This is a genomic window from Virgibacillus sp. W0181 (assembly GCF_051846915.1).
Classification (GTDB): Bacteria; Bacillota; Bacilli; order Bacillales; family Amphibacillaceae; genus JBPYCR01.
Map to the genome: position 1 here is coordinate 1 of NZ_JBPYCR010000029.1, position 43,228 is coordinate 43,228.

Genomic DNA, 43,228 nt, shown 5'->3' on the forward strand with positions numbered 1-43,228 from the left:
TAATATCAAGAACGATAACCGATGGTGATGTCATATCGCTTATCCGAAAGTACTTAGTGAGTGGTGTGCAAATCAATGACGAATATAAAGAAACGGTGATTGGAACTCCGCAAGGAGGAAATCTTTCTCCACTACTTAGTAATATCATGTTGAATGAACTTGATAAAGAATTGGAGAGTCGTGGATTGCGATTTGTAAGATATGCAGATGACTGCATTATCATGGTTAAAAGTGAAATGGCAGCTAGACGTGTAATGAGATCAGTGACGAATTACATTGAAGAAAAACTTGGTCTAATAGTGAACACGACCAAATCAAAAGTAACTAAACCTAACAACCCGAACATGAAATTCTTAGGGTTTGGATTCTTTAGGGACTATCAGAACCGTCTATACAAAGCAAAGCCACACCGTAAATCAGTCGCTAACTTTAAGTATAAATTAAAACAACTCACACGAAAGAATTGGAGTGTTGATACGAAGTATCAAGTGGAAAGAATTAACCAACTAATTCGCGGCTGGGTAAACTACTTTAAAGTCGGTCACATGAAGAGCTTACTAATGAAAATTGATTCACACACAAGGGTACGAGTAAGAATGTGCATTTGGCAGAAATGGAAAACAGCCAAAAATCGTCGGAAGAATTTAATCAAATTAGGTATGGATAAATATAATGCATACAAAAATAGCCACACGAGCAAAGGGGCAATAAGAATCGCATATTCCTGGATTCTTACAACCACCATTACAAACGCGAGGCTATCAAGATTTGGATTAATATCTTGTATTGAACATTATAACAAAGTACATGTATAGAATAAAATTAAACCGCCGTATACGGATCCGTACGTACGGTGGTGTGAGAGGACGGGGGCTAACTACTCCCTCCTACTCGATAAAAGATAAGAATGTATATAATTTTGTGCATAGCTGTCTAGCTTCGACGTACAAATTTTTTCGATGGGACGAAAGCGTAGCTACAGTCCCAGGATGTTCTAGTGCAAATCTTTTCGGTGGGACGAGCATTCACGCGCAGTCCCAGGACGTGGCGTTCTAAGCCTGCCAGCCCAGAAACTAGGTGACTTCCTGCAGCGCCTTACGATAATGCCCACAGGGATGTGGGTAGTTCGGTGTTGCGATAGGACATCGCGGTTTTAACCGAACCTCCTCAGACGCTTAGACACAAAAGTTTGGGTGAAAGTCATCATCGATTCGGTAAGACAAAGGAAGGCCAACTAAAAACGGGCTTTGCGCCCAACGTCGGCATATCCCTTTTGCGGGGGCATGATTCCTTTATCTTAGGATATATGGGAATGTTCGATTAAAACCGCCACTTTGCGTGGCGACATCGAACCACCAGCTCCCGTCTAGCGCAGTCGCTACGTTTCTAGGCAGGGCGCTTGCGCTTTTCTTTAAAATGTACAAACTCTGTTGTCACATATTATTCATCTTCATCCTCATTTATCATATGATATGTTGAAACATAAGGTCTGTCGGCGAAGTAAGCTGGCGGTTTAACAGCTTGTTCTTCGTGGGATTTTTTAAATGAGTCCGAGTTCTTCCAGTTCATATAATCCTGTTCCGAAGTCCATTGTGTAAATACGACATACGTGTTCCCTTTAACCGGCTTAAGCAGCCGAAATGCCTGAAATCCGGCTATATGAACCATATCATGTTGACGTTTTTCGAAGCCATCTTCAAAAACAGGCTTGCCTTCATCGGTGACAGTAATGTGGTTCATCACTACATAGCCTTTTTCCTCAATTTTTCCTTTAGACAACAAAACATCATATGTTCTTCCTGCTGTAAAAATGCTCTTTCCTTCTCCTTCATAATAAGCCAATGCTCCGCTCGGGCTATTCATAAGATGAAATTCAATTGCTTGATATTTCATTTCCATTTTTATTAGGAAATCGAGTGTTCCTGTTGTCATATATGCCTTCATATTTCTTACCTCCTGTAAAAATCCTTTTCTAGTATACTTTACCCTATTTTTCGGTTCTTTTATCTTATTATTGTTATTTGGCACAGATTGTCGAAATTTAATGGTCAGGTCTCGATTTTGGATGATAAGGAGCGTATAATATTTGTGATACCAACCACATTGAGGTGTGCAAATGGACGAATTTCATGAAGAAGAACCAAAAACGAGGTCGGAACGTCATCAAAAAACATTCATTCAAAAATTTAAAAAATGGATTACATTTATAGGTATTATATGTATTTTATTACTAACCATGTTAACAGTTATTATTTATGGCGGAAAATTAATCGTCAAGGAAGAAAACATGGTACTCCCTGCCACCTCTGCAATTGAAACAGAAGACGGGGAGGTTTTATGGGAACTGTATGAACAATATCGCAAACCGGTTCCATTATCAAGCGTTCCCGAACATGTGCGGGAAGCATTTATTGCGATTGAGGATCGACGATTTTATTCGCACAGCGGAGTTGATTTTAAATCGGTTATTCGCGCGATTTATCGGGATATCGTGGCACGCAGTAAAGTAGAAGGGGGCAGCACCATCACACAGCAGCTTGCTAAAAACCTATTTTTATCCAATGATAAAACATGGCTGCGTAAAACAAAAGAAGTAATGGCTGCGATTTATTTGGAACGGGAATATACGAAAGAAAAAATTTTGGAATTATATATGAATACAATTTACTTTGGCCAAGGGGTTTATGGAGTAGAAGCGGCAGCGGAACGTTATTTTTCTAAATCGGCGCAGGAATTATCCGTTGCAGAGGGCGCATTATTGGCTGGCTTGGCAAAGGCGCCAAACAGCTACTCCCCAGTAGAATATCCCGATAAAGCTCAACAAAGAAGAGATGTTGTATTGAGCACAATGACAGAAGTAGGAGCAATAACTGAGACAGAAAAAACGCAAGCACAGGAATCCGATGTGCATCTAAATATTCCTGAGCGAAAACGGCATCCTTCGATTGATAGCTATATCGATTTAGTATTAAATGAAGCAGCTGAAAAATATGAATTAACGATTGAGGAAGTAAAGCGCGGTGGCTATCGTTTTGTTGTGGCAATGGATCCGCTGGTACAGCGAATCGCTTATGAACAAATGCAAAAGGACGATTATTTCTCAGGGAATAGCGAAGGTGTGGAAGGAGCTTTCGTTTTAATGAATCAGAAAAACGGAAGCATAGTTTCGGCAATTGGCGGAAGAAATTATCAATTCGGTGATTTAAATCGACTCAATGTAAAACGACAGCCAGGATCAACAATGAAGCCAATTGCAGTATATGGTCCAGCTATGATGGAAGGATCATATGCGCCGTATTCATTAATACCGGATCAGCTTGTAGACCGGGATGGCTATTTGGCAAAGAATAACGACAATCAGTACGCAGGAGCAGTTTCCATCTATGAGGCTATAACATTATCCAAAAATGCTCCGGCGGTATGGCTTCTTGAAAATATCGGCATTGATTATGCAAAAAATTACCTCAAAAAAATGAACATTAATATTGAGGATAATGGATTAGCCATTGCATTAGGCGGATTAAAAGACGGACTTACTCCGGTTCAGATAACGGAAGCTTATCGTACGTTTGCCAGTGCGGGTGAATATACAGATGGATATACAATTGTTGAAATATATGATCGGAATGGTGAAATCATAGCACAGGCGAACCAGGAAACAAAAGTTGTTTTTAACGAACAAACAGCCTGGAATATGACGGAGATGTTGAAGAATGTTGTTGAAAACGGAACAGCAAAAAAAGGGACCTATCATAAAGAATTAGCTGGCAAGACAGGTTCAACGGAGCATCCCCATGTGGAAGGAAACTATAAAGATGCTTGGTTTGCCGGATACACGCCAGAATATGTATTTGCGCTATGGATGGGTTATGACTCGTCGGATCAAGATCACTATTTAACGAAGGGCAGTGAATCACCTACAATTTTAATGAAAAAAATATTAACAGAGATGGATCAAAAGCGTTCTTTGAAGGCAAGCTTCACAAAACCGGATAATGTTCAAGCCGTCGACCGCCCAATTGAATTGCCTGAAATCAATAGTATAAAAGCAACATATACTTTTGGCGGGCGCTCGATTTTACGTGGTAAATTGACATGGGATTCATCTACTGATGACCGGGTTGTCTATCGAATTTATAAAGAGAAAGATGGAGTAGATGAACGGATTGGGGAAGTAACAGGTGAAAACGAATTTATTATCGAAAATATAGCTTTATTTAAGAAAGAACGTTATTATATTGTGCCCTATGACCCATTAACTAAAATGGAAGGTACGCACTCGGATGTTGTAGAACTGAAAATGTAGCTATTTGTGTTGCTTTTTCAAGACTGAATTCCTACAAGTTTATGACAAAGCGTACCGTTTGCTATACATGCAAAATGGAAATAGTTATAGTAATGATAGGCTTATTAGTATGTAAAGGATGATAAAAATGGCGGCTAAATTTAATGATACAATTTTAAGAGCGTATAATGGAGAGAAAACGAGGTACACTCCAGCATGGTACATGCGACAAGCAGGGAGATCACAAAAAGAATACTTAAAAATTAAAGAAAAGTATTCTTTATTTGAAATTACCCACCAGCCGGAACTGTGTGCATATGTCACAAGACTACCGGTTGAACAGTACAATGTGGATGCGGCTATTTTGTATAAGGATATTATGAGCCCGCTTCCGGCAATGGGAGTGGATGTTGAAATCAAGTCAGGAATTGGGCCGGTAATCGATAACCCGATTCGTACTTTACAGGATGTCGAACAATTAGGTACACTCAACCCTGAAGCAGATGTGGATTATGTGCTAGAAACCATTCGGCTTTTAACAGAAGAACAGTTGAATGTACCATTAATCGGTTTCAGCGGTGCACCTTTCACATTGGCAAGTTATATGATTGAAGGCGGTCCATCCAAAAACTACAGTAAGACAAAAGCGTTAATGTACAGTGAACCTCAAACATGGTTTACATTGATGGACAAATTAGGCGAGATGATTGTCACATATGTAAAAGCGCAAGTAAAAGCAGGTGTTAAAGCGGTACAAATTTTTGATTCATGGGTAGGCTCATTAAACGAATACGACTATCGTATATTTATTAAGCCAGTCATGAACCGGATTTTTTCCGAATTAAGAACGGAAAATGTGCCACTTATTTTGTTCGGGATCGGTGCAAAGCATTTACTACTGGAGTTTAATGACTTGCCTGTTGATGTTATTGGCCTTGACTGGCGAACAACAATTCCGGAAGCGCGAGAAATGGGTGTAACGAAAGTGTTGCAAGGAAACTTGGACCCGACTATATTACTGTCGGACTGGGAAACAATTACAGCACGAACAAAAGCTATTCTCGACGATAGTATAACCGATGGCAGACATGTGTTTAATCTTGGACATGGTGTTACTCCTGATATTACACAGGATACACTGAAAAAATTGACGGAGCTCATTCATACTTATTCCAAGAGATAGGACTGGAAATAGCCGAATTATAGTAAAGAGGTGTTAAAATGGATAAGCAAAAAATAGGTTTACTTGTTATGGCCTATGGAACCCCTTATAAGGAAGAAGATATTGAACGATACTATACACATATTCGCAGAGGCAGAAAGCCATCCGAAGAAGCGCTTCAAGACTTAACGGAGAGATATCAAGCAATTGGCGGAATATCTCCGCTGGCAAAAATAACAGAGGAGCAAGCAAAAGCTATCACAGAAAAATTAAACGCTATTCAGGATACGTATGAATTTCAGCTTTATATTGGCTTAAAGCATATCGAGCCATTTATTGAGGATGCTGTAAAAAGTATGGCACAGGACGGCATTAAAGAGGCTGCATCAATTGTACTCGCACCGCATTATTCGACCTTTAGTGTTAAATCATATAATGGTAGAGCACAAGAGGAAGCAGCTGAATATGGTATTGAACTTAAATCAGTAGAAAGTTGGTATGATGAACCGGGATTTATTACGTATTGGGCCGATCAAATTACTAAAACGTATAATCAAATGACTTCAGCGGCGCGTGAAAAAGCAGTATTAATCGTTTCAGCCCATAGCTTACCTGAAAAAATTCTACAAGACGGAGATCCGTATATAGAACAATTAGAAAAAACAGCTCATCTTATTTCCGAGCAAACGGGAATTACAAATTATGAAATTGGCTGGCAAAGTGAAGGAAATACTCCTGAACCATGGCTCGGCCCGGATGTACAAGATTTGACGAGGGATCTTTTTGAACAAAAGGGCTATGAATCATTTGTATACGCCCCGGTCGGATTTGTTTCCGATCATTTAGAAGTTTTATATGATAACGATTATGAATGCAAGGTTGTTTGTGATGAAATTGGCGCTGCTTATTATCGCCCGGAAATGCCGAACACAGATCCGCTCTTTATTGAAACATTGGCAAATGTCGTATGGAATAAAATGAAGCGTGATGCGTAATGACAAATAAAAATATATTGATCGTTGGCGGTGGAATAACCGGTTTGACTGCCGCCTACTATTTACAGCAAGAAATAAAGAAAAACAATTTACCATATCGAGTAAAGCTTGTGGAAGCTACCGATCGTCTTGGTGGTAAAATCAAAACGATCCAAAAAGATGGATTTACGATTGAACGCGGTCCGGACTCTTTTTTATCAAGAAAAAAACCTGCAGTTAAATTGGCGGAACAGCTCGGGTTAATGGATCAGATCGTTCGCAATGGCGCTGGGCAATCGTATATTTTAGTCGGTAATAAATTGCATAAAATGCCTAGCGGTGCTTTTATGGGAATTCCAACGCAAGCAAAGCCGTTTTTGTTTTCGGGTTTGTTTTCACCAAAAGGAAAAATACGGGCGAGCTTTGATTACGTGCGTCCTAAAGGAAAAATAACAGATGATCAGGCATTGGGCAGTTTTTTTCGGCGCCGTTTTGGCGATGAACTCGTAGAGAATTTAATTGAACCGCTGCTTTCCGGAATTTATGCCGGAGATATTGACGAAATGAGTCTGATGTCGACTTTTCCAAACTTTTATGAATTAGAGCAAAAATATGGCAGTTTAATTAAAGGATTACAGGAAACAATGCCAAAGCCTGCAAAGAAAAAGAAGAAGAAGCCGGGTTTGTTTTATTCTTTTACAAATGGCTTTGAAACAATTGTACAAGCTTTGGAAGAGCAGTTGGGTTCTGAATCGTTTATGCTGCAAACGGCCGTCGACCATATTGAGAAAAAGGAACATGGGTATCATGTATTATTAAATAGCGGAGAAGTATATAAGGCGGATGCTGTATTAATGACAACCCCGCATTACACAATGCCGAAAATTTTTAGTCAATACGATATGTTTAATGATTTTAAAAATGTTCCTTCCACATCCGTAGCAAATGTGGCAATGGCATTTGATCAATCTGCCATTAAAAAAGATATTAATGGAACAGGGTTTGTTGTTTCTAGGAACAGTAATTTCCGCATTACTGCTTGTACATGGACACATCGTAAGTGGCCGACATCTACTCCAAAAGGAAAGGCTCTATTACGTTGTTATGTCGGGGGCCCGGGAGATCAGCAAGTCGTTGATTTATCAGACGACGAAATTATCGACATTGTATTAAAAGATTTAAATAAAACAATGAAGATTCGCAAAAAGCCGGAATTCTCTGTAGTGACTCGCTGGAAAAATGCGATGCCGCAATATACGGTTGGACATAAAGAGAGATTGTCAGCTGTACGAGAACAAATGAGCACAGAACTCCCTGGAATTTGGGTTGCCGGCAGTTCTTATGAAGGAGTTGGCGTCCCAGATTGTATCGATCAAGGAGAAAAGGCAGTACAAAAGGTGCTTTCATTCTTGGCGAACTAAAACTAGGTAATTTGGTTAATAATAAGAGTTAGATGGTGATAAAGCCAGTTATCTCATAAAAATAAAAACGAGGAGAGTGCCTCGTTTTTATTTTTGTATGAGCGGGTAAGAATCACTCGTCAGCTGGTCATCATAAAAACATCAACCTTTTAAACCACTACGTATAACAGAAGTACTGGTACAGATTAAAAACAGGTTTCAAGATATGCATATTTCAAGAAAATGGTGTCTTTATTATAAAAAAAGAAGCAGCCACAATAACAGCTGCTTTAAAAAAGGAAGTATAGTATTATAAGGTAGAGCGTGGTACATTTACAACTCAATAATTATCTTGCAGGATGATCGCAATCATCACATAAATTGCCATAGCAGTCGGCTTTTTCATTCATTTCATAACCACACTTTTGACACTTTTTCTTAGGGATATTTTTAAAAAACTCGATAACGTTTACCATTGGCGCAACCTCCTACTCAAGATTGGTAGTGACTTAAAAAGAAGAGTAACAGCTTCTTTCTTAATCTAAATACAGTGTACTACAACAGATTTATTAATGTCAATACAAATCGTAATAAAATATAATATTTTTTAAAAATAACTAAGCTGTGTTACAACAAAATTGAAGGCAGGTGATCAAATTGAATGTAACAGTCATTGGATACTGGGGGGGCTATCCCGCTCCGAATGAAGCCACCTCTTGTTATATTGTGGAAGTCAATGGTTTCGTTTTGCTTGTTGATATGGGCAGTGGCGCGTTATCCAAGCTACAAAAATATAAACGAATATTGGATATTGATGCGGTCATCATCTCACATTATCATCATGACCATATTGCCGATATAGGTGTGTTGCAGTATGCACGTCTTGTGCATTACTATGTAACAGGCAACAAAATGGTGCTTCCAATATATGGTCATACAGAAGGTGGTACAGGCTTCGATCAGTTAACAAGCGATTTTACTACAGGAATAGAATACAATCCTGATCATGCACTGAACATTGGTCCACTGAGTCTTACATTTCTAAAAACAAATCACCCCGTTCCATGTTATGGTATGAGGATAACAGACGGAAGCAATACAATTGTTTATACGGCTGACACAGCATATCAAGAATCATGGGTTTCATTTGCACAAGAAGCAGATTTACTTATCGCCGATTGTAACTTTTATGAAGAACAAGATGGTACAAAAGCAGGGCATATGACGAGTAAAGAGGCAGCTGTAATTGCTCAAAAGGCAGAAATTGGTGATCTATTGCTAAGCCATCTTCCTCAATACGGTGACCAGCAGCGATTGGTACAGGAAGCGGAACGGTATTTTACTGGAAACGTGCACCTTGCAAGAGAAGGGTTTTTATGGAGCAAAAAAGCATAAAATTTTTATTTAAAGGTCAGAAAGCATAAATTTTTGTGCATAGCTGTCTAGCTTAAGCGCCCAGCCCCTCGAGGTCTTAAGCAATAACTCTTCGTGGCTAAAACCGCCACTACGATTTCTTGCTTAAGCTTGTCGGGTCTGACCAGGGCGCTTGCGCTTTTCTTATTTGCCTGATAAGCGAAGTTCTATTAAACTAAAAGAGGTATTCTATTTTTGGAGGTTTGCAGAATGAAGTTTATTGATAATGAAGGGATAACAGATCCGCGAATAAACTTGGCACTGGAAGAGTATGTTCTTCAAAATTTTGGTGAAGAAGATACGTATTTATTGTTTTACATAAATGAACCATCGATCATAGTCGGTAGAAACCAAAATTCGGTTGAAGAAGTGAATACGGCATATGTTGACGTACATGACATTAAAGTTGTACGCCGCTTATCCGGTGGTGGGGCTGTATATCATGATAAAGGGAATTTAAATTTCAGTTTTATTACAAAAGATGACGGTGACAGTTTCCATAACTTTGCCAAATTTACCCAACCAGTCGTTGAGGCACTAAATAAAATTGGTGTCCCTGCGGAGCTTGTCGGACGTAATGATTTATTGGTAGATGGCAGAAAAATTTCGGGTAATGCACAGTTTTCAACAAAGGGACGAATGTTTAGCCATGGTACACTCATGTTGGATTCGGAAGTGGAACATGTCGTATCTGCATTGAATGTAAATAAAGCGAAAATTGAATCAAAGGGTATTAAATCCATTCGCAGTCGGGTTGCGAACATTTCTGAATTTCTAGATGAAAAGATATCAATGGAAGAATTTAAGGACTTGATCCTGCGCTATATTTTTGATGTAGAAGATATTTCAGATGTTCCGCGTTATACGCTGACTGAAAAAGATTGGGAGAACATCTATGAAATTTCAAATAACAGGTATCAAAAATGGGAGTGGAATTATGGGAAATCTCCTGCTTTTAATAAACAAGCGTCCCACAAATTTGATTCCGGATTACTGGATGTTCGGTTAGATGTAAAGAAAGGAATTATTGAAAACTGTAAAATATATGGTGATTTTTTTGGTATGGGTAACGTAAATGATGTGGAAGAAAAACTGGTTGGTACAAAACACGAACGACAAGCACTTGAAGATGCTCTATCAGACATCGACATACCATATTATCTCGGTCGGATTACTAAGGAAGATTTCATCAATCTTATTTATTAAGTTCACGATATTATATCCATCTGTACGCATACCTCCCCGTATTTTTCGTTAAAATACGGGGAGGTTATGTAATGAGTTAAATATGTTTGCCTTGTCAATAAAAATAGGACTTTTATCCTTTGCATCTTCTTTTTAAAACCTTGGTATAATAACATTTTGTGGATTTATTGTTCATTAATAAAGGGTGTGGTATTACAAATTACATTAAAACTTCAATTTCCCTCTATCTTTTTACCTAAGTATTTGTTAAAATCAGACAGTAAGCCTCTTCTTTTCATTTATAATGGAAAGGATGAATAACTAATGACGCAGTATACATATACGACTGCACACGAAATTAACCCTCTAACAATGGCCGCTATTGCACAACACGATGAGTATGGACATACACATACGTATGTAATGGAGGAACAAGGCACATTTACTATTAAACAATCCCCAAGCAAGATGATTGATTATGCATGTAAGTTTTTTGGATCAAGTCTTAAAGGAAGACAAGAAGGCACGAAAGACATTTGCGGCATAACACATAAAGCCCCAGTATCCATTGACCCAATTAGCGGAATGTACTTCTTTCCTACCGCTTCCCCAACCAACTCAAACTGCTCCTGGATTGCCCATTCACATATCGATAAAGTTAATCAGGCAGCTGACCAAAAAACAGAAATTATTTTTAAAAATGGGGAGCGCATTATCCTTGATATTTCTTTTGGTTCTATGCTGAATCAAGTGCAGCGTACCGCCCAATATCGTTATTTGCTCGATAATCGTATTCGTTTTCTAAGAAGATTCAGTGGATCAAATGAACAAATGGATCACGTACCATGAATTTTTGACGAAAAAGAGATCATCGGCCCCCTCTCATGAATACTTCCCAATAAAAATAAATAATTAAAGATGAAAAGAACGAGGCTTGTTTTTTAATCTTTGTTATTAGCAGGCGTATAAAAGTATGCTAAGTTGAGGCAGTTTGAATAAATGACTTTGCTGTTTCAGCATTTTTTGGACACGCAATTTGACAACAATGGGTGAGCGTTATTTTTTATGAGATCCGGAACAGATATTCTTTTGTAAAATCCCGTGTTTAGATTAAAATAGAAGTATCTACAATAAATAATTTAATCGACGGCGTTCATTTAAGATGAGGAGATTCCACTACATGGATATAAATAGCAGGATATCTGATTGGAAATCATTTCTAGAAACACAAGAATTTGATGAATACATAATTGAATTATTGAATGACTATGAAAGTCTCGGCCCCATTCCCGGAATCGTTCTGCCATTTATCGAAGCATTCCTGCCTTTTTTACCTTTGGTTGTTTTCGTTATTGCCAATGGTGCAGCTTACGGTTTGTTAAAAGGTTTTTTATATTCTTGGATTGGATCGAGCTTAGGTTCTATTTTGGTCTTTCTCGTTATTCGTAAATTGGGTGATAAACGTATTTTTCAAGTGATTCGAAAAAATAAACAAGTGAAAAAAGTGACGAGTTGGCTCGAGCGCCATGGATTCGGTCCGCTTTTTTTATTGCTATGTTTTCCTTTTTCACCTTCTTCGGTAATTAATGTCGTTGCAGGGCTTTCCAAAATAAGCATTCAACAATTTATATTGGCAGTGCTGCTTGGAAAAACAGTTATGATTTTTTCGATAGCATACATCGGATCCAGTATTTTTGAATTTGCAAAGAACCCAGTACGAACGATTATAGTCGGAATCGGTATCGTCTTATTTTGGGTTGTTGGAAAGTATATTGAAAAAAGGTTGCAAAGAAAAGATAAACTAAAACAACTTGAAGAGCAAAAATGATTTTTAAATTGGGGGATATGTCATGAGTCTTCGTTTTATTCTTGGCAGAGCAGGAAGTTCGATCAGCAGTTATACACTGAATGAAATGAAAAATGAATTAATCGCTCATCCGCAAGGGACGCCAATTTTTTATATTGTCCCCGACCAAATGACATTCCAACAGGAGTATGCGTTGTTTCAGGAGTCGGAAATTCGCGGTAGTATTCGCGCGCAAGTGATGAGCTTTTCACGGCTTGCATGGCGTGTTATGCAAGAAACAGGCGGGGGCGTTAAACAATTTATTAGTTCCGTCGGTATTCAAATGATGTTAAAGAAAATAATGGAAGAAAAAGAGACGAGCTTTCAAGTTTTTCAGAAATCGAAGGAAAAGCATGGTTTTTTGATGGATTTGGAAAAGCTAATTACCGAATTTAAGCGGTACCGGATTACACCGGAACTACTGCAAATGCAGTTAGATGAACTGGAACGGTTTGTTCACAAAGAAACCGGTGAACAGGCATTGTCAAATAAATTGGGTGATTTACTTTATATCTATGAAAAACTCGTCATTGCATTACAAGATAAATATATTGACAGTGAAGACCAATTACAATTACTTGCGGACAAAATAGGTGAAACACCTTTTTTAAAAGATGCACATATATATTTGGACGGTTTTCATCGATTCACTCCACAAGAGTTGTATGTCATCGAACAATTAATGAAAACATGTAAACAGGTTACGGTTGCATTGACACTGGACCCTTCTTTAGAAAATCAGCACGTGTCGGAATTGAATTTGTTTTATCAATCAGCTGAAACGTATCAGAACATCCGTTTAATTGCTAAAGAAAATCATGTACAAATCGATGAATCGGTTCAGTTGTCTGAAAAGGACGGAAAGTTTTCCGAGCGTCCGTATTTTGCTCATTTGGAACAGTATTTCGATCAGCGCCCCGCTCCAGAGTACCAAGGGAAAGCTCCGATCCAGATTGCGGAAGCAGTTCATGTTCGAGCAGAAGTTGAAGGAGCAGCGCAAGAAATCATCCGGCTTATACGGGAAGAAAACTATCGCTATAAAGATATGGCGATTTTTATACGTCAATCAGATGTATATGATGATTTAATCGCCACCATTTTTGAAGATTTCGGTATCCCAGTATTCATGGATAAGAAACAATCCATGCTCAACCACCCATTAATTGAATTGATTCGCTCTTTGTTAGATATGGTCGAAAATGATTGGTCATATGAAGCGTTGTTTCGGGTCTTGAAAACTGGATTCATTCCTGCAAATGATGCTGCATTCCCGTTAACGAATGATGCCATTGATGAATTGGAAAATTACGTGCTAGAGTATGGCATTCGCACGAGGTCACGTTGGATAAGTGATGAACCATGGGTGTTTCAACGCTTTCGCGGATTTGAACGAACGGCACAAACCGATGCCGAAATAGAAACACAGAAAAAGATTAATGCCTATCGTCAGCAAGTGGTCGATGCGTTAAAAGTATTTGATGACCAAATTAGAAATGCACAAACCGTAAAGGAACAATGTGAGATTACTTACATTTTACTGGAACAACTTGATGTACCGAATCGATTGGAGCAACTGCGCAGCACTTTTGATGAACGAGGTTTGATTGAGAAAGGCCGTGAGCAAGCTCAAGTTTGGGATGCGGTCATTCAACTTTTTGATGAAATGGTTGAAATGGCAGGAGAAGAAGCATTGTCTTTAGAAGAATACAGAACTATTCTCGATGCGGGATTGGAATCGCTGCAATTTTCCCATGTACCGCCAACGGTTGATCAAGTCATTGTCGGAACGATCGATCATTCCCGAATGAGCGGAGTAAAGTGTGCTTTTTTACTTGGCTTGAATGAGGGAGTATGGCCAATGAAACCGCCGATCGATGGAATGATTAATGAACAAGAGAGAGAGTTGTTGTCTAACCATGGATTGCAGCTCGCTGAGAGTAACAAAAGAAAATTGCTTGATGACTGGTTTTATATGTATCTGGCATTTACCGCCCCACAAGATCGATTATGGTTGAGTTATCCATTAAGTGACGAAGATGGGAACGGGAAAATGCCATCTCAGTTGGTCAAACGGATGCAAGAGTTATTCCCTTCATGCAGTGACTTTGTATTACTGCAGGATCCGGATGATTTGCTAGAGGCTGAACGGTTCATTACGACACCATATAAAACAACAGCCGCCTTAACTTCTCAGTTGGCCAGATTTAAGCGTGGGTATCCAATGAAAGAAGTATGGTGGCACGTACTCGATTGGTACATTGAACAGGAACCGAAATATAGCAGAGCCTATACGATTTTACAAAGCTTGTATTATGAAAATAGACCAGTCGCATTAAGACAAGAAACCGTAGAAAAATTGTACCCAAAAGAAATTAAAGCAAGTGTATCCAGGTTAGAAATGTTTTATCGTTGTTCCTACCAGCATTTTGCTCAATATAGCCTTGGATTGGAAGAACGAAAAACATATAAGCTCGATGCACCGGATATCGGACAGCTTTTTCACGAAGCGTTGAAAACAATTACCGAATGGATTCAAGGGGAAGGGCGACACTTTTCTGATTTAACACGGAAGGATTCAGCACATTATGCGCAAAAAGCAGTCGTTCATTTAGCGCCGGTTCTTCAACATCAAATTTTGTACAGTTCCAATCGCTATCAATATATCCAGCAAAAGCTGCAAGAAATTATTGGGCGGGCAACGTTTGTTTTAAGTGAACAGGCAAGGCAAAGTGGCTTTTCTCCTGTTGGAATTGAACTGGGGTTCGGCAACGGGGAAAAATTGCAGCCAGCGAGAGTTCCATTACCGAACGGCTTTGAGCTGATGTTGCGCGGAAGAATTGACCGAGTCGATCAAGCGGAAAATGAAGATGGCTTGTATTTGCGGATCATTGATTATAAGTCAAGCTCTACCAAATTAAGCCTTGCTGAAGTTTATTACGGATTGGCCTTGCAGATGTTAACGTATTTGGATGTCGTTCTATCGCAGTCGGAAACATGGCTTGGAAAACAAGCATTGCCAGCGGGAATTCTTTATTTCCATGTGCATAATGCGATGATCTCAGAAAATCAGAAATTAATGGACGATCAAATTGCGGATGAAATTTTCAAGAAATATAAAATGCAAGGTTTGCTTCTCTCAGATGAAGAAGTTGTGAAAATGATGGATCAATCGTTGGAGTCAGGGACAAGTAAAATTATTCCTGCCGGTATTAAGAAAAAAGGCGGATTTTATCATCATTCGAAAATAGCAGATCCCACTTCTTTTTCGAATTTACAAAACCATATCCATCAGTTGATGGTTCAAGCGGGAGTTGACATTACGAGTGGAGGCGTCCATTTAAATCCATACGAGTTTAACAATAAAAAAGCTTGTACGTTTTGTTCGTTTAAATCAGTATGTCAATTTGATCCAATCCTGGAGGAAAACAGTTATCGTAAGTTAACAGACCTAAAAGAAGACGATGTAATGGCCAAATTGGAAGAAAAAGAAGCAGACGGGAGGGAGATACGTTGGTAAAATGGACGAAAGAGCAAGAGGAAGCTATTTATACGGAAGGATCTGACATACTTGTAGCGGCAGCGGCCGGATCCGGAAAAACGGCTGTATTAGTTGAGCGGATTATTCGGAAGCTAGTATCTAAACAAAATCCGATTGATATTGATGAGCTGCTCGTTGTTACGTTCACCAACGCTGCAGCCCAGGAAATGCGTAACCGCGTCGGTTCAGCACTGGAAGAAGCTCTGGCAGCTGATCCTGCTTCCAACCATCTGAAAAAACAATTATCACTCCTACAAAGCGCCTCAATTTCTACATTGCATTCTTTTTGTATGGATATTGTACGGCAGTATGCTTATTTAATTGATATTGATCCTGTTTTCCGAATTGCTAATGATATGGAAGCAGAATTAATGAAACAGGATATTATCGCACAATTATTTGAGGAAAAATATGGTGCTTCAGGGGAAGAACAGGATAGTTTTTTTCAAGTGGTTGATCGTTTCTCCAGTGATCGAAGCGATGCTGCGGTGGAAAGTCTTATTTTGCAATTATATACGTTTTCCATCCAAAATCCATGGCCGGAACGTTGGCTTGAATCCTTGTCCGAAGTTTATTATGTAGAAGAAAATTGGCGGGAGTCACAGCTTACTTGGTTGTCAATTATCAAAAAAGAAGCACAAATACAATTTAATGCGATGATGCAGGAAATCGAACGTGCTTTGAAGCTGACACAAGAGAGCGATGGGCCTTACCAGTACGCGGAGGCGTTGGAAGCAGATTCTCTACATCTACAACAAGCTTCAGCGTATCTCGATTCATGGGAAGATTTGCAAGCCTATATGACTACGGCTGAATTCAAACAGCTATCGAGAAAAAAAGTGGAGTGCAACGAGGAGAAGAAAGAAAAAGTAAAAGTGTTGCGTGATCGTTATCGTAAACGATGGAATAATTTAAAAAACAAGCTGTTCAGCCGGGATTTAGAAAGCCACTTGCAAGATATGCGTGAACATGCGCCGGTCATTAAAACACTGACTGAACTGGTGAAACAATTCAAAGAACGATTTACGGAGCAAAAAAAGAAGCAGGCAATTGTCGATTTTTCGGATTTAGAGCATTATTGCTTGCAACTTTTAACTGATCCGTCATCAACTGTGGACAATATTGTCCCATCATCGGTTGCCTGGCATCTAAAAAATCGTTATCGTGAGTTACTCGTGGATGAATACCAAGATACAAACCTCGTGCAGGAAACAATTTTAACGTTAATCAGTGACCAAGTAGGTGCCGGGAATATGTTTATGGTAGGCGATGTAAAACAGAGTATTTATCGCTTTCGTCATGCAGAACCTACTTTATTTATTGAAAAATATAAACGATTTAGGAAAAGTCCAGAAACGGGAATCCGAATTGACCTCGCACGGAATTTCCGCAGTCGGGAACATGTTTTGACAGGTGCCAATTATATTTTTAGGCAAATATTGGATGAAGCTGTCGGCGAAATTCAGTATGATAAACAGGCGGAACTTATTTATTCCAATAAAATGTATGACCCTTTTCAAATGGATCGACCTGAACCAGAACTTTTAATTATTGACCGAGAAGCTAATGAGGAAAAAGAATCAGATTCAAATGTGGATGAAGCCGAGAATTTTCAGGATTTGGAAAAGGCTCAATTAGAAGCACGTTTGTATGCCAAAAAAGTCAAAGAATGGACTGGCAATAAATCAAACGCTCCCCTTCAAATTGTTAATAAAGCAACGGAAAGTCAAAGGGATCTGCAATACCGCGATATCGTTATTTTATTACGTTCCATGACATGGGCGCCAACGATTGTCGATGAGTTGAAGAAGCAAGGAATTCCTGTATATGCAGAACTGGCAACCGGATATTTTGAAGCCATTGAAATTAAAATCATGTTGAGCTTTTTAAAAATAATTGATAACCCACGCCAGGATATTCCGATGGTTTCTGTGTTACGATCACCGATTATTGGTTTAAACGAAGATGAATTGGCATCCATACGGCTTGCTGACCGCAGCAGTTCATATTTCGATGCTTTAGAGCAGTATAACAAACAAAACACCGATAGCATATCTGTTAAAATCGACCGGTTTTTAGAGCAACTGACGGCGTTTCGGTCTGCGGCTCGACAAGGAGCATTATCGGAACTAATTTGGCAAATATATCGAACAACAGGTTTTTATGACTTTGTGGGGGGCATGCCAGGCGGCCGGCAGCGTCAAGCAAATTTACGAGCATTATATGACAGGGCAAGAGGGTATGAAAAAACATCATTACGTGGTTTATTCCGGTTTTTACGTTTTGTTGAACGAATGGAAGAGCGAGGAGATGATCTTGGTTCAGCCCGAGCATTAAGTGAACAAGAAGACGTCGTTCGGATTATGACGGTTCATAAAAGTAAAGGGTTGGAGTTTCCGGTCGTTATATTAGGTGGTATGGATCGCGAATTTAATATGCAAGATTTAAAACAAAGCTACTTACTAGATAAAGATTACGGATTTGCTAGTAAATATATTGACCCAGTTAAACGAATTACCTATCCGACTCTTTATTACCATGCGATGCAAATGGAAAAACGCCGGCAACTGTTAGCTGAAGAAATGCGAGTATTATATGTGGCATTAACACGGGCAAAAGAAAAAATGGTCATGGTTGGTAATGTTGCTTCCATAGAAAAGAAACAAGAAAAATGGATTGAGATGATCGATCATTCTGACTGGGTATTGCCAGCCCATTTTCGAGCAGATGCGAAAACGTATTTAGATTGGGTTGGTCCCGCGCTCGTTCGTCATGAACAAAATGAGGTATTAAGGGAAGATGAAAATATTCCGAGTCATGTATTAGCCGATATTAAAGTAGATCCTTCCCGTTGGAATGTGTCGATCATTCATGGAAGCGAGCTTGCTAATCCGGAATCGACTCAAACAGAAGCAAATACAATGTTAAAAGAAACCGTCATGCAGTGGACGCCGCTCCAATTGCAGGATGAATCGTTAAAGCGACGTGTCAACGATCGGCTTTCTTATGAATATCCGTTTAAAGAAGCAACCGCATCCCGAGCAAAGCAAACAGTAACGGAATTAAAAAGACAACGGGAAATCAAAGATGCGTATAGTTCAGATCAATTGATTACAACCTTTCAAACTCCAATTATGAACCGACCGCAATTTATGCAGAAAGAAAAATCGCTTTCGTCTGTAGAAAAAGGAACGGCAATGCATACAGTAATGCAAAATTTACCTTTCAATAGACCTTTGACAAACGAAGAAATAGAAGGATTTGTCCAGTCATACGTTGAACGTGAGATTTTGACGGAGGAAGAAGCAAAAAGCATTCAAATTGCGGCGATTGAACGGTTTTTCACAACGGATATCGCCGAGCAAATGATGAAAACACCTGATTTTATGAAAGAAGTTCCATTCAGTTACACGCTGAATGCCAGTGATATATATGCCTCGTGGACAAATGAAGCCGATGAACCGGTTTTAATTCAAGGGGTAATCGACTGCCTTATTCCAGTGGACGGGAAATGGGTTATACTGGATTATAAAACAGATGCGATACAAAATGAAGTGACGCAGGAAGTGAAACAGCAGTTAATTAAAAAATACGCAGTTCAAATGGATCTTTATAAACAGGCGGTTGAATCGATATTGCGTGAGCCTGTAAAAGATGTTTATTTATATTTCTTCGCAAAAGATTTGTTAATCAACGTAACCGACTAAACTTAGGTAGTTAAACCTATCCCACTTCTGAAAACATAACAGACATTTGCTATATGTTTGATAATGTCGCAAACTGGACACATTTATGAAAAAAGACCAATTACAACGATTGGTCTTTTTTTATTGCGTTAAATTATAGACAATAAAAACTAACATCAGCTTAAACCATTGGCAAATATGAGTTTTTAAAGGTTTTTTAATCGTCTAAATTTAGTCAAATGAATAATTTACTGTGTCTAAAAGCTTTCTTTTTGCGATTTACTTACTTCATGTGTAATTACTATCACACTTGACGTGTGATTTACTTCACTTAAATTGATAACGATTCTCAGTAAACTGAAGATAGTACAAATAAGGAGGGATTTTCATGGAAGCTGTAAAGAATAATAAACCAAATAAAGAACTGGTTGAAAATGAAAATTCATTAAAAGGCACCTTGTTCTCCACAATTGTTTTTGTTGGAGGCGGAATTCTTATATTTATTATTGTTCTGTTTGTTTTTTATATGATGCGAGTATAAAAGAGTATAAAAAAGGAGGTTATTTAAATGAAATTACATCGTTTTGAAGAAATATGGCTTGTTTTTGCGGTAATTATAATCATTGGGTCCATGATTGTTACTGGTTACCAGGCTTTTGCTCAAGGAATGGCTCCACCGAGTCATAAAGAAACAATCGATTCTCAAAAAGTAGATCAAACTGCTCCATTCGATAATCCTGGCGTTTTTGAAGTAGGAGAAAATGAGTATGATGTTGTAATGACATTGGAAATATTTAGCTTTAACCCTGGTGACATTGAAGTACCTGTTGGATCGACGGTCAATTTTACGATGACTTCTAAGGATGTTGTTCATGGCATGCAAATTGTGGACACCAATGTGAATGCTATGGTTCTGCCGGGGCACATTCAGAAAGTTTCACAAACGTTTAATGAACCGGGTGAATATCTGATTTTATGTAATGAATATTGCGGAGCAGGTCATCAATTAATGAGTACGACAATTACTGTTAAATAAAGGAAGGAGGAAATAAAAATGGCGAAAGTACTAGATGAACACTTTGTTCAAAGACCGAAAAAATATGCGAAAGAATTTATAGCAACGAATCCAAACGATGCTAAATTATCTCTAACATTTTTTTCCGTTTCTTTTATTGCACTACTTGTTGGTGGTGTATTAGGGTTATTGCAAGGATTGGAGCGGGCTGGTTTACTGTCTATGCCATCATGGTTCGATTATTATCAAACATTAACCACACATGGGATTTTGCTTATCCTTGTTTTTACGGGGACATTTCTAGTCGGTTACGTATATGCGGGATTATCCCATACTCTGGGAGGCTTAATTCCTATAACAAGAAAAATGGGGTGGACAGCATTAATTTTAATGTTGTTTGGTACTGTTTTAACCGCGTCACAAGTCATTATTGGTGAGGCATCCGTTCTTTATACATTCTATCCACCAATGGCTGCATCACCCTGGTTTTATATCGGATTAGTATTAGTCGTATTAGGTGTTTGGACAGCGGCATTTGGAGCATTTATAAATGTTGCAAACTGGCGAAAAAAACACCGTGGCCAACATCTTCCATTATTAGCGTTTTTCGGTACAGGTATCTTTGTTTTACTGTTCACCGGAACATTGGGCGTAACGTATGAAGTATTAACATTAATTCCATGGGCTTTCGGATGGACAGATTCAGTAAATGTCTTATTAAGTCGAACTTTATTCTGGAGTTTTGGACATACACTTGTTAACGTGTGGTATTTTACTGCTGTATCAGCATGGTATGTTGCATTTCCGAAAATTATTGGCGGACGTACGTTTAGTGATACGTTGGCACGTGTTGTCGTTGTATTAATTGTTATTTTAAACGTACCGGGTGGATTCCACCACCAAATTATTGACCCTGGATTTGGCGAAGGATTAAAATACATGCACGTGTTTATGAGCTTATCCATTGCATTTCCATCTTTACTAACAGCCTTTGCAATGTTCGCAATTATGGAACGTACAGGTAGAAAAAAAGGTGGAAAAGGATTGTTCGGCTGGTTTAAAAAATTACCTTGGAAAGATGCTCGTTTCTTAGCTCTATTCCTTGCAATGGCAACATTTATTCCAGCGGGTGCAGGTGGTATCGCACAAACTAATTTCCAACTGAATCAGGTAGTTCATAACACACTATGGGTTACTGGACATTTCCATATTACAGTCGGCGTAACGGTTGCGTTATCATTCTTTGGTATCGCGTACTGGCTTGTACCACACTTGTCTAAACGGATAATGACTCCAAAAATGAATAAATTAGCCATATGGCAAATCATTCTTTGGATGGTAGGTATGTTCTTTATGTCTGGTGCTATGCACACGGTCGGATTATTCGGTGCACCTAGAAGAACATCGTTTTCAACATATTTTGATAGTGCTACGGCAGCAAGTTGGAATCCATATTTATTCTTGCTTGCCATAGGTGGAACGCTACTCATTATATCGGTCATATTGGTTGTATATATTATATTCCACTTAATGTTAAAAGCACCTGTAGGAAAAACAGAATTTCCAATTGCTGAAGAGGAAGATGACGCTGCACCTACACCAAAATGGACGGAGCGTTGGGGGCTTTGGGTTGTGTTAATGATTGCAGTTATCTCCATGGGGTATGTTATTCCGCTAGTTGATGTAATCATGAATGCACCTCCAGGATCACCACCATTTAAAACATGGTAACATTTTTAGCGCATAACGACGAAAGGATAGTCAAGTTAGAAGAAAGACTATCCTTTCATAGATTTTAACTACATTATGTTTAGGAAGTGGTCTAGAATGATCAAAAATAAGCATAATTTTATAAGTATAATGGTCGTTCTATTATTCGGAGTTATCCTTTTTTTTGTTGGAACAGATGGATTTCAAGCTTTTACTGAAGAAACAGCTCGTACGAACCGGTTGATGGAAGAACAGCCAAAGTTTCCTGAGGTGATGTTAGAGGATAGTAAAGAGCGAGTCTATTCATTCTCTGAATTTGAAGATAAATATGTCATGATAACATTTGTATATACTGCTTGTTCTAGTGTTTGTCCGCAATTGGAAATGAACTTGGCAGAAGTTTATAATGCCATTCCAAGTAAATATATTGGAGAAGATATCGTCTTTTTAAGCATTAGTTTTGATCCGGAACGGGATGATCCCACAGCTTTGGCAAAATATCAAACCTTTTTTGGCAGTGACGGGGAAACATGGCGAATGGCCCGAATTACAGATCAAAATGAATTAGATGCGTTGCTGGATGAGTTTGGGGTTATCGTCATTCCTGAAGATGATGGAGAGTTTACGCATAACTCCGCTTTTTATCTCGCTAATCGCGACGGCTATTTAACGGAAGTAATGGATTATACAAAGACTGAGGAAGCGGCTGCAAAAGTAACGTCCATTCTTGAAGAGGATTTGGAATAAGCGTTCGTCGGTAACTAGTAATTCGTAATAAATCCACCCAATAAAACTATTTTCCGGATACACTATTATTTCCGCCAAGGCACTAGGGAACTTTAGTTTTTCAAATACTTCCACGCCGTATCAAAGATGGCATGAGGAGGCGTAAATTATGAAACAAGCATTCTATGGATTAATATTATATGTTTTTTTAATGATTCCTCCAGTTGTAACATTAGCCGAGTCAATTATGAGCATTCATATGCATATGCAAATGCCGTTATTGTTAGCTGCAGGTATGCTTATGACTCCCTTTTTCCAAAAGCGTTTTCCCGGATTTTTTGCGAAATGGAATGAAAATGGAGTACCGGGAATTGTACTGTTTATGGTGATTGTGTCTTATTGGATGCTGCCACGTGCAATGGATGAAGCATTAACGATTCCGGTAGTAGAAATATTCAAATTTATTAGTTGGCCTTTCTTGGCAGGTATCCCGTTAAGGGACAGTTGGAACAAAATAACTCCACGCATTCAAAATGTTATCTTAATAATGAACAGTCTGTTATTTGGGGCTATGGCATGGGTTTATATCGCCTCGCCCAATCAGCTGTGTAATAATTATGCAATTGTCGAGCAACGAGCGCTTGGATGGGGGTTTTTAATTATTGCACTTTGTATCATGCTTTATTATATTCAAACGTTATTTATTGATGAAGCGGAATATGAATGAAATGAAAAACCAAAAATATTGTGATCTGGAAAGTGTATTTAAAACAGAAGGGTTATCTTTTCTTGCAGATATTATTCTAGTTGGGGACGCGCTACTACCAGTAACTGTATAGGTAACCCTTTCTATATTTCACTTCAATTTTTTAATTTCTTCATTTGTCTGTTTGCTTACTTTAGAGATCACTTCCAATGAAATTTCTTCTTGTAAAATATTTTGAGCAACATCTACCCTCTCAAGTTGTTTTCCTTTTTCTATACCTTTTTCGGTTCTTTTTTTATCCCCTTTTCTTCATAGGATATTGGAAGCTCCATAATTTTATCCTTATCTTCCAACTGGCTGATTACTTTCATCAACTCCCTATCTTTTTTTCAATAAATTCTATATAATTGTCGTTTTAAAGTCATGAGAAATTTAATGTTATAATATATGAGAATGAAAAAGTTGCATAGCGATTGCATCTTAATGATCGTTCTATACGATAGTAATAATAGCACGAAAATTTACATCTGCTATATAATTACTATCGTAGTTGAATCTGTCTAAGTGGCATCTGAATTAAAATTTATAGGTAGTCAAAATGTTGTACATCCTCTAAGATAAAATTAAATGTGGCATAGACAGAATACTGTATATTGTATTTATGGGTCTTTCATACGTTAATCGATTTTAAATAAAAGAACGTAAATAGAATTTTATAGAGGTGAATTCTGGTGACTGAAAGTAGTTTTGAATTTTTACATAAAAACTGGCCAATTCTAGCAAACCTCGGAAAAACGGCTGAGAAAAATGTGCATACAGATCCCGGGACAACATTAATTAAGCTCCGTATGTTTGGAGAGACGATTACGAAGTATATTTTTGCTTTTGAAGAAATGGATGAGTCATATAATTCAAGGCAAGTAGACCGTTTACACACGCTAAGAAATGATGGTTTGTTGAATAATGAATTGTTTGAAATACTTGATACGATTCGCCGAAAAGGGAATAAGGCTGTACATGAAGCCGGGTATGGGTCAACCAATGAAGCAAGTAATTTACTGCATATGACATTTCGTTTAAGTGTATGGTTGATGCAAGTTTATGGGCAGTGGGATTTTACGGCTCCCAAGTATGTTGAACCGACGCATGAGAAGGAATCTGATCAACAACTGGCTATACTTGCCAAAGAATATGAAGAAAAATCGGCGGCGTTACAAGAAGAATTGGAAAAGCTTCGGAGTGAACAGCTGTATAAATCGGATCAGGAAAAAGACAAACGAAAGAAGAATGCCAAACATTTTGCTTCACGCGTCGATTTAAATGAAGCGGAAACTAGAATGATTATTGACGATAAATTACGATATGCCGGTTGGGAAGCAGATACACAGAACCTGCGCTTTGGAAATGGTACTCGTCCCGAAAAAGGACGTAATATAGCAATTGCTGAATGGCCATTAAAAAGCGGTTTCGCGGATTATGCATTGTTTATTGGGTTAGAATTGATCGCAATTATAGAAGCTAAACGAAACAGTAAAGATATTCCTTCAGATATTGAACAAGCAAAAATATATGCGAAAGAAGTTGTCTTGCATGGAAATGAAATCATCCACCAACCATGGGGCGACTATTATGTGCCGTTTTTGTTTGCAACGAATGGTCGTGAATATTTACAACAGCTTGAAGAAAAGTCTGGTATTTGGTTTTTAGATATACGAAAAACAACCAATCATCCACGCCCTTTAAAGGGTTGGTATACACCTGAGCGGTTAAAGGAACTTCTAAAGCAGAATATTGAAAGTTCCTACAAATCACTTGAAAATGAGACGATGGAATATTTAAATTTACGCAATTACCAACAAAACGCGATTCGATCAGTAGAACAGGCTTTGAAAAACGAGAAAAGAGAAATGTTAATTGCCATGGCTACAGGAACTGGAAAGACGAGGATGGCGATCGGCTTAATATACCGATTAATTAAAACAAATCGCTTCAAACGCATACTATTTCTCGTTGATCGGAGTGCCCTTGGCAGGCAAGCGGAAGCTGCTTTTAAAGATTCCAAGCTGGAAAATTATCATACATTTACGGAAGTTTTTGAGTTGCAAACGTTGGAAGATAAAAACCCCAATAATGAAACAAAAGTGCAAATTTCTACGGTGCAAGGAATGGTCAAGCGATTGTTCTATAATGAAAACGATGCGAATGTCCCAACAATTGATACGTATGACTGTATCGTCGTCGATGAAGCCCATCGCGGCTACACATTGGATAGAGAAATGAGCGAGGTCGAGTTAACTTTTCGTGATCACCGTGATTATGTAAGTAAATATCGCCAAGTGCTTGATTACTTTGATGCGGTTCGTATTGGACTGACCGCGACACCAGCTCTCCATACGGTAGAGATATTTGGAACGCCCGTTTTTAATTACTCTTATCGTGAAGCGGTAATTGACGGTTACTTAGTTGATCATGAGCCACCTTATCAGTTTGAAACAGCTTTAAAACAATCCGGTATAGGATGGCAGGCAGGAGAAGAAGTAGACGTATATGATAGTAGTACAGGCCGTATTGAAAAAGAATTATTGGAAGATGAAGTGAATATAGAAGTAACACAGTTTAATAAAGTTGTTATTACAGAAAGTTTTAACAGAGTCGTTTTAAAAGAACTGACAAACTATATACACCCGGATCAAACCGGTAAAACACTTGTATTTGCTGCTTCTGATGACCATGCAGATCTGGTTGTTCGCTTATTTAAACAAGAGCTCGTAGAAAAATATGGACCAATAGAAGATAATCTCGTTATGAAAATAACTGGGTCCATTAAAGATCCACTTGGAGCAATAAGGCATTTTAAAAATGAAAATTTGCCTAAAATTGTAGTCACCGTTGATTTATTAACAACAGGCATTGACGTGCCGAGCATTTCCAGTCTCGTATTTTTACGTCGTGTACGTTCAAGAATATTGTATGAACAAATGCTAGGCCGGGCAACACGTTTGTGTAAAGAAATTGGTAAGACACATTTTGATATCTTTGATGCAGTAGGCATTTACGAGTCATTAAAACCGTACACAAGCATGAAACCTGTTGCCTCAATGCCACAATTAACTGTAGGGCAACTGACCGAAGAATATAAGCAATTGCACAATGAAAGACATTTAAATCAGCATAAAGAAGAAATAATAGCAAAAATCCAACGAAGAAAACAAAAATGGAATGAACAAGAACATGAAGATTTCAAAGCACTTTCGGGTGGTAAATCGATTGAATCATTTATTGATGAAATTAAATCAGCAAATACACATCATGCAAAAGAAGTGTTAAACAATCAACCAATCATTCAATACATTGATGAAAACCGAACGAAGCCATCGAGACAATTTATATCCCAACATGAGGATGAACTCGTTTCTGTAAACCGAGGTTACGGGCAAGCAAGTCGTCCCGAAGACTATTTGGATGGCTTTAACAAATTTATTAAAGAACATATGAATGAAATACCGGCACTTAAAATCATTTGTACTAGACCGAAAGACTTGACGAGAGAGGACTTACGCCAATTGCGAATTGCTCTCGATCAAAAAGGATATAACGAGACGAATTTGCAAGCCGCATGGAGGGACGCCAAAAACGAAGATATAGCTGCTGATATTATCGGTTTTATTCGGCAACTAGCGATTGGGGACCCGCTTGTCAGCCACGAAGAACGAATTCGGCATGCTATGAGTCAGGTTTATCAAATGAAGGCTTGGCCACCCGCCCAAAAGGATTGGCTTGTACGAATTGAAAAACAGTTATTAAAGGAAAGTATTTTAGATCCAAATCCCGAGAAAGCATTTAATGTTGAGCCATTCAAAAGCCGTGGTGGTTATAACCGACTGAATAAAATATTTGATGGTCAACTAAAACAAATTGTAAAAACGATCAACAAAGCATTATATGATGAGAGGGAAGAAGCATAGTGGGAAATCAAGAAATTGTACAAAAGCTTTGGAATTTATGTAACGTATTACGTGATGACGGCATCACGTATCATCAATATGTTACCGAATTAACGTATCTGTTATTTTTAAAAATGATGAAGGAAAAAGAAAATGAAGCACCGATTCCGGAAGAGTATCGCTGGGACTCATTAACGAATCGCCATGGAATTGAATTGCATAATCATTATCGTCGATTGTTACTGGATTTAGGGCAAACGGAAAGTGACATTGTGAAACAAATTTACACAAATGCAACGACAAATATCGATGAACCGAAGAATCTTGAAAAAATAATCCGCTCTATTGATGACCTGGACTGGTACAATGCAAAAGAAGAAGGACTTGGCGATTTATATGAAGGGCTGCTCGAAAAAAACGCAAGTGAGACGAAGTCGGGCGCAGGGCAATATTTTACGCCGCGTACTCTAATTGATATAATCGTTCAGCTTATGGATCCACAACCAGGAGAGCGGTGCAACGACCCGGCAGCAGGGACTTTCGGATTTATGATTGCAGCAGATAATTATGTAAAGGCGAAAACAGATGATTATTTTGATTTAGGAGAAAAAGAAGCATCGTTTCAAAGAACGAAAGCTTTTACTGGAGCTGAGCTCGTAAAAGATACGCACCGTTTAGCAATGATGAACGCTATGCTGCATGATATGCACGGCGACATTATGCTAGGTGATACGTTATCGGATATGGGGACAACAATGAAAAATTATGATGTTGTTCTGACTAATCCGCCTTTTGGAACAGCACGAGGTGGAGAAAGACTGACTCGTGATGACCTAACTTTTCAAACGACAAATAAACAATTGAATTTTCTGCAGCACATTTACCGTTCCTTGAAGGCAGACGGCAAGGCTCGTGCAGCTGTCGTCCTTCCTGATAATGTTTTATTTGAAGGAGGAATTGGTGCACAGATCCGGGCAGACTTGATGGAAAAATGTAATCTTCATACGATCCTTCGTTTGCCAACAGGTATTTTTTATGCACAAGGGATTAAAACGAACGTATTGTTTTTCACTCGTGGTACAACGGATAAAAATAATACGAAGGATGTTTGGGTGTATGATTTGCGGACAAATATGCCAAGTTTTGGGAAGCGCACCCCCTTGACAGAAAAGCATTTCAATAAATTTATCCAGGCGTATGAATCGGAAGATCGTTCCAAAATAAACGACGAACGATGGAACAGGTTTACACGAGAGGAAATTAGAAAAAAAGATAATAATTTAGATATCGGATTAATTGATGATGATTCATTAGCAATGTATGAAAACTTATCTGATCCAATCGATGCTGCAGAAGAGACAATTGAAAAACTGGAACAAGCTGTCGTTTTTCTGAATGAAGTGAAGGAACAGTTACAAGCTATTAAAGCACCTACTTCTATCAAACAAGAGAAGAAACTAGATCTACTGGAAGATCATAATGAACCTTTTCTTCTACCGGAGAAATGGAAGTGGGTGACATGTGGAGAAATTTCCGAAGTCATTCGCGGTGTTTCTTATAAAAAACATGATGTCGAAGTTGAAAAGAATGATAATAATCGCTTAATTCTCCGCGGCGGCAATATTCAAGACGGGAAAATAGTTAATCAAAGAGATAACGTTTATGTTGATCAAAATTTAATTAAAGAAAAACAGTTATTAATTGAGAATGATGTCGTAATCGTGGCATCAACGGGAAGTATAAAAGTGATCGGAAAGGCCGCTTCCGTGAATCCGGACTTTGTGAATGAAAGCTTCGGAGCATTTATGACGGTAATTCGCGCTCAGGATCCTATCGACAGAAGATACTTTGGATACTTTTTTCAAACGAATTATTATCGCAATACTATTGCTAACTTAGCTAAAGGCAGCAATATTAACAATATTAAAGCAGCCTATTTAAATGAACTATCTTTCCCATTACCACCTGTAGAAATTCAAACGAAAATTGCCGATCAGTTAGACAGCTTGCTGGGGAAATTGGATGCAGCGGAAGAACAGTTGGCAAGCACACAGGAACAAGGTTACTTTCATTCCTTGAGACAGACAATTCTTCAATGTGCATTTTCCGGTGGATTTGATTTATAGACATAATTAATTTACGACTTAAATGACGTTGAATTAATCCAATATCCTTCAATAAATGAAAATTAAACACATCGTATAGGAAGTGAAAAGAGACGCATGGAGCATAAAACCCATGCGTTTTGTTTTGAAAAATAGGAAAGTATAAAAATTTGCGCATAGCTGTCTAGCTTCGACGTACAGGATGTTTTCGATGGGACGAAAGCGTAGCTACATTCCCAGGATGTTCTAGTGCAAATCTTTTCGGTGGGGCGAGCATTTACGCGCAGTCCCAGGCGACGCCACAAATGTTTTCGATGGGGCGAGCATTTATGCGCAGTCCCAGGACGTGGCGTTCTAAGCCTGCCAGCCCAGCCCCTCGAGGTCTTAAGCAATAACTCTTCGTGGCAAAACCGCCACTACGATTTCTTGCTTAAGCTATGCCTGAGGCTGACCAGGGCGCTTGCGCTTTTCTTATTTGTTGATAATCGCTAAATATTAGCGTAGATTGTAAATATCAATTACTGATAGTAGGAGTATAATAATAAATATCGTGATTTAAAGAGTAAGTGGGGAATTACGTTGCAAAAAGTAATAAAGATGACATATGAAGGAATCATGATTATACTTGTAATTTTAACAATTATGACGATTTGGTCAGAAAACAGAATAAATTCAACGATCAATTGGGTCGTTTGGGGAATCTTTTTTGCTGATTTTGCGATACGGTTATTGCTTTCAAAGAGAAAATGGGATTTCATTAAAAGCAATCCTTTTTTGCTTATCGCCATCATTCCGTTTGATCAGTTTTTCCAAATTGCTCGTATTGTTCGTTTGATTTATTTTTTCCGGATCAAAACAATAGCAAAATACTATATTACTCCTTATGTGAAAAAGCTCACGTATAAATCGTTAACTCTATTAACGGTTGTTTTTCTACTTTATCTAGTATTGGAAGCTTTAATTATTTGGAAAGTAGAAGCTGTAATAGCTACGTATTGGGAAGCAATTTATGCAGTCATCAGCTATTTATTCTTTGTTGGTCATCGTATTTTTGCTATGGACCACAGTGTTTCCATCTGGCTGTTGACGATTACCTCTGTTTTTGGAGTGGTATTGCAAGGGTTGGCGCTGCAATGGGTTTTTACAAAAATAGAGAACATATATAACCAAGTTAAAAAGAAACGTGATGCTTCACAGGCGAGCTAGTTTATTACGAAGAAAAATGACCCCGTACATTATGTATATATAAAAAAATGCTCTCTGCAAACTATTTTTGTCAGAGAGCATTTCTTACTATTAAACGCTGAGTACTTCTTTAATTTGATCTATTGCCCAGTCCAGATCTTCTTTTTCAATAACGAGTGGTGGAGCAAATCGGATGACATTATCATGTGTTTCTTTACATAACAAGCCTTTTTCTTTTAACTTTTCACAATACGGACGAGCCGCTTCAGTTAATTCAACACCAATAAATAAGCCACGACCACGCACTTCTTTAATAACTGGGTTGTCGATTTTTTGAAGTTCCTTTTTCATATAGGTTCCGAGCTCTAAAGAACGTTCCGCTAATTTCTCATCGACTAACACATCAAGTGCGGCGCTAGAAACAGCACATGCGAGCGGGTTTCCGCCAAATGTGGATCCGTGTGACCCTGGTTCAAACACGCCAAGGATATCTTTATTTGCAACAACACATGAAATTGGGAATACACCGCCACCGAGTGCTTTTCCTAAAATAATTATGTCGGGTGTTACGTCCTCCCAGTCACAGGCAAACATTTTACCGCTGCGGCAAAGTCCTGCCTGAATTTCATCAGCAATAAACAAGACATTTTTCTCTTTACAAAGCTCGTACGCTTCTTTCAAGAACCCTTCTTGCGGAATGTTTACCCCGGCTTCCCCTTGAATTGGCTCGAATAAAAAGCCTGCTGTATTTTCTGTAATTGCTTCACGAAGTGCATCAATATCCCCGTAAGGAACGGTTTTAAAACCTGGAAGCATTGGCCCGAATCCACGCTTGTTGTCTTCATCAGATGACAATGAAACAGCAGCCATCGTTCTTCCGTGGAAGTTGCCTTCACAAGCAATAATTTCTGCTTGATTGTCGCCAACGCCCTTGACATCATATGCCCAACGACGAGCCGTTTTAATAGCTGTTTCGACAGCTTCAGCTCCTGTGTTCATAGGAAGTGCCATTTCTTTTCCGGTTAGTTTACAAACTTTTTCATACCATGGTCCCAACTGATCATTATGGAAAGCGCGTGATGTTAGTGTAGCTGCACCCGCTTGTTCTTTTAATGCCTCAATGATTTTAGGGTGTCGATGCCCTTGGTTAACAGCAGAATATGCACTTAGTAGATCCATATAGCGATTGCCTTCAGGGTCTTCCACCCAAACACCTTCCGCTTTTGATACAACGACAGGGAGCGGATGATAATTATTTGCCCCGTATACTTCTGTTTGTTTAATGATTTGTTCACTAGTTTGTACCATATAATCCCTCCGTTAATTATTCACACAAATACTTGCTAACGACTAATGAATATCATGTAACATAATTTAAAAAATATCAACTGATGTCCATTAAATTCAAGGAAATGTTTACATGTAGTGAAAAGCCGTTATAAGTATTGTAGAATATAAAATAATTCCATTTACAAATACAATAACATAAATTATAATGGCTGTATACAGTATACCGCCTTTTACGGGAGAGGATATTTTTGAGAAAGATTGTGCAAAGTGAATCGCTAGCAGATCAAGCATACAACTTAATCAAAAAAGAGATAATTACGGGCAAATTGCTTGATAATGAACCATTGCCTGAAGAAAAACTGGCAAAAAACTTGGGCATTAGTCGTACACCGTTACGGGATGCGTTAAGAAGACTAGCTATGGAAGGGCTGATTGTTCCCCAAAAAGGGAAGCCTTCATTGGTAGCAACATTCACCCGGGAAGATTCCCTAGAATTTATGGAGATCAGAAGCATTCTTGAAATCGATAACATTGTTAAAATCATGTCAGCAATAGATGATTTGTTTGTTGATCAATTAAAAGAAAATGTTGATGAACAGTTGGAAGCTGTTGAACAGGATAATTTCCAGCAGTTTATTGAGCTTGATCGCGAATTTCACTTGCTACTCGCGTCTAAAAATAAAAATGGTAAATTCCGTGAAATGATTCATCAGATGAATACTGGAGTAAATCGAGCTTTTCTCATTTTATCCAATACAATTACTACTAGTGCGAAAGAGGCGTGTGAAGAACATATGGAAATCATTAAAGCATTGGATACGAGAGATGTCCACCTTGCCAAGAAAAAAATGACTGTCCACTTGGATAATGTAGAAAGAAGATTTTTGAGTTATTTTTCAAAGGAAGACAAAACAAATGAAGAAATATAAGGTTCTTCCATTACAGATATAAAGAGGAGGAATTTCCATGAGAACGTTACAATGGCAAACACCCGAGGAACTTCGGCATCTCATTTCCGAACTGGTTGGGTGGGACAGCAGAACACTTACAGACGGGGAAATAGAGTTTGCACATCATTTAAAAGCAAAATTAAGTGAGCTTTCGTATTTTCAACAAAATCCATCACACGTGCAATTGCATGAAGCTGACAAGGGGCGTTTGGCAGTCACGGCTTTATATAAAAACGAACAAGCAAAAGACACGATCGTATTAATTAGTCACTTCGATACAGTTCATACGGAGGAGTTTGGGGATCTGGGCGACCTTGCATTCCAGCCGGAACAATTAACAAAAGCATTTATGGAACGTAAAGATGATTTACCTGAGGAAGCACGGGAAGATCTTGAGTCCGGCGCGTATTTATTTGGTAGAGGTACAATGGATATGAAGATGGGGTTAGCTTTGCATATGCGTCTCATTGAAAAAGCCTCCACTGAACAATGGCCGATAAACTTAGTTCTTGCTGCGGTGCCGGATGAAGAAGTCAATTCTGCAGGAATGCGCGCCGTTGTTCCAGCGCTTTTACAATTAAAAGAAGCACATAAGTTGAAATATAAATTGTTCCTTAATGGGGAACCGTCGTTTACACAAGAACCGGGAGATAAGAACCATTATATTTATTCTGGCAGTATTGGTAAAATTATGCCTACTGCTTTATTTTACGGAAAAGAAACGCATGTCGGTGAACCACTAAGTGGAATGACAGCCAATTACATTGCATCCTTTCTAACACAGCGGATGGAATGGAATACATTGTTTCAGGAATCGGATTTAGGTGAAAATACACCGCTTCCAGTTTCATTGCAGCAAAAAGATTTGAAGATGGAATATTCAACTCAAACACCATATCGAGGAAAAGCACTTTACAATGTGTTTCTAATGAAACGTGATGCATCAGAGATTATGGAAATCTTCAAGCAGGTGGCTGAAGAAGCTGCGGCTGCCTGTAATAACCAGTACAAGGAAATGTGCGAGCGGGAGAATGTAAACCCTATTGGTGAAGTGTCTGTCATTACGTATGAAGCCCTCCTGCAGCATGCGACAGAGAAGCTAGGTGAAAAAGCAGTCGATGCAATAAAACAGGATGTAGTTAAAGATGAGCAATTGGACGATCGAGAAAAATCGGTACGGATTGCCGATTCATTAATGCTTGCTTGTCAGGAGCTTGGTCCAGCGATTGTTTTGCTCTATGCCCCACCGTATTATCCGGCAGTGAATGCATCCGACGATTCGCTTATTATAGAATTAGTCGATTTAATGAAAAAAACTGCACAGAAAGAATTTAATACAGCAATTAAACAAATTCATTATTTTAATGGAATTTCTGATCTAAGTTATGTGTCTTATAAAGATACAGGTAAAGGTTGGGATGTCTTTCAAAAAAATACGCCTGTATGGGGGGAAACGTACGAAATCCCATTTACTGAAATGGCCCAGCTTGACGCACCTGTATTAAATGTTGGACCTTTCGGAAAAGATGCTCATAAATTAACGGAACGATTACACAAAGACAGTGCCTTTGTTCAATTACCATTTATGCTAGATACATTGGTTAAAAGTATGTTCCCGATAAAAGAACCGATCATAAAATAATCATTAAATAAATCAAGTCCTTTATTTAAGAAGGGCTTGGTTTGGTTTTTATGTTCATCCATAATGCTTGCACTATAACACTATTCATAAAGTTTTAAAATATTTAGCCAAAAAATGTATTTTCGTTTATACTATTAAAGAAGCGGATTGTAAGAAGGTGAGCACATATGTTACAAGTTGTATTTTATACGAAAGATAATTGTTCATTATGCGAAGAAGCTCGAGCAATTATTTTGCTGTTGCAAAAACATTATCCATTCGAACTTGAGGAACGGGATATTTATACAAAAGACGAATGGCTGGAAGAATACCAGCTGCTCATTCCTGCGGTGGAAATGAATGATATTCGCTTGAATTGTGAAGAATTGACTTTTGAAACGCTCGAGCAGGCCTTGCAAGAAAACAGTTAGATCTTATCATTTTAGTACTTGATTTTCTTGCTTGGAAGATGAAGCACTGTGCCTGCTTAATCCGAAAACATTAATCCGATTTATTTTAAAACTATTGCTTCCTTTTTCATTTATGGTAAAATGAGGTTAATAACAACTTGAATTTCTTTTTTTTGTACGAAGTGGGACAAAAAACAACCTATCGGGACAAAAATAACCCGAATAAAACAGAAAGGATATATATGAACGTATTTATGAATCTGAAAAAAATGTATCCTGATTTGTTGGAGGGGATGCGCCAGCGTTATTTAGTTTTATATCGAATTCAGTTATTGGAACCGATTGGACGTAGAGGACTCGTCGATAATACAGGTTTTCCCGAGCGCCATGTCCGTAATGAAGTTGAGCGACTACAGGAGCAAGGATTAATTGAATTAACAACAAAAGGAATGTACATGACTAAAGAGGGAAAGTTAGTAATCGATGAATTACATGACTTTATTAAAGAAATTTCCGGCTTAACCTCTTTGGAAAATCAATTGACGGAAAAACTGCAAGTAAAGCAAGTGATCGTTGTACCTGGTGACAGTGATGAGTTTGACTGGGTCAAACAGGAAATGGGGAAAGCTGCTGTTTCTTATTTAAAATCCTATATTCAATCAGATAAAACGATTGCCGTAACTGGTGGAACAACAATGGCAGCAGCTGCAGAAGTAATGACCCCTTTAGGTAATAATAATGCTTGCTTATTTGTCCCAGCACGAGGTGGGATAGGCGAAAAGGTGGAAAATCAGGCGAATACGATTGCTGCAAAGATGGCGGAAAAGGAAAAAGGGGATTATCGTCTCTTGTTCATACCTGATCCACTGAGTGAAACTTCCTATCAGACGATGAAAAATGAGCCTTCCATCAATGATACCGTACAACTCATTAAAGATGCTGAAATCGTTATACACGGTGTTGGTGATGCATTAACAATGGCGAGACGAAGGAAAACTGCTGAAGCGGTTTTGGAACGGTTGGAAAAAGAACAAGCGGTTAGTGAAGCATTTGGTTATTATTTTGATGAATCGGGAAAAGTTGTATATAAATCGAGAACGATCGGCATGCAGCTTGAAGATTTATCGGATGCTGAACTTGTAATGACAATAGCCGGTGGCAGTTCAAAGGCACAGGCAATTAGTTCATATATGAAACAGAAGAAAAGCAACTTGCTTATTACAGATCAAGCAGCTGCTGAACAAATAATGAAAAATTAAATATTAAATTGGAGGAAATTATTATGACAGTTAAAATAGGAATTAATGGGTTTGGCAGAATTGGACGAAATATTTTTAGGCAAGCTCTATCAACAGATGATGTTGAAGTCGTTGCTATTAATGATTTAACAGATGCTGAAATGCTAGCTCATTTATTAAAGTATGATTCAGTACATGGCAAATTAGACGAAGAAGTGACTGTAAACGAAAATACCATTACTGTTGGTGGCAAAGATATCTTCGTCTTTTCCGAGCAAAATCCGGCTGATATTGGCTGGAAAGAACATGGAGTAGAAGTTGTTATTGAATCTACCGGGCGTTTTACAAATCGAGCGGATGCACAGAAGCATATCGATGCAGGAGCAAAGAAAGTAATCATTTCAGCCCCTTCTAAAGAGGAAGATTTAACGATGGTTATGGGCGTGAATGAAGATGAGTATGATGCAGCGAATCATCATATCGTATCAAACGCCTCATGTACGACAAACTGCTTAGCGCCACTTGCAAAGGTGTTGCACGAGAACTTTGGAATTAAGCGCGGACTTATGACAACGGTACATTCATATACAAATGACCAACAAATTTTGGATTTACCGCATAAAGATTATCGCCGCGCGCGTGCAGCAGCAGAAAACATTATCCCAACTTCGACCGGTGCAGCAAAAGTTGTTGGAAAGGTATTACCAGAATTGGAAGGAAAGCTTAATGGTATGGCCATTCGCGTACCAACACCAGATGGCTCTGTTGTTGATTTAGTAGCCGAGCTTGATAAAAACGTAACAGAAAAAGAAGTAAATGAAGCCTTCAAGCATGCTGCAGAAGGCGAGCTAAAAGGTATTCTCGGATATAGCGAGGAACCGCTTGTATCTACGGACATTGTCGGAGATACGCACTCGTCACTTATTGATGGATTATCAACAATGCTGATGGATGATAATTTTGTAAAAGTAGTCTCATGGTATGACAACGAAATGGCTTATTCAGCGCGTTGTGTTGACTTAGCTAAATTTATGAAAGCAAAAGGGCTATAATATTAAAAAGGGGAGGGAAAGGTAGTACCCCCATAAAGTTAGAGTGAAAATCTGACTTTAGGGGTGCGACACCAACCCTCCTCTTTTTACTATAAATCAGTTCAGTAGCACAGCAATTCATTCTCGATGATTTGAGTAATTCTAATATATATTATTGATAATTAATGGTAACATAGAGGGTGTTGAAGAAAGAATGTGTTTTGTTTCTTCACTCGATAAATAATACATAATAAAGCTAAATGTTTATGCTTGTTAGATAGGAGAGTATAAAGTTTTGGTCTAACTTCGACGCACAGGACGTGGCGTTCTAAGCCTGCCAGCGCCCAGAAACTAGGCGACTTCCTGCAGCGCCTTACGATAAAGAAGACTTGCCGATTGGCTTTAGACAGAGGCTTAGTCGCCCTTATGCCCTTGGGTGAAAGTCATCATCGATTCGGTAAGACAAAGGAGGGCCAACTAAATACGGCCTCCCGCGCCAACGTTGGCATACCCCTTTTGCAGGGGCATGATTCCTTTATCTAGGATAGTTTGGAATGTTCGATTAAAACCGCCACTTTGCGTGGCAACATCGAACCACCAGCTTTGAGCTGGCGCAGTCGCTACGTTTCTAGGCAGGGCGCTTGCGCTTTTCTTTATTGACAATAGGAGGTTGATGTTACTTGAACAAAAAAACACTAAATGATTTGAATGTAAAAGGAAAGAAAGTATTTTGCCGTGTTGATTTTAATGTTCCAATGGATGACGGCAGAATAATTGATGATCGAAGGATTCAAGCGGCTTTACCGACGATCAATTACTTAACAGATCAAGGTGCAAAAGTGATACTTGCATCACACCTTGGTCGTCCAAAAGGCGAAGTAGTAGAGGAGTTACGACTTGACGCCGTTGCAAAACAATTAAGTGAATTGAGCGGAAAAGAAATATTGAAAACGGATACGGTGTATGGAAAAGAAGTTGATGAAGCCATTTCCCGTCTGGATGATGGAAATGTTTTGTTGCTGGAAAATGTACGTTTTGAGCAAGGGGAAGAAGTAAATGATCCGCAATTAGTAAAGGCTTTTGCGAATATGGCAGATGTGTATGTCAATGATGCATTTGGAACGGCACATCGCGCACATGCTTCTACAGCAGGTGTTGCTGAAAGATTGCCGGCAGCAGCCGGTTTTCTAATGGAAAAAGAAATCGATGTTCTAGGTAAAGCGCTTAAAAACCCTGACAGACCATTCACAGCAATTATTGGCGGATCAAAAGTGAAAGATAAAATTGACGTGATCGACAACCTGTTGGATAAAGTGGATAACTTAATCATTGGTGGCGGCTTGGCCTATACCTTTTTAAAAGCAAAAGGATATGAAATCGGCAATTCCTTGCTTGAAGCAGATAAAATGGAACTCGCAAAGACATTTATGGAAAAAGCAGAATCAAAAGGTGTTCGTTTTATTATGCAAGAAGATGCAGTTGTTGCAGACAAGTTCGATGCAGCGGCCGATAGTAAAATTGTCTCGATCGATAACATTCCTGAAGGTTGGCTTGGTCTTGATATTGGCCCAAAATCAAGAGAAGCATTTCGTGATGTGATTTTACAATCAAAACTTGTTATATGGAATGGGCCTATGGGTGTGTTTGAAATTAATGCTTTTGCCGGAGGAACGAAAGAAGTGGCTGAAGCTTTAGGTGAAACAGAAGGATATACGGTCATCGGCGGTGGTGATTCCGCTGCGGCTGTAGAGAAATTTGCGCTTTCGGAACGGATGAATCATATTTCCACTGGTGGTGGAGCGTCACTTGAGTTTATGGAAGGGAAAGTACTTCCGGGTGTCCAAGCACTGGATGATAAATAACTTTTAGAGGTGATACAATGCGAAACAGAGTAATAGCAGGTAATTGGAAGATGAATAAAACATTAGCTGAAGCAGAAGCTTTCATGGAATCGGTCGTGAATGATATTCGGTTGGATCAGCATACAGAAGCAATTGTTTGTGCACCATTTCCTTATTTATCAAATATGGTACAAATAGCAGAAAACAGTGGAATAAAGGTAGCTGCACAAACGATGCACGAGGAAGCAAGTGGTGCGTTTACGGGAGAAGTGAGCCCTATCATGCTAAGAGATATCGGAGTTTCACATGTTATTATCGGTCATTCCGAACGTCGGGAATATTTTAATGAAACGGATGAAACCGTAAATAAAAAAGTAATTGCTGCTTTTGATCATGGACTCGCTCCAATTGTTTGTGTCGGCGAAACGTTAGCACAAAGAGAAGCGAATGATACAAACAAGGTAGTTGGACACCAAGTGGAACAAGCTTTAAGAGGTTTATCGCGTGATCAGGTTGGCAAAACGATCATTGCTTACGAACCGATATGGGCGATAGGTACTGGTAAAACAGCTTCTAGTGAACAGGCGAATGAAGTATGCGCATTTATTCGGGAAACGGTTGCCAGATTAACGACCGATGAAACCGCTGAAAAAGTTGTTATCCAATATGGCGGCAGTGTGAAGCCGGGCAATATTAAGGAACTATTGACACAGCGTGATATTGATGGCGCGTTAGTCGGTGGTGCAAGTTTGGAAGCTTCCTCATTCTTACAGTTAGTGGAGGCTGGTTTACAGCATGAGTAAGTTAGCTGCATTAATTATATTAGATGGTTTTGCTTTGCGTGACGAGGAAATAGGGAATGCAGTCAAACAGGCGAATAAACCAAATTTTGACCGTTATTGGAATATGTATCCGCACAGTCAACTGCAAGCTTGCGGGTCGGCTGTTGGTCTGCCAGAAGGACAAATGGGCAATTCAGAGGTCGGACATTTGAATATCGGTGCTGGTCGAATTGTTTATCAAAGTTTAACAAGAGTCAACTTATCGATTGAAACAGGCGAATTTTTTGAAAAACAAGCATTTATTAAGTCGATGCAGCAAGCAAAAGCAAATGATAAAGCGGTTCATTTGTTCGGACTTTTATCAGATGGTGGTGTTCATAGCCATATTGATCATTTGTTTGCACTACTAAAACTCGCAAAAGAGCAGCAAGTAGAAAGCGTATATGTCCATGCTTTCTTGGATGGCAGGGATGTCGGCCCGCAAACGGCACTTACGTATATTAAACAGACGGAAGACAAAATGAAAGAGCTCGGTGTTGGACAGTTTGCAACAATTTCCGGCAGGTATTATTCCATGGATCGCGATAGACGATGGGATCGAGTCAAAAAAACATATGATGCGATCGTTTACGGAGACGGACCGAGATACAAAGATGCACATGCATTAATTAACGATTCTTATGCAAATGAGATTTACGATGAATTTGTTATTCCAAGTGTGCTAATAAATGAAGATGACGAGCCGATTGGCACAGTCCAAGATGGTGATTCAATTATTTTTTATAATTTCCGACCGGACCGAGCAATTCAAATTTCCCGCACATTTGCTGATAACGATTTTCACGATTTTGACCGAGGCCCGGCCGTACCGAAAGATCTGGATTTTGTAATGCTTACTGATTTCAGTGAAACGGTGGATGGTTATGTTGCCTACAAACCGGTGAATTTGGATAATACGGTTGGAGAAGTGCTTGCCCAACACGGATTGAAGCAATTAAGGATTGCCGAAACAGAAAAATATCCACATGTTACATTTTTTATGAGCGGGGGACGTGAAAAGGAATTTCCGGGGGAGAAACGAATATTAATTGATTCTCCAAAGGTTGCGACGTATGACTTGCAACCGGAAATGAGTGCCTATGAAGTAACTGATGCTTTACTAGCTGAATTGGATGCTGGGCAGCACGAAGCAATCATTTTGAATCTTGCTAATCCGGATATGGTTGGCCATTCCGGCAAGCTGGAACCGACGATACGGGCAGTAGAAGTCGTTGATGAATGTTTAGGTAAAATTGTGGACAAAATAGTAAGTCTGGACGGACATGCGATTATTACGGCAGATCATGGCAATTCAGATGAAGTTGTAACAATGGATGGCAACCCGATGACCGCTCATACGACAAATCCGGTTCCAGTGATCGTTACAAAAGAAGGGGTCACGCTACGTAATAATGGTATTTTAGCTGATTTGTCTCCAACCTTGCTCGATTTACTCGGATTGGAAAAACCTGATGAAATGACCGGGGAATCGTTAGTTGAAAAAAAGCAGTAACTGATCGAATATAGGTAAAAAAACATACATAAAAGGGAGAGATTCAAATGCCATATATTACAGATGTTTATGGTCGAGAAGTATTGGATTCTAGAGGAAACCCGACAGTCGAAGTAGAAATCATTACTGATTCGGGCGCTTTTGGTGCAGCTTTGGTACCAAGTGGAGCTTCAACAGGTGAACACGAGGCCGTTGAATTGCGTGACGGCGATAAAAACCGTTACATGGGAAAAGGCGTTTTAAAAGCGGTAGAAAATATAAATGAAGTGATCGCTCCGGAATTATTAGGAGTTGATGTTACAAGACAAAATGTTATCGATCGTCTTATGATTGAGCTTGACGGCACAAACAATAAAGGCAGACTTGGTGCAAATGCTATTTTAGGTGTATCGATGGCAGCAGCACATGCAGCGTCGGCCTATCTTGAACTCCCGTTGTATAACTATTTAGGTGGATTTAATGCAAAAACATTACCAGTTCCAATGATGAATATTTTAAATGGTGGAGAGCATGCGGATAATAATGTCGATATTCAAGAATTTATGATTATGCCTGTGGCCGCGTCGACATTTCAAGAAGCATTGCGTACCGGTACGGAAATATTCCACGCTTTAAAAAACGTGTTGAAAGAAAAAGGTTATAACACGTCAGTAGGCGATGAAGGTGGCTTTGCACCGAATTTAAAATCCAATGAAGAAGCCTTGCAAACTATTATGGAAGCAATTGAAGCAGCGGGATACAAGCCTGGTGAAGAAGTTCAGCTTGCCATGGACGTCGCTTCTTCAGAATTTTATCAGGATGGAAAGTATGAGCTTAAAGGAGAAGGGATTGTCCGTTCGTCTACTGAAATGGTTGATTGGTATGAGGAAATGGTAAATAAGTATCCGATTAAATCCATTGAAGATGGACTTGATGAAAATGATTGGGAAGGACATAAACTTTTAACAGATCGACTTGGAGACCGAGTGCAACTCGTTGGTGATGATTTATTCGTAACGAACACAGAAAAACTGGCTCAAGGAATTGAACAAGGGGTCGGCAATTCAATATTAGTAAAAGTAAACCAAATTGGGACATTGACGGAAACATTTGAAGCAATTGAAATGGCTAAGCGTGCCGGTTACACAAATGTTATTTCCCATCGCTCAGGTGATACGGAAGATGCTACCATTGCAGATATTGCGGTTGCTTCAAATGCTGGACAAATTAAGACAGGTGCTCCGTCCCGAACCGACCGGGTAGCAAAGTATAACCAGTTGCTTCGTATCGAAGACGAATTAGCTGGTATGGGTGAATATGCTGGCTTGAGTGCTTTTTACAATTTAAATAAGTAACAGAAAAGACTTCACATACATTCCTCCTGTTTTAATGAAAACATTAAGACAGGAGATTTTTTAAAAAGGAAGAAAGCATTCCTGTAATGAAGCAAAATGAGGATTGAATAAAAAATGTCCCCTTGGTATGATACGAGGTGTCCGCAGCTAGCTAGCAAAAGGACCCTTAAACAAACCAAGGAGGACTATCATGAATTATAAACAAAACGAAAAGATCTTACAACTAACAGACAAAACTTTAATTATTGGAATTGACATCGCGAAGCATACACATGTTGCGCGGGCACAGGATTTCCGTG

General features: G+C 38.8%; 30 protein-coding genes and 2 pseudogenes. 29 read left to right on the forward strand and 3 right to left on the reverse strand.

Annotated features, from left to right (window positions below):
* Nucleotides 1–815 (forward strand): reverse transcriptase domain-containing protein (locus ACLIBG_RS11485; protein ID WP_439312903.1); only part of this gene is annotated, 815 nt, incomplete at its 5' end.
* A gap of 625 nt (nucleotides 816–1,440) precedes the next feature.
* On the opposite strand, the gene ACLIBG_RS11490 is transcribed toward ACLIBG_RS11485, so the two are convergent.
* A complete protein-coding gene (locus tag ACLIBG_RS11490; protein ID WP_439312904.1) occupies nucleotides 1,441–1,944 on the reverse strand; it encodes an antibiotic biosynthesis monooxygenase family protein in 504 nt (167 codons plus the stop codon).
* Between the two features lie 172 nt (nucleotides 1,945–2,116).
* Between ACLIBG_RS11490 and ACLIBG_RS11495 the strand changes: the two genes are divergently transcribed.
* From ACLIBG_RS11495 to hemY, 4 genes are all read left to right on the forward strand, one after another.
* Nucleotides 2,117–4,306 carry a PBP1A family penicillin-binding protein gene (locus ACLIBG_RS11495; RefSeq protein ID WP_439312905.1) on the forward strand — a complete coding sequence of 730 codons (2,190 nt, stop codon included), beginning with the start codon at nucleotides 2,117–2,119 and terminating at the stop codon, nucleotides 4,304–4,306.
* Between the two features lie 127 nt (nucleotides 4,307–4,433).
* Complete coding sequence (gene hemE, locus ACLIBG_RS11500; RefSeq protein WP_439312906.1) at nucleotides 4,434–5,468, forward strand: uroporphyrinogen decarboxylase; 1,035 nt, start codon at nucleotides 4,434–4,436, stop codon at nucleotides 5,466–5,468.
* A gap of 38 nt (nucleotides 5,469–5,506) precedes the next feature.
* On the forward strand, nucleotides 5,507–6,442 hold the full coding sequence (gene hemH, locus ACLIBG_RS11505) for a ferrochelatase (protein WP_439312907.1): 936 nt from the start codon (nucleotides 5,507–5,509) through the stop codon (nucleotides 6,440–6,442).
* Nucleotides 6,442–7,842 (forward strand): protoporphyrinogen oxidase, encoded by a 1,401-nt coding sequence (gene hemY, locus ACLIBG_RS11510; protein WP_439312908.1) that lies wholly within the window; start codon nucleotides 6,442–6,444, stop codon nucleotides 7,840–7,842. The genes hemH and hemY overlap by 1 nt, the downstream gene beginning before the upstream one ends.
* A gap of 326 nt (nucleotides 7,843–8,168) precedes the next feature.
* Here hemY and yhfH read toward each other — a convergent pair whose 3' ends face one another.
* Entirely contained in the window at nucleotides 8,169–8,297 is a 129-nt protein-coding gene (gene yhfH, locus ACLIBG_RS11515) for a protein YhfH (protein ID WP_439312909.1), read from the reverse strand.
* Between the two features lie 181 nt (nucleotides 8,298–8,478).
* Here yhfH and ACLIBG_RS11520 point away from each other — a divergent pair, with 181 nt between their 5' ends.
* The 15 genes and pseudogenes from ACLIBG_RS11520 to ACLIBG_RS11590 all read left to right on the forward strand — a co-directional run bounded on the left by ACLIBG_RS11520 (nucleotide 8,479) and on the right by ACLIBG_RS11590 (nucleotide 30,901).
* Nucleotides 8,479–9,216 (forward strand): MBL fold metallo-hydrolase, encoded by a 738-nt coding sequence (locus tag ACLIBG_RS11520; protein ID WP_439312910.1) that lies wholly within the window; start codon nucleotides 8,479–8,481, stop codon nucleotides 9,214–9,216.
* Between the two features lie 228 nt (nucleotides 9,217–9,444).
* Nucleotides 9,445–10,440: a lipoate--protein ligase gene (locus ACLIBG_RS11525; protein ID WP_439312911.1), complete on the forward strand. Its 996-nt coding sequence runs from the start codon at nucleotides 9,445–9,447 to the stop codon at nucleotides 10,438–10,440.
* Nucleotides 10,441–10,743: 303 nt separating this feature from the next.
* The gene (locus ACLIBG_RS11530; protein WP_439312912.1) at nucleotides 10,744–11,268 is read left to right on the forward strand and encodes a competence protein ComK; all 525 of its coding nucleotides are present in this window, start codon (nucleotides 10,744–10,746) and stop codon (nucleotides 11,266–11,268) included.
* A 331-nt stretch (nucleotides 11,269–11,599) separates the two neighbouring features.
* Nucleotides 11,600–12,247 carry a TVP38/TMEM64 family protein gene (locus tag ACLIBG_RS11535; protein ID WP_439312913.1) on the forward strand — a complete coding sequence of 216 codons (648 nt, stop codon included), beginning with the start codon at nucleotides 11,600–11,602 and terminating at the stop codon, nucleotides 12,245–12,247.
* A 22-nt stretch (nucleotides 12,248–12,269) separates the two neighbouring features.
* Nucleotides 12,270–15,782, forward strand: a complete 3,513-nt coding sequence (addB, locus tag ACLIBG_RS11540) for a helicase-exonuclease AddAB subunit AddB (RefSeq protein ID WP_439312914.1) — start codon at nucleotides 12,270–12,272, stop codon at nucleotides 15,780–15,782.
* Nucleotides 15,776–19,510: a helicase-exonuclease AddAB subunit AddA gene (gene addA / locus ACLIBG_RS11545; protein ID WP_439312915.1), complete on the forward strand. Its 3,735-nt coding sequence runs from the start codon at nucleotides 15,776–15,778 to the stop codon at nucleotides 19,508–19,510. The genes addB and addA overlap by 7 nt, the downstream gene beginning before the upstream one ends.
* 367 nt (nucleotides 19,511–19,877) lie before the next feature.
* Complete coding sequence (locus tag ACLIBG_RS11550; RefSeq protein ID WP_439312916.1) at nucleotides 19,878–20,030, forward strand: hypothetical protein; 153 nt, start codon at nucleotides 19,878–19,880, stop codon at nucleotides 20,028–20,030.
* Between the two features lie 27 nt (nucleotides 20,031–20,057).
* Nucleotides 20,058–20,525, forward strand: a complete 468-nt coding sequence (locus ACLIBG_RS11555; protein WP_439312917.1) for a cytochrome c oxidase subunit II — start codon at nucleotides 20,058–20,060, stop codon at nucleotides 20,523–20,525.
* Nucleotides 20,526–20,543: 18 nt separating this feature from the next.
* Nucleotides 20,544–22,235, forward strand: coding sequence for a cbb3-type cytochrome c oxidase subunit I (locus tag ACLIBG_RS11560; RefSeq protein ID WP_439312918.1), 1,692 nt, complete (start codon nucleotides 20,544–20,546; stop codon nucleotides 22,233–22,235).
* Between the two features lie 96 nt (nucleotides 22,236–22,331).
* Nucleotides 22,332–22,961: an SCO family protein gene (locus ACLIBG_RS11565; protein ID WP_439312919.1), complete on the forward strand. Its 630-nt coding sequence runs from the start codon at nucleotides 22,332–22,334 to the stop codon at nucleotides 22,959–22,961.
* A gap of 148 nt (nucleotides 22,962–23,109) precedes the next feature.
* The gene (locus ACLIBG_RS11570; RefSeq protein ID WP_439312920.1) at nucleotides 23,110–23,667 is read left to right on the forward strand and encodes a hypothetical protein; all 558 of its coding nucleotides are present in this window, start codon (nucleotides 23,110–23,112) and stop codon (nucleotides 23,665–23,667) included.
* Nucleotides 23,668–24,377: 710 nt separating this feature from the next.
* Complete coding sequence (gene hsdR, locus ACLIBG_RS11575; protein ID WP_439312921.1) at nucleotides 24,378–27,611, forward strand: type I restriction-modification system endonuclease; 3,234 nt, start codon at nucleotides 24,378–24,380, stop codon at nucleotides 27,609–27,611.
* Nucleotides 27,611–29,044: pseudogene (locus ACLIBG_RS11580) on the forward strand (N-6 DNA methylase); the annotation flags it as partial. The gene hsdR and the pseudogene ACLIBG_RS11580, both read left to right, overlap by 1 nt.
* 54 nt (nucleotides 29,045–29,098) lie before the next feature.
* Nucleotides 29,099–29,716 (forward strand): annotated as a pseudogene (locus tag ACLIBG_RS11585) (restriction endonuclease subunit S); the annotation flags it as partial.
* A gap of 558 nt (nucleotides 29,717–30,274) precedes the next feature.
* A complete protein-coding gene (locus tag ACLIBG_RS11590) occupies nucleotides 30,275–30,901 on the forward strand; it encodes a transporter (RefSeq protein WP_439312922.1) in 627 nt (208 codons plus the stop codon).
* A 90-nt stretch (nucleotides 30,902–30,991) separates the two neighbouring features.
* Here ACLIBG_RS11590 and ACLIBG_RS11595 read toward each other — a convergent pair whose 3' ends face one another.
* Complete coding sequence (locus tag ACLIBG_RS11595; RefSeq protein ID WP_439312923.1) at nucleotides 30,992–32,188, reverse strand: ornithine--oxo-acid transaminase; 1,197 nt, start codon at nucleotides 32,186–32,188, stop codon at nucleotides 30,992–30,994.
* A 230-nt stretch (nucleotides 32,189–32,418) separates the two neighbouring features.
* On the opposite strand from ACLIBG_RS11595, the gene ACLIBG_RS11600 reads away from it, so the two are divergent.
* The 9 genes from ACLIBG_RS11600 (at nucleotide 32,419) to eno (ending at nucleotide 42,929) form a co-directional block, all read left to right on the forward strand.
* Nucleotides 32,419–33,099 carry a GntR family transcriptional regulator gene (locus tag ACLIBG_RS11600; RefSeq protein WP_439312924.1) on the forward strand — a complete coding sequence of 227 codons (681 nt, stop codon included), beginning with the start codon at nucleotides 32,419–32,421 and terminating at the stop codon, nucleotides 33,097–33,099.
* A gap of 37 nt (nucleotides 33,100–33,136) precedes the next feature.
* Nucleotides 33,137–34,762 (forward strand): M20/M25/M40 family metallo-hydrolase, encoded by a 1,626-nt coding sequence (locus tag ACLIBG_RS11605; RefSeq protein WP_439312925.1) that lies wholly within the window; start codon nucleotides 33,137–33,139, stop codon nucleotides 34,760–34,762.
* A 167-nt stretch (nucleotides 34,763–34,929) separates the two neighbouring features.
* Nucleotides 34,930–35,172 carry a glutaredoxin family protein gene (locus ACLIBG_RS11610; protein WP_439312926.1) on the forward strand — a complete coding sequence of 81 codons (243 nt, stop codon included), beginning with the start codon at nucleotides 34,930–34,932 and terminating at the stop codon, nucleotides 35,170–35,172.
* A 137-nt stretch (nucleotides 35,173–35,309) separates the two neighbouring features.
* The gene (locus tag ACLIBG_RS11615) at nucleotides 35,310–36,410 is read left to right on the forward strand and encodes a sugar-binding transcriptional regulator (protein ID WP_439312927.1); all 1,101 of its coding nucleotides are present in this window, start codon (nucleotides 35,310–35,312) and stop codon (nucleotides 36,408–36,410) included.
* Nucleotides 36,411–36,433: 23 nt separating this feature from the next.
* A complete protein-coding gene (gene gap, locus ACLIBG_RS11620; RefSeq protein WP_439312928.1) occupies nucleotides 36,434–37,441 on the forward strand; it encodes a type I glyceraldehyde-3-phosphate dehydrogenase in 1,008 nt (335 codons plus the stop codon).
* Nucleotides 37,442–38,100: 659 nt separating this feature from the next.
* Nucleotides 38,101–39,282, forward strand: a complete 1,182-nt coding sequence (locus ACLIBG_RS11625; RefSeq protein ID WP_439312929.1) for a phosphoglycerate kinase — start codon at nucleotides 38,101–38,103, stop codon at nucleotides 39,280–39,282.
* Between the two features lie 17 nt (nucleotides 39,283–39,299).
* Nucleotides 39,300–40,064 (forward strand): triose-phosphate isomerase, encoded by a 765-nt coding sequence (gene tpiA / locus ACLIBG_RS11630; protein ID WP_439312930.1) that lies wholly within the window; start codon nucleotides 39,300–39,302, stop codon nucleotides 40,062–40,064.
* Nucleotides 40,057–41,595, forward strand: coding sequence for a 2,3-bisphosphoglycerate-independent phosphoglycerate mutase (gene gpmI / locus ACLIBG_RS11635; protein ID WP_439312931.1), 1,539 nt, complete (start codon nucleotides 40,057–40,059; stop codon nucleotides 41,593–41,595). Before tpiA ends, gpmI begins: the two co-directional genes overlap by 8 nt.
* 47 nt (nucleotides 41,596–41,642) lie before the next feature.
* On the forward strand, nucleotides 41,643–42,929 hold the full coding sequence (gene eno / locus ACLIBG_RS11640; protein WP_439312932.1) for a phosphopyruvate hydratase: 1,287 nt from the start codon (nucleotides 41,643–41,645) through the stop codon (nucleotides 42,927–42,929).
* Nucleotides 42,930–43,228: the final 299 nt, after the last annotated feature.

Excerpts from the sequence above, each read along its gene's own strand:
- ACLIBG_RS11490 (WP_439312904.1), bottom strand. The coding sequence starts at position 1,944 with ATGAAGGCATATATGACAACAGGAACACTCGATTTCCTAATAAAAATG.
- ACLIBG_RS11495 (WP_439312905.1), top strand. The coding sequence starts at position 2,117 with ATGGACGAATTTCATGAAGAAGAACCAAAAACGAGGTCGGAACGTCAT.
- hemE (WP_439312906.1), top strand. The coding sequence starts at position 4,434 with ATGGCGGCTAAATTTAATGATACAATTTTAAGAGCGTATAATGGAGAG.
- hemH (WP_439312907.1), top strand. The coding sequence starts at position 5,507 with ATGGATAAGCAAAAAATAGGTTTACTTGTTATGGCCTATGGAACCCCT.
- hemY (WP_439312908.1), top strand. The coding sequence starts at position 6,442 with ATGACAAATAAAAATATATTGATCGTTGGCGGTGGAATAACCGGTTTG.
- yhfH (WP_439312909.1), bottom strand. The coding sequence starts at position 8,297 with ATGGTAAACGTTATCGAGTTTTTTAAAAATATCCCTAAGAAAAAGTGT.
- ACLIBG_RS11525 (WP_439312911.1), top strand. The coding sequence starts at position 9,445 with ATGAAGTTTATTGATAATGAAGGGATAACAGATCCGCGAATAAACTTG.
- ACLIBG_RS11530 (WP_439312912.1), top strand. The coding sequence starts at position 10,744 with ATGACGCAGTATACATATACGACTGCACACGAAATTAACCCTCTAACA.
- ACLIBG_RS11535 (WP_439312913.1), top strand. The coding sequence starts at position 11,600 with ATGGATATAAATAGCAGGATATCTGATTGGAAATCATTTCTAGAAACA.
- addB (WP_439312914.1), top strand. The coding sequence starts at position 12,270 with ATGAGTCTTCGTTTTATTCTTGGCAGAGCAGGAAGTTCGATCAGCAGT.
- ACLIBG_RS11550 (WP_439312916.1), top strand. The coding sequence starts at position 19,878 with ATGGAAGCTGTAAAGAATAATAAACCAAATAAAGAACTGGTTGAAAAT.
- ACLIBG_RS11555 (WP_439312917.1), top strand. The coding sequence starts at position 20,058 with ATGAAATTACATCGTTTTGAAGAAATATGGCTTGTTTTTGCGGTAATT.
- ACLIBG_RS11560 (WP_439312918.1), top strand. The coding sequence starts at position 20,544 with ATGGCGAAAGTACTAGATGAACACTTTGTTCAAAGACCGAAAAAATAT.
- ACLIBG_RS11565 (WP_439312919.1), top strand. The coding sequence starts at position 22,332 with ATGATCAAAAATAAGCATAATTTTATAAGTATAATGGTCGTTCTATTA.
- ACLIBG_RS11570 (WP_439312920.1), top strand. The coding sequence starts at position 23,110 with ATGAAACAAGCATTCTATGGATTAATATTATATGTTTTTTTAATGATT.
- ACLIBG_RS11595 (WP_439312923.1), bottom strand. The coding sequence starts at position 32,188 with ATGGTACAAACTAGTGAACAAATCATTAAACAAACAGAAGTATACGGG.
- ACLIBG_RS11605 (WP_439312925.1), top strand. The coding sequence starts at position 33,137 with ATGAGAACGTTACAATGGCAAACACCCGAGGAACTTCGGCATCTCATT.
- ACLIBG_RS11610 (WP_439312926.1), top strand. The coding sequence starts at position 34,930 with ATGTTACAAGTTGTATTTTATACGAAAGATAATTGTTCATTATGCGAA.
- gap (WP_439312928.1), top strand. The coding sequence starts at position 36,434 with ATGACAGTTAAAATAGGAATTAATGGGTTTGGCAGAATTGGACGAAAT.
- tpiA (WP_439312930.1), top strand. The coding sequence starts at position 39,300 with ATGCGAAACAGAGTAATAGCAGGTAATTGGAAGATGAATAAAACATTA.
- gpmI (WP_439312931.1), top strand. The coding sequence starts at position 40,057 with ATGAGTAAGTTAGCTGCATTAATTATATTAGATGGTTTTGCTTTGCGT.
- eno (WP_439312932.1), top strand. The coding sequence starts at position 41,643 with ATGCCATATATTACAGATGTTTATGGTCGAGAAGTATTGGATTCTAGA.